We start from the raw sequence: 56,278 nt of genomic DNA on the forward strand, positions 1-56,278 counted from the left end.
GTGCCCGCCGTCTCGTGCCGCACCAGGGCCTCCTGCACGTCCGGCGGCAGGGAGGCCCGCAGCCGCGCCATCTCCTCCAGCCAGATGGGGTACGAGGCGGGCGCGTTGGCGACGACCAGGCCGCGTAGGCCGGGCGGGCGGTCCATGGCGTGCCGGGCGCTCAGCGGGCCTCCCCAGGACTGGCCGAACAGGACGTAGTCCTCCGCGATGCCCAGTTCCCGTACGAGGTTGTCGAGTTCGTCAAGGAAGAGGTCCACCGTCCAGAAGTCCGGTGCGCTGTCCGGCAGATGGGTGGAGCCGCCGTTGCCCAGCTGGTCGTAGTGGACGACCGGCCAGCCGGCCTCGGCCAGGCGGGCCAGCGACAGCAGGTAGTCGTGCGTGCTGCCGGGGCCGCCGTGCACGACGACGACCGCAGGGCGTCCCGCCCCGAGTTCGCCGGTCACCCGGTACCAGGTCCGGTACTCCCCGAAGGGGACGGTGCCCTTGACGCTGGGTACGAGACCCTGCGCACTGGGTTTCGGGGACACGCTGATCACCTCTACTCGGCTGCGGAGTGCGGCGGCCGTCCGGTCAGGGAGATCCGGCCGGGACCGCGGAGCGTGTGGCGCTGGGCGAACCGTGCTTCCGCCGTGGTCCGCAGCCGACGCTAACCGTCGCCCAGACGTTCGACGGACCCCTAACCGCCCCTAGTGGTACGGGGAGTGACGGGTACCACGGCCGTACCCCGCCGGGGCCCGCGCCGCTAGGGGCGCGTAGGGGTGGGCCGCCCCGGGCCCCGCTCCCTAGCGTGCGGGAAACGGCCGGCGGACCGCGCCGGCGCCGAGCCCAGAGCCCTCCCCCGGGTGAACGGCGCGTCTCGCTCCCTCCCGTGCGAAGAGGACACCATGACTGCACCTGCCGAAGCGGCCAACGAGGACGCCCTCCCGGAGTTTCCGATGCGCCGGGCCTGCCCCTTCAGTCCGCCAGCCGCCTACACCGAGCTGCGCGAGAACGAACCGGTCTCCCGGGCGCGGCTGAAGGTCAACGGCAAGCCGACCTGGCTGGTCACCCAGCACGACCTGTACAAGAAGCTGCTCGGCGACTCGCGGGTGAGCGCCAATCTGAAGCTGCCCGGCTACCCGCTCCAGGTGCCGGTGCCGGAGGAGACGCTCCAGTCGGTGCCGCTCACCTTCCTGTCCATGGATCCGCCGGACCACACGGTGCAACGCCGCATGCTGGCACCTGAGTTCGGTGTGCGCCGCATGCGCGAGCTGCGCGCCCGGGTGCAGGAGCTCGTGGACGAGCAGATCGACGACATGCTCGCCAAGGGCTGCGACAGTCCGGTGGATCTCGTCACGGCTCTCGCGCTGCCGGTACCGTCCCTGGTGATCTGCGAACTGCTCGGCGTCCCCTACGAGGACCACGCCCGGTTCGAGCAGTGGGCGTGGGCCATCATGAACCACGAGGTCAGCGACGAGGAACGGGGCATCGCCCACTACGAGCTGGACCGTTACGTCGACGGACTGGTCACCGCGAAGGAGAGCGAGCCCGGCGACGACATGATCAGCCGCCTGATCGCGTTCAACCGGGAGACCCCGGCGGTGGAGCACTCCGACATCGTCAGCATGTCCAAGCTGATGCTGGTCACCGGTCACGAGACCACCGCGAACATGATCGCGCTGGGTGTGCTGGCCCTGCTGGAGCACCCGGATCAGCTCGCCGCCGTGCGCGAGGAGCCCGAGCTGATGCCGCGCGCGGTGGAGGAACTGCTGCGGCTGTTCTCCATCTCGGACGCCGGCACGGCGCGCGTGGCCATGGAGGACATCGACCTGGGGGGTGTCACCATCCGCGCCGGTGACGGCATCCTGCCGCTGAACAACGCCGCCAACCACGACGAGCGTGTCTTCCCCGACGCGGACCGGCTGGACGTGCGCCGCGAGGCCCGCAGCCACGTGGCCTTCGGATACGGCGTCCATCAGTGCGTCGGCCAGAACCTGGCCCGGATGGAACTCGACGTCGTCTACTCCACGCTGCTGCGCCGGGTACCGACGCTGCGCCTGGCCACGCCGGCCGAGGAGCTGCGGTTCAAGGACGACGCCATCGTCTGGGGCCTGTACGAGCTGCCCGTCACCTGGTGACGCCGGACGACTCGCCGCGCATCCCTTCCCCCACCGTTCCGTTCGAGAGGCAGCCATGACCCAGTCCGCCGACCCGGCGCGAGAGACGGCGTCGCCGTATCCGCAGTTCCCGATGCGACGCACCTGCCCGTTCAGCGAGCCGGACGAGTACGCCGAGCTGCGCGCGAAGGAGCCGGTGTCCCGTGCCTCGCTCAAGGTGAACGGCAAGCCGACCTGGCTGGTCACCCGGCACGAGCACGTCAAGCAGGTACTCGGGGATCCGCGGGTGAGTTCCAACCTCAAGCGTCCCGGCTACCCGCACCAGTTCCACATCTCCGAGGAGATGCTGGCCCACGTGCGGCTGATGCTGCTGTCCATGGACCCGCCGGACCACACCGCGCAGCGCCGCATGCTGATACCGGAGTTCACGGCGCGGCGGACGAAGGAGATGCGTCCGCGGATCCAGGAGATCGTCGACGAGCGCATCGACGCCATGCTGGCCGCCGGCGGCCCGGTGGACCTGGTCCAGGCCCTCGCCCTGCCGGTGCCGTCCCTGACCATCTGTGAATTGCTCGGGGTCCCCTACGAGGACCACGGCCGGTTCGAGGGGTGGTCGGCGGCCATGATGAACCACGACCTCAGCCCCGAGGAGTACGGGGCGGCGGTGCAGGCCCTGGACATGTACCTCGACGAGCTGGTCACCCTCAAGGAGACCGAGCCGGGCGACGACCTGATCAGCCGGTTCCTGGAGAAGAACCGGACCGAGCAGGCCGCCGACCACGTCGACGTGGTGACCATGGCCCGGATGATGCTGGTGGGCGGCCACGAGACGACGGCCAACATGATCGCGCTCGGCGTGCTGGCGCTGCTGGAACACCCGGACCACATGGCCGAGCTGCGGTCGGACCCCGCGCTGCTGCCCAACGCGATCGAGGAGTTGCTGCGGGTCTTCTCCATCTCGGACTCGGGCACCGCCCGCGTCGCGGTCGAGGACATCGAGGTGGGCGGTGTCACCATCCGCGCCGGTGAGGGCATCCTCGCGCTGAACAACGCCGCCGACCACGACGAGGCGGTCTTCGCGGACCCCGGCGCCCTCGACTTCCACCGCAAGGAGGCACGCAGTCACCTCGCCTTCGGGTACGGGATCCACCAGTGCATGGGCGCGAACCTGGCCCGCGCGGAGCTGGAGATCGTGTACGGCACCCTGCTGCGCCGCGTTCCGGGCCTCCGGCTGGCCGTGCCCTCGGAAGAACTGCGTTTCAAGGACGACGCCATGGTCTACGGCGTCTACGAACTGCCCGTCACCTGGTGACGGCCGAGCCGATCGGAATACCTGTCATGCGTGTCACCACGGACCACGACCGGTGCGTGGGCTCCGGCCAGTGCGCGATGCTCAGCCCTGACGTCTTCGACCAGGGCGACGACGGTCTCGTCGTCGTCCTTCAGGAGAAGCCGGCGGCGGAGCTGCTGGACGATGTCCACCGCGCGGCGGACCTGTGCCCGTCACAGTCCATCCACCTCACCGGCTGAATCGTTCCGCCTTGGTGCCGCGGTGCCGCGGTGCCGTGCGGCCGTGCGGCCGTGCGGCCGGGCACCCGGCACCGTGGGTGCCCGGCCGCGTACCGCAGGGCGCGCCGCCCGCCGCGCACGATGACGAACGCCCGCCGCGCACGATGACCGAGGACGTGAACCGTGATGACGAACCGACCTCGCTCCTCCACATCCGGACCGCCCGTCGAGCCGGTCCACGGACCCGACGCCCAGGCGGGCTGGGACTCGGCCGAGAAGCTGGGGAAGCCGGGGAGGTACCCGTTCGCGCAGGGCGTGTACCCGTCGGTGCACACGGGCCGGCGTCGGATGATGCACCAGTACGCCGGTCTCGGTACCGCGAGGGAGTCCAACGCCCGGTACAAACAGCTGATCGCCAACGGCACGACGAGCCTGTCGCTCGCGTTCGACCTGCCCACCCGGATGGGACACGACTCGGACATGCCCATCGCCTCCGGCGAGGTCGGCAAGCTCGGGGTGGCGATCGACTCCATCGACGACATGCGCGTCCTCTTCGGCGGGATCCCGCTGGACGAGGTCTCCACCTCGATGACGGTCAACACCCCCGCGGCGCTCCTCCTTCTCTACCAACTGGTCGCCGAGGAACAGGGCGTGCCGGCCGACCGGCTCACGGGCACGATCCGGAACGACGTGCTCGAGGAGTACGTCGCCCGGGGCACGTACATCTTCCCGCCCAAGCCCTCGCTGCGGCTGATCGCCGACGTCTTCACGTACTGCAAGGCCGAGATCCCGAAGTGGAACACGATCTCCTTCTCCGGCTACCACATGGCCGAGGCGGGTGCCGCGCCCGCACGGGACATCACCTGGACCCTCGCGGACGGCGTCGAGAGCGGCTTCCAGAAGGGCGAGATCGAGGCCCGGCAGACCGAACGCCTGGCCAAGCTCCGCGCCTGGCGGGACCAGGACCGGGTGGACCGCCACCTCACCGGTCTGCGGGAGACGGCGGCCGGGGACGACAACGTGCTGTACCCGATGAAGGACGCCCTGTCCGCCGGCGCCACCGTGGGCGAGGTCTGCGATGCGTTGCGCGAGATCTGGGGCACGTACGCACCTGGCGAGCCCTTCTGACCAGCCCTTGGGCCAGGTCGGGGCCCGGGTCAGGGGCCGGAGGGCGCCGTCACCGACCTGGGAGGTGCCCTCAATCCCGGTCCGCTCCCGGCCGGGGGCCGACGAGGGACTCGGCCTGATCGAGGAAGAGCGGCAGCCATTGCTCGTAGGACGCGGTGCCCAGATACTCCAGTGCCGTTTCCGCATCCTTGCCGACGGGCGAGTGCAGCGGCGTGCCGGGATCGTCGACGGCGGCCAGGACCGCCTCGGCCACCTCGCCGCAGTCCCCGGCGCCCTGCTGAACCCGGGCGAGGAACCGCGTGATCCACGCCCGGTCGGCGGCGTACGGGTCGGCCGCGGCCGGCGGTTCCGACGGGGAGACGCCCGCGGTGCCGTCGCGGTGGATGCGGGAGGCGAAGCTGCCGGGCTCGAGGCATACCACGCGGATCCCGAAGGGCCGTACCTCCGCGGACAGGGCCTCGCTGAGCGTGCCCAGGGCGGCCTTGCTGGCGGCGTAGAAACCGCCGTGCGGCACGGCGAACGTACGGCCGGCGAGCGAGGAGACGTTGACGATGACGCCGCTGCGGCGGGCGCGCATGGCGGGCAGCACCGCGCGCACGGTGCGCAGCGGCCCCCAGAGGTTGGTCTCCAACACCGCGCGCGCCTCGTCCTGCGGCATGGTCTCGACGGTCCCGGTGCGGTCGATGCCGGCGTTGTTGACCAGCACGTCGATGGCGCCGTGCCGTTCCTGCACCTCGTTGACGGCGGCGGCGACCGAGGCGTCGTCGGTGACGTCGAGCCGGGGCACGTCCAGGGTGAGGTTCTCCGCCCGGGCACGGCCGAGCAGTTCACCAGCTGTGGCGGGATCGCGTACGCAGGCGTGGACGCGGTCTCCCCTGCGGGCGAACGCCAGCGCGGTCTCCAGGCCGATACCGCTGCTGCAACCGGTGATGAGTACCGACGTCATGGGATACCGCCTGCTTTCCGGGCGTCGGATGAAGGGATTCGGTCAGCAGCCTACGAACGCGCCCCCAGGGGCCGCAGCCCCTACGACCCCCTACGGGGCCGGGACCGGCCTCCCCGAAGCATGACCCGGACGAGACCGCCCGCCGCGCCGCCTGCGGCCTCCCTGACGACGGCGGTCACGTCGAGAAGTGGCAGCTGGCCTCGGACAGGCTCGACAAGACCGCGCTCGTGGGGAATCGGCAGAGCTGTCGGCGCGTCGCCGCAGCAGGAGGGCGCTGTCGCCGCTGTGATTCCGTTGTCGGCCGTGCCCGCGCCGCCCGGCGAGGCTAGGTACGAGCGGCAGTCCTGGCCTTGAGGATCTCGACCATCGACTCCTCCCTCCATCGCTGCAGGAGGTCGTGGAAGGCGAATGCACCGTGGGGGTAGGCGATCGGGCCGTTCGGCCGGCCGCGTCCTTCGCGGTTGTAATAGCCCGGGGTGCACTCGGCGTGGAACCACTCGTGGTCGGGGGCGTCCTCGGCCAGAACGGCGATCCAGGCGTCCTCGGCCTCGCGGGACGGTTCGACGAGGGCCCCCTTGGCTTCGGCAGCCGTGACGAGGGCGGCGGCGTGGACGGCCTGCTCGTCGAGGATGTGCGTGAAGTTGACGCTGCTGGCGTTCTGCAGCGATCCCATGTGGATCAGGTTGGGAAAGCCGTTACTGGTGAAGCCGTGCAGGGTGCGCGGACCCTCTTTCGCCCACGCGTGCAGCAGTTGGACGCCCCCTCGCCCGTGGACGGGGAGCTTGCCGGAGAGGATGCCGGAGGTACCGACGGAGAATCCGGTGGCGAAGATCAGGCAGTCGAGTTCATAGGCGGTGTCACCGACCACGACACCGCTTTCGGTGACGCGCTCGATGCCGTGAGTGTCCGCGGTGTCGACCAGCGTGACGTCGGCGCGGTTGAACGCCGGGTAGAACTTGTCGGAGAAGGTGGGGCGCTTGCAGGCGTACCGGTACCAGGGTTTGAGGGCCTCCGCGGTGTCCGGGTCGGCGACGGTCTGCTCGACGCGGGCGCGGAGCTCGTTCATCTTGGCGGCGTCGGCGACCTCGTAGGCGGCTTCGAAGGCCTTGCGGTCGCCCTGCCGGCGGAAGCTGGGAAGGAGCTTCTCCAGGAGGCCTGCCGACGCGGTCCAGCGGTCCGCCACCAGATCCTGCTCGGCCGGCTCACCGGAGACGATACGGAGGTAGTTCTCACGGCGCTCGCGTGCCCAGCCTTCGCGGTCGGCGCCGACGTCCGCGGCGGTGGTGCGGCAGTTGGCGCGCACGTCGACAGTGGAGGGGGTGCGCTGGAAGACGTAGACGTGTCCGGCGTCCTCGGCCAGCATCGGGATGACCTGGATGCCGGTGGCGCCGGTTCCGACGATGCCGACCCGCTTCTGCGAGAGGCCGGTCATGCCGCCGTCCGGGGTACCGCCGGTGTAGGCGTAGTCCCACCGCGACGTGTGGAAGGTGTGGCCCTTGAAGTCCTCGATGCCGGGTATCCCGGGGAGCTTCGGATCGGAGAGCGTGCCCGTGGCGGTGACGACGTAAGCGGCCCGGAACGCGTCGCCCCGGTCGGTGGCCACGATCCACGTCTCGGATGCCTCGTCCCAGGTCAGCGAGGTGACCGCAGTGGAGAACAGGGCATCCGAGTAGAGGTTGAACTTCTGCGCGATCCGCATCGCGTGGCGGCGGATCTCCTCACCGGGGGCGTACTTCCACTCCGGTACGTATCCGGTCTCGTCGAGCATCGGCAGATACACGTGCGACTCGATGTCGCAGTGGATGCCCGGGTACCGGTTCCAGTACCAGGTGCCCCCGAAGTCGCCGCCCTTCTCGACGATCCGCACACGCTGCACGCCCTGCTGCCGCATCCGTGCCCCGGCGAGGATGCCCCCGAATCCACCACCGATCACGGCGACGTCGACGGTGTCCTGCAGCGGATCACGTGCGGCCGGCTCCCCGGCGTACGGGTCGGCGGCGTAGTAGCCGAACTCGGCTTCGGTGGGCTGGTACTGGCCGGCACCGTCGGGCCGTACACGCCGCTCACGCTCGAAGTGGTAGCGCTGCCTCAGTGCGGCGAGCTCGCCGGGAAGCGACGCGTGAGGGGTTGTCATGTGGGGGACCTCAATCCTGCTGTCGGGCCGCCCCGGAATGAACGGCCATCCGCTACGGTAACAACTACCGGACAGTGATGTCCGGTTGCACTGCGGGAGGTAGATCGACTTTCGGCCAGAGCACGTCCGGCCCGGGACGGACACAGTTCCCCCGGCGACGGCTCCCGCACCCTTGATGCACCCGACGGAACAGGAAGAGTGATCCCCCCATGCAACGACGCCACCCGGTCCGGCCCCTGGCCGCGCTCGCCACGATCGGCACGCTGGCCCTCACCGGATGCGGCACGGAAACACGCGAACCCGGTAGCCACCCTGCCTCCGCCGGCACCGACAGGACCATCCGCGCGCACAAGGTCATGCAGTTGACGCAGGTGCACGAGGAGACCGGGATGACCCTGCTGGAGGGCCCGACCTTCGACGGGAACGGCGGCCTGGTCGTCGTCGACGTCACCGCCCCGGCGGGCAAACCCAAAGTGATGCGCGTCAACGTCGAAAAGAAGACATCCCGCACGCTCCACACCGACAGCCGAGGTGCCTACACCTCGGCGCAGTTCAGCCCGTACGACGGCCGGATCTACCTGACCGACTACGCCCACGGCGAGGTCGTGAGCCTGGCCCCGGACGGCAGCGATCCGCGGACCTTCTTCTCCGGCAAGGTCGACGGAACCCAGATGAACCCCGATGACCTCGCGTTCGACCAGGCCGGCAACCTGTACGTATCCGACTCACGCGGACTGTCCGAGGGCGAGCCCCACGGGCGGGTGGTGCGGATCGACCGCGATGGTGAGAAGGTCACCGTCCTGGCCGAGGACCTGGCCGCGACGAACGGGATCTCGTTCGACGCGGACTACCGCGGGCTGTGGATCAGCGAGCTCACCCAGAACCGGGTCTCCTACCTCCATCTCGACGACGAGGGAGGGGTGACCTCCAAGCACACAGCCATCCGCGTCGACGGCGGGATCGCCCAGACCGACTCGATCGCCGTGGACGCGGACGGCAACCTCTACCAGGCACTGCACGGCCGGGCGGCCATGGCCGTGTACGACAAGCACGGAGAGCGCCTGGCGACGGTCGAGGTTCCCGCCCGCGCCGCAGGGCTCGAATCAGCGACGAACGTGGCGATCACGCCCGGCGGGACCAAGGCGTACATGACCGTCAGCGGACCCGCCGGAGGATACCTCTACACCTTCGACGCGCTGGCAGAAGGCACCCGGCAGTCCAACGGAGGCTGACACCGCTCCCCGGAGTCACCCGTCGTAGGGCTGTACCGGCCCCACCTCGACGCCGAGCAGCCGCCAGGCAGCCAGCGCCCGGCGTTCCCGCTCCTCACGCGTGGGGCCGGTGACGGCACCGGAGACCATGGCAATCGCGAGCATGAGGTCGTCCGCCGCACCCAGTCGGTGACCGTCGGGCAGCCATCCCCGCAGACTGCGCTCGACCCGCTCGGACAGGACCGAGGCGTGCGCACGGAGATCGGATCGGCTGCCCGCCCCGTCAGCGTGCATCAGGCCGATGAAAGCCGCCGATTCGGTGGCGTGCCACGTCACCACACCGAGAACCTCGGCCAGGGTCGCGTCCTCAGCTGCGGCGGCCTGTTCGATCTGTCGCACGTTTTCCTCCAGGACCGCGGCCGCCAGGGCGCCCCGGTCGGGGAAATGGCGGTACAGAACGCCCTGGCCCACCCCGGCCCGACGCGCGATCGCGGACAGCGGAGCGTTCAGGCCATCCGCTGAGAGAATCTCCCGGGCGGCAGCGACCAAAGCGGCTCGGTTGCGCGCGGCGGCCTTCGGCCCGTCGTTCGCGGGCCGCCGCTCGTCCGGCACAGGGTGTTGCATCACCCCGGAAGAATACCGGCCGGGCAAGGTCAGCTCACGTCTGCTGGATGGAGGCGGTCCCTCATACATGGGGAAGTGCGGGGGCCGGCGCGAAGCCGCCACGGCGAGCACTTCGCCCGAGCTTGGCGTGGACAGCGACCACACTTTCGCCCGGACAGAGTTGCGTGTCGAAGGTCAGCCCGTTGTCGCCGACGCCAGCCGGCTTCGGATCCCAGCAGTCATACAGCTTCTGGTTCAGCCCGAGGTCCTCCCCAACCATTTCGGTTGCCTCGGCGACGCTCGATGAGGTCCGAAGCCTCCCTCACCGGTCGGCACGCGGAGTTAGAAGAAAGCTCGGTGAGACGAGGAGACGCCTTGCGATTCACGGGTGAGGCCGACGAGATCCAGCGCGTACACAGGGGCTGGTGCAGTGAAGTGACGCCGGCACCCGGGTGGCCCTGCGAACGTTTCCGGTCAGCCATGAAGCAATTAAGTCAGTCAATTGATTTACCGGGAGGGGTGGTGTCTAGTGATCGGTGACGCGGGCTCAAGGAGGCAGTCATGTGCGTACCCCTCAGAATGCGGTCGCTGACGCGGCGGCGTCGCGAAGCAGGCTCACCGTGGGCGCTGATGCCGCGAAACGCCGTGAAGGCGTGCCGCACCGACCCGCTGTGCGAAGTGCCGGTGACATGGTGAACAGGATCGAGCCTCGCACCGGTCGCGGCGCCGACACACGCGAAGCCATCATGGCAGCCGCCGAGCGCCTCTACGCCGAGCATGGGCTGTCAAACGTCTCCAACCGGCAGATCAGCGAGGCGGCCGGCCAAGGCAACAACACCGCTGTCAGCTACCACTTCGGCAGCAAGACGACGCTCGTACGGGCCATCATGACCAAGCACGGCGAACAGGTCGAGGTGATCCGCAGGCGCTACGTGGAGGCCGTCGGCGACAGCCCCGACCTGCGGGACTGGGTGCGCTGCCTGCTACGCCCGGTGACCGAACACCTGGCCGACCTCGGCGCCCCGTCCTGGCAAGCCCGGTTCGCCATGCAGGTGATGGCCGACCCGCTGATGCGAGCACTGGTGTCAGAGGAGTCCCTCACCCGTGACAGCCTGCGCCGCACCCTCCAGGGACTGGGCGAGTGTCTCTACGACATCGTGCCCCCTGAGATTCGCCCGGCGCGCGCCGAGATGGCCCGACACCTGATCACCCATACCTGCGCGGAGCGGGAACTCGCTCTGACCGAAGAGCCTGTCGAGCCCGGCACGTCGTGGGAACGCACCGGCGACGCGTTGGAGGACGCGCTGGTGGGACTGCTCGCCGCACCCACCACCCGCCGCTGAAGAGACCACCAGGAATCACCCCGATCCGACAAGGGAGAGAGTATGAAGATCACTGTGGACGAGGAGAAGTGCTGCGGTGCCGGCCAGTGCGTATTGATCGCACCGGAGGTGTTCGACCAGCGCGATGAGGACGGCATCGTCATACTGCTCGATCCCGCGCCCGCCGCTGACCATCACGAGGCGGTCCGCGAGTCCGCCGGCGTCTGCCCCGCCGCCGCCATCGACGTCCATGAGGATGCGTGAAAACACCGTCGAACGTACTCGTTGCCGGCGCCGGCGCCGCGGGTCTCACTGTCGTGGAGGGCCTGCGCCGCAAGGGCTATCGCGAGCGCATCACCCTGCTCGGTGAGGAGGCCGGCGCACCGTACGACCGTCCGCCGCTGTCCAAACACGTACTCGCCGGGACGTGGGACGCCGAGCGCACACATCTACGCACCCGTGAGGTACTGGACGCCTTGGACGCCGAGTTCGTCCTCGGCGAGCGAGCGTCGGCCTTCGACGCCGCCACGCGCACCGTGCGCACGATGAGCGGAGCGGAGTTCGGCGCGGAAGCCGTCGTGCTGGCCACCGGACTGCAACCGCGCAGACTGCCAGAGCTTGCGGGTCCAGCGGGCGTGCATGTGCTGCGAACTCTTGAGGACGCCGCACAGTTACGCGGGGAACTGCTTCAGGCCGATCGGGTCGTGGTCGTCGGCGACGGTGTGCTCGGCGCCGAAATCGCCGCCACGGCCCGCCTCATGGGCACCGACGTGACACTTGCCGGGCCACAGGCGGCACCGATGCAGGTGCAGTTGGGGCACGACGTCGCCCAACTGCTCGCCGCACTCCACACCGCGCACGGGGTTCGACTGCGACCGGACACCCTGGTGGAGGAGCTGGAAACGGCAGACGGACGCGTCACCGGCGTCCGTCCGGTCGAGGGTGAAACCCTCCCCGCCGATCTCGTCGTCGCGGCGGTCGGCAGCACCCCTGCCACCGACTGGCTGGCCGGCAGCGGACTTACGCTGGAGGACGGCGTGGTGTGCGACTCCCGTTGCCGCGCTGCCGACGGCATCTACGCCGCCGGAGATGTGGCCCGCTTCCACCACGAGGCACTCGGTCGGTCGCTGCGGCTGGAGAACCGCACGAATGCCACGGAACAGGCAATCCTGGTCGCGGCGAACATCCTGGGCGAGGACCGCCCCTACAACCCCGTCCCCTACTTCTGGACCGACCAGCTCGGCGTCAAGATCCAGGTGTACGGGCTGCCCACACCCACCGCCACCGTGCACATCATCGAAGGCGGCACGGAGGAGGGCCGGTTCGTCGCGCAGTACCTCGACAGCGAGGGCAGCCCCGTCGCCGTCCTCGGCTGGAACATGCCCAAACAGGCGCGCCAGCACCGCCGACAACTCCTCGACCGGTACGCCCCCGCATCCGCTGCCGCCCCAAGGTGACCGAGACCGGCGCCGGAAGTCCGGCACGCCTCACCCACTCACGCCGCCGAGCCCCACAGCAGCAGACCCACCGTGACAGCCCCTGAAGCCTGTCGTCCGAGAACAGCGGTGGGCACAGCGCTCGTGCGGCCCGACGCCCGCACGTTGCGTCGGCCACCTCTCACCGATCCGCGCACGCTCCCGCCCCCATGGCGGCCCCACCCCACCGGAGAAGACCGTGACCAGCACGCCCGCCACCCCCGAAGCCGACGCCCCCGACATCCAGGACTTCCCCCCGCCGCGCTCCTCGAAGTGCCCCTTCGCCCCCTCCCCCGGCATGCGGGCGCTTTCCGAGCACGGCCCGCTCACCCGGGTCCGCTCGTGGGGCGACAGCACTCCTTGGGCCGTGACCGGGCACGCCGAACAGAAGGCGTTGCTGTCCGACGCGCGTCTCAGCGTGGAATTCTCCCGGCCGGGCTTCCCCAGCCCCGTGGACCCGGCGCACGCCCATGCCGGCAGCAGCGACCTGAGCTTCGTCGGCATGGACGACCCCGAGCACGCCCGGCTGCGCCGCATGATCAGCGGCGCCTTCACCATCAAGCGGGTCGAAACCATGCGCCCCCGCGTGCAGCAGATGGCCGATGACTTCATCGACGCCATGCTCGTGGGCCCCAACCCGGCCGACCTCGTACAGTCCCTCGCTCTGCCGATCCCCTCCCTGGTCATCTCCGAGATGCTCGGAGTTCCCTACGAGGATCACGAGTTCTTCCAGATCAACAGCAAGTCCATCGTCTCCGCGGTCGCCTCCCCCCAGGAACGCCAAACCGCTCACACCAACCTCGCCACCTACCTCGACGAGCTCGTCGGCCGAAAGCTCGTCGAGCCCGGCGACGATCTTCTCTCCAGCCTCTGCGCACGGATCGAGAGCGACGAACTCACCCGCCGCCAGGCAGCCACGATGGGCGTGCTCCTTCTTTTGGGCGGACACGAGACCACCGCGAACATGATCAGCCTGGGCACACTCCTGCTCCTGCAGCATCCCGAGCAACTTGCCGTGATCCGCGACACGGACGACGCCGCCGTCATCCGCGACGCCGTCGAGGAACTCCTGCGCTACCTCTCCATCGTCCACCTCGGCCGACGCCGTACCGCCCTGGAGGACATCGAGATCGCAGGCCGCACCATCCGTGCCGGAGACGGTGTCATCCTCCTCGGCGAACTCGCCAACCGCGACCCCGCGGTCTTCCCCGAGCCCGACCGCCTCGACATCACCCGCAACGCCCGTCAGCACCAGGCATTCGGTGCCGGCAGTCATCACTGCGTCGGCCAGCCCTTGGCCCGCATGGAACTCCAAGTCATCTATCCCACCCTCTTCCGCCGCATCCCCACCCTCCGCGCCGTCGATGACCTCGACGCGATTCCCTTCAAATACGACGCCCTCATCTACGGCCTCCACGCTTTGCCTGTCACCTGGTGACGAGAACCGGCCGACCTGTTCACCCGCAGGGCCCTCGGTCACCCCGCGGCCGATGAAACGATGACGCGACCGCCCGGTCTCCGGTTCATCGGCAAGTCGTGGCACTCGTCATGCGTTGACCCATGAGTCATGAACTGTTGAGAAGCCGTTGCTGCCACGGTCGCGGACGGGAAGGCCTTTCCGCGACCGGAGGCAGGTGACGGACTCGATCCCGGCAGTTCTCCCGTGTGCGGTATGGCGGACCTCCCGGACGTCACGAGGCACCTCAGGCCGCGCGCCGGCCACCGCCCTACGCCGCTCCCCCTCGGTACGCCTACCGCACTCTCCCGCCCACAGTGCGGGCCCACAGGTGCGGCTCCGGGAAGCCGATACGGGCGGCCCGCACCGCGGCGCCGGTACGGGCCGCCCGGAATGCGCCATTGATCTCACCACGCACACCTCCCGGCAGGGCAACGCACGGCCACTCTCCGTACCCACACGGCATCATGGCGTTTTCGTGCGGGAACAGCCCCCCGGCCGCGGTGCGAAGACGACTGCACACAACCTTCACGGTCCGACCACTTTCAGCCGCACCGTGTGTGCGGTGCGCCTCAGGGTGCAGACGGTGTGAGGCAACCGTGCTTAATCTCCCGGGCCATGAGATTCACTCGCACGAGACGCTTCGGTCTCGCCACGATCATCACCCTCGCCCTAGCCCTCTTCGGCCTGGCGCCCTCCGCGAGTGCCGCCGACCCGGCCCCGGCCGAGCTGTCGTTCAGCACCGACGACGCCACCACCACGCCCGGCGGTGCGGTGAACCTGTCGATGACGATCAAGAACAACCAGACGTACGACATCTGGTTCGTCTACCAGACCATCGACCCGACCTGGCTGACCACCCAGCGCCCCGACCTCTTGTACAGCTTCACCGGCTGCAGTCTGGCGACGGACGCCGGGCCCGCCCCGTGTTCCGGTACCGGTCCGGCAAACCTCGGCGGCAACTACGGCACCACCATCCCGCCCGGTCAGAGCCGTACCGTCACCCTGACCTTGCAGGTCGCCGCCGACTCCGGCTGCAACGGCAACATCGGCTTCTACTCCTACTTCTACGCCGAGTTCAGCGACAGCACCAGCCTCAGCGGCGGCCCGGTCCACACGCCCGAGACCCGCGTGCTGTGCGCATGAGAGCACCCCTGGGCGCCCCGAGCGGCGCACGCCCCCGCTGAGCGGGGACCTCACGCACGAAGACGGCGGCCGACCCCTGCTCCACGTCGGCCGCCGTCGGCATGCCACCCCCGGGAGTGACTTGATCCAGCTCCACGACGACCGGCATTTTGGTCTGAACCATTGACGTTCCACTCCGCGAAGTCCGGCGGTTCCGCGTTCCACCGTCGACCTTCCACAGCAGCCCACGGGCCTGCGGGCGGGTCTCACTCCTCTGACCGGGGGCACCACGCCGCCCACGAAGACCGTCTTGTCGCATTGATAAACACATACGCTTTTCCGTCAAGTTCCCCAGGGGGCACACAAAAACTCCACACAGACCTCACCATGTGAGACGACGGATGCGTCGACGACCGGCGTCCCAGGGGACGACGGCGTTGGTCATGGGGGTGGGGCAGGCTCCAACAGGAGTCCGGCCTCCCCTGCCCTGGGGAGGGAATTCCACCGCATGAAGCGGACCATTCGCACCACCGCGCTCGTAGTGGGCACACTGATGGCGACGATCGGACTGCCGGCTGCCACGGCCCAGGCGGACGATCCGACACCGCGCGTCGATCTGCGCGTGCTGGTCGTGAGCGACGGGGGGCCGTCCACCGACGCCATCGCCGCCGAACTGGAGAACGCCGGAACGCCGTACACCGAGGTCGACCTGGAGGACGCCGGCCGGGCCGTGATCGACGCGGGCTTCCTCGCCGACACGGTCGACGGCCGACCGCGCGCGAAGTACCAGGCCGTCGTCCTGCCCAACGACAACCCGTTCCCGGCGGGGTCCTCCGAGATGGCGGCCCTCGTGGCCTACGAGCAGACCTACTCGATCCCGCAGGTCGACGCCTACACCTACGCACGCCCACAGGTGGGGCTCAACGCGGCGGTCGGCACGGGCTACGCCGGCAGCATCGACGGGGTGCAGGCCGAGGTGACGCAGGCCGGCAAGGCCGGGGCCTTCGGCTACCTGGAGGGCGCTGTCCCGTTCGAGGACAACTCCCCCGCCGTGGGCGAGTCCTACGCCTACCTCTCGACGCCGGCGGCGGGCGCCGACTTCGTCCCCTACGTCCAGGCCGCCATCCCGGGCAGGCCGACGAAGGGCTCCCTGGTGGGCGAGTACCGGCACGACGGGCGGCGCGAACTCGTCGTCACCTTCGTCTACAACCGGTACCAGCAGCAGTACCGGCTGCTGGCCCGGGGCATCGTGGAGTGGATGACCGGCGGGGTGCACCTCGGCGCCGACCGCAACTACTTCGCGGTCCACGTCGACGACGTCTTCGCCGCCGACGACCGCTGGGACACCGCACTCGACTGCACGCCCGGCGACGTGGACTGCCAGCCGGGCGAGGGCACGCCGAACCCGATCCGCATGGTTCCGGCCGACGTCGACCACGCGACCGCCTGGCAGAACAGCCGGGAATTCACCCTCGACTTCGCCTACAACGCCTCCGGCACCGTGGACCACCGCGAGGACAACGGCGGCCAGGACGCCCTCGCCGACAAGCTGATAGCCGACCGCGACCAGTTCCGTTGGATCAACCACACGTATACCCACGCCTTCCTGGGCTGTGTGCAGGACACCGGCGTGGTTCCGTGGAAATGCGCGACGAACGCGGACGGCTCCACCCGGTGGGTCGGCCGGAACGAGATCGCCGACGAGATCGCGACCAACGAAGCGTGGGGCGTGGCGGCCGGACTCCCGCTCCGGAGCGAGGAGTTGGTCACCGGTGAGCACTCCGGTCTGAAGGTGACCCCGCAGCAGCCGGTGGACAACCCCAACCTGGGGCTCGCCCTCACCGACACGGGCATCGAGTGGCTGGGCTCGGACAACTCCCGTGACCCCGTGCAGCGCCGTGTCGGCACCGCCACGACCGTCTCCCGCTATCCGATGAACGTCTTCTACAACGTCGGGCGGGCGGCCGAACAGGTCGACGAGTACAACTGGATCTACACCAGCCGTGCACAGGGCGGCAGCGGGATCTGCGAGGACAACCCCGCCACCTCCACCTGCCTGGCCGCGCCACTGGACATCGCCACCGGCTATACCGAGCACATCGTGCCGCTGGAGACCCGGATCGCGCTGGGGCACGTCCTCGCCAACGACCCCAAGCCGCACTTCATCCACCAGTCGAACCTCACCGAGGACCGCATCGCCTATCCGGTGCTCGAGGGTGTGCTCGGCGACTACGACGACCTGTTCACCGACGACACCCCCGTGGTGAATCTCCGTATGAAGGACATCGGCGTCGAAATGCAGCGCCGGGCCGCTTGGCGGGCCGCCCTCGACGCGGGCCAGGTCACCGCCTACCGGATCGGCGACAGCGTGAACGTGCGGGCGCCCGGCGGCGTGGCGCTCGCGGCAACCATGCCCGCCGGTACCCAGCACGGCGGCACGGGCTTCGGGACCGCCTACGCCGGCGCGGTCTCCGGCTGGGCCTCGGCGGACGGCCTGCCGTACACCCTGGACCTGCCCACGTCCGCCGGTGCGCCGGCCACGGCGGTCGAGCCGAACGGGACGCCCGGCGCTCCGGCGGACGCCGCACCCCGGACCGAGGTGCCGGCCGGCGTCGAGGAGCGGGTCCCCTACGGCGCGGAGCGCTGACAGGCGTACGCCCTTCCTGTCCCGGCCGCCGGTGCGGCGGCCGGGTCGGGCCCGCGACTCCCGTGGCCCGACACCCCCACTTCCCGGCCGTGGAGCACATTGATGCACATCACCCACGGCGCGCGACACCCCGGCGCGTCGCGCGTCACCCTGCTCACCGAAGGCACCTACCCGCACAGTCACGGCGGTGTGAGCGTCTGGTGCGACCAGCTCGTCACCGGCATGCCCGACATCGCCTTCGACGTGATCGCCGTCACCGGCACCGGCCGCGAGCCGGTCGTCTGGGACGTCCCCGCCCACGTCGGCCGTATCATCTCCGTCCCTATGTGGGGTCCCGCCCCGGACGGGCGCGCGCCGCGCGGGCACCACCTCGGGCGGCTCGCTGAGTCCTACGAGCGGTTCGTGACCGCGCTGCTCGACCCGCGCGCCGAGGACGGCTTCGGCCCGGCCCTCCACGCGCTCGCGCGAGCAGCCGAGGACGGCCGGCTCAGTCCGTTCCTGCGCGGGGACCGGGCCATCGGCATCCTGACGGCTCTTTGGAACCGGTCCGGGCTCGCGGTACGCGAGGCCCGGCCGACCCTGCAGGACGCGGTGACCGCGACCGCGCTGCTGGAGCACGCGCTGCGGCCGCTGGCCGCGCCCTTCCCGGAGACGGGCGTGGCGCACGCGGTCAGCGGCGGCGTGGCGGTCCTGCCGGGCCTCGCCGCGCTGGAACGGCACGGTGTGCCCCTGCTGCTCACCGAGCACGGTGTCTATCTGCGCGAGCGCTACCTCGGATACCGCACCGCTCCCTACCGCTGGCCGGTGAAGGCGCTCGTGCTGGGCTTCTTCCGGCTGCTTGCGGAGGAGACGTACCGGCGGGCCGCCCTGATCACCCCGGGCAATCGCTACAACCGGCTCTGGGAGGAGCGCGGCGGTGCGGCGCCGGAGTCGATCCGGACGGTCTACAACGGCGTGGACCCCGCCGCGTTCCCGCCCGCCGGCCCCGAGCCGGACGATCCCGTGCTCAGCTGGGCCGGCCGTGTCGACCCGATCAAGGACCTGGAGACCCTGATCCGGGCCTTCGCCCTCGTACGGGCGCGGGTGCCCGCCGCGCGGCTGCGCCTGTTCGGCGGCACGCCGCGAGGCGGGGAGGCTTACCGGGACCGGTGCGAGGCTCTGGCCGCGGAGCTGGGCCATGCCGACGCGGTCACCTTCGAGGGCCGGGTCGAGGACATCAGGGACGCCTACGCGGCGGGGAACGTCGTGATGCTCTCCAGCATCAGCGAGGGCTTCCCCTTCACCCTGATCGAGGCCATGTCCTGCGGGCGGGCGACCGTCTCCACGGACGTGGGCGGCGTCCGGGAGGCCGTCGGCGACACCGGTCTCGTGGTGCCGCCCCGCGATCCGGCCGCGATGGCCGCCGCGGTACTGGAGCTGCTGGCGGACGCCGAGCGGCGCCGGAGGATGGGTGAGGCGGCCCGGCTCAGGGTGATCGAGCAGTTCACCCTCCGGCAGACCATCGACACCTTCCGGTCCATCTACCTGCAGCTGTCGGTGTCCGGCGGCCGGAGCGCGCCCGCAGCGGTCGAGGAACGCGCGCCGGCCACGGCGGGCAGGTCACCGGTGAGGAGCGCGGCCGGATGAGCGGACCCATGTCGCTGGAGCCGGGCGGCGCCGAGCAGGACACTCTGGCCCTTCGCCTCGCCGATGACCGCACCCTCACCCTGCGCTTCACCGACCAGCAGACGCCGGCCCTGGTCCTGCCCGGCCACGGGCCGCGGCGCGACGCGGTGGACAGGCTCGCCGCCGAACTGTCCGACCGCGTCGCGCCCGCGGTCCACCCTTACGAGGTCGCCGCGCTGCTGGAGTCCGAGGGACTCACCGGCGAGGTGATCCGGGAGAGATACGGGCACGCCGACCTGTTCTCGCTGGCGACGGCGTTGTACCACCTCGTACCGAGGACGTTCCCCGAGCCGCCGCGGCCCGCCGATCCCTGGCGCCCGGACCATCTGCGCTGCGCCCTGCGAGGACTGCTGTTCGCGCTGCCCGGCCTCGCCTACGCGCTCGCCGGACGGCTGCTGCCCCCTGACGGCACGGTGCGGGCGCTGGTGGTGGCCGGGCTGATCTCCTGGGCCTGGAACCAGGCGCTGGGCCACCGGGCGTACGTGCGTCTGGCGACCGGGCGCCTCGAGGCGGGCCGCACCCTGGCGAAGGGGGCGCCGCTGGGCGCTGCCCTGGCGACCGCCGCCGGAGCCGCGCTCTCCGGGTCGGGCGTGACGGCCCTGGCCGTCGCGACCCAGTCGGCGTACCTCGCGGCGGCCGGTGCACTGCTCGTACTGGGCCGCGAGCGGTTGCTGCTGGCGGTCCTCCTGCCGGTCGCCGCCGGCGGGACGGCACTGCTGTGGTGGGAGCCCGGGACCGTGCTCCGGGCCGGGCTGCCGCTGGTGTCGCTGCTCGGCGCGGTCGCCGCGGCCGGCTGGGCGCTGCGCGCCACCCGCACGGCCCCGGCCGCGCCCGGTGCCACGCGTCCGGCACTGTGGCCGTCCCTGCCGTACGGGCTGTTCGGACTGGCCGCCGGGTCGCTGGTGTTCCTGGCGGGCCGGGACCACCCCTGGGCGGTGATCGTGCTGACCCTGAGCATGGGGCCGGCCGAGTGGCTGCTGTACCGCTACCGCGGTGTGTCGGTGGAGGCTCTGCGGTCCACGAGGACACTTGCCGGGTTCCGGGCCCGTTCCGCCGCCGTTCTCGCCGGCTGCCTGCTGGTGTACCTCGGTCCCCTCGCGCCGGCGGCCCTGCTCGTGGACGCCGAGCCCGTCACCCTGCTGCTGCTCGCCGCCACGCTGTGGATCTCCCTGCTGCTTCAGGCGTTCGGCACCGCCTGGCCGCCGGCGGCCCTGTGTCTCGCCGCGGCGGTGTTCGCCGGCGCGGTGACACTGACCGGCGCACCACCGGGCTCCGCGGCGCTGCCGCTGTGCTGCGGTGCCGCCGTGCTCTGTCTCGCCGTGGTGGCCGTACGACAGCTGGGCCGCCCGGCGGCCCACGGTTGACGCCTTACCGACCGCGCACGTACCACCGCGCCGCCATCCGTCTCCTTGGCCGCCCGCGGCCCAACCACCAACCACCCGCCACCAACCACCAACCACCGGAAGGACACCACCTTGACCGCTCCACCGCTCGCCGCCGTCACCGGAGCCGAGGGCTTCATCGGTTCCCACCTCACGGAGGCGCTGGTCGCCTCCGGGCACCGGGTGAGGGCCATGGCGCAGTACAACTCCTTCTCCTCGTACGGCTGGCTGGAGACCCTCTCCCCCGATGTCCTGGGCCATGTCGAGATCGTCCTCGGCGACGTCCGGGACCCGGGCTCGGTCCGCCATCTCGTCGAAGGTGCCGACAGCGTCTACCACCTGGCCGCCCTCATCGCCATCCCGTACTCCTACCGGGCGCCCCACAGCTACGTGGACACCAACGTCACCGGCACACTGAACGTGCTGGAGGCCGTACGGGCCGCGGGCACACCGCGGCTGGTACACACCTCCACCAGCGAGACCTACGGCACTGCGCAGACCGTGCCGATCACCGAGGACCACCCCGTCAACACCCAGTCCCCGTACGCGGCTTCGAAGGCGGGCGGGGACCGGCTGGCCGACAGCTACCACGCCAGTTTCGACACCCCGGTGGTAACGCTGCGGCCGTTCAACACGTTCGGACCACGGCAGTCCATGCGGGCCGTGATCCCGACCGTCATCGGCCAGGTCGCGGCCGGGGAGCGGACCATCACCCTCGGCGACCTGCGTCCCACCCGCGACTTCACCTTCGTCAAGGACACCGCGCAGGCGTTCCTGGCGGTCGGCTCCGCACCCGCCGAGCAGGTCGTGGGCCGCACCTTCAACGCCGGGACCGGCGGCGAGATCTCCGTCGGCGACCTGGTCGCCCTCATCGGCAAGGTGATGGACACCGCGCTCGACGTCCGCGAGGACACGCAGCGGCTGCGGCCCGCGAACTCCGAGGTGATGCGACTGGTCGCGGACGCCGGCCGACTGCGCGCGGCGACCGGCTGGAGCCCGGCGCACGACCTGGAGGAGGGCCTCGCGCACACGGTGGAGTTCTTCCGCGAGCCGGCCAACCTCGCCCGCTACAAGACCGGCATCTACAACATCTGAGCACGTCCGGCACGTCGAGCAAGGGGGAAGACCATGCACGCAGTGATTCTGGCCGGAGGCAAGGGCGTCCGGCTGCGGCCCTACACCACGGCCCTGCCCAAGCCGCTGGTACCCATCGGCGACCAGCACGCCATCCTCGAGATCGTCCTGCGCCAGCTCGCCTCGGCCGGCTTCACCGGCTGCACCATCGCCATAGGTCATCTCGGCGAGATCATCCGGGCGTACGTCGGCGACGGCTCCCAATGGGGACTGAGAGTCGACTACTCCACCGAGGAGTCCCCGCTGGGGACCATGGGCCCGCTGCTGACGATACGTGAGCGACTGCCCGAGCACTTCCTGGTGATGAACGGGGACATCCTCACCGACCTCGACTACGCCGACGTCCTCCACCGCCATCAGACCTCCGAAGCTCCTCTGACGATCGCCACGTACGCGCGCCAGGTGCGCATCGACTTCGGGGTGCTGACCACCGACGCGAGCAAGGTCGTCGGTTTCACCGAGAAGCCGAGCATGGACTACCGCGTTTCCATGGGGGTGTACGGGCTGACCCGGGCCACACTCGACGGGTACACCGCCGGGCTGCCGCTGGGCTTCGACGAGCTGGTGCTGGACCTGCTGAGTTCCGGCAACCCGCCGCACGCCTACGATTTCGACGGCTACTGGCTTGACATCGGCCGTCCCGACGACTACGACCGTGCCAACGCGGAGTTCACCAGCCGCAAGTCCCTGCTGCTCAAGGGAGCCTGAGCACCGTATGCGCATTCTCGTCCTGGGTTCCACCGGCTATCTGGGGACCCACGTCGCCGAGCGGCTCGGCGCCCTGCGGGGCGCGCGGGTCCTCGCCGGCGGCCGGTCCCCCGCCGCCGGCGTTCCCGTCGACCTCGCCACCGACTCCGTCGACCGGCTCACGAAGACCCTGGCGTCGGTGGCGCCGCACGCCGTGGTCAACTGCGCCGGTGCGACCGGCGGCGACCCGGTGACGCTGGCGGAGGCCAACGCCCGGGGACCCGCCGTCCTGTGCACGGCAATGGCCCTGGCCTGTCCCTCGGCCCGGCTGGTCCATCTCGGTTCGGCCGCCGAGTACGGCCCGGGGACCGCCCGGGCCCCAGCGGTGGAGTCGGCGCCCACCCGTCCGCTCAGCGCCTACGGGGCCACGAAACTGGCCGGCACGGTCACCGTCTCCACCTCCGCCCTGGACGCGCTCGTCCTCCGGGTCGGCAATCCCGTGGGGCCCGGGGCACCACCGGCCGGGCTGCCCGGCCGGGTCACCCGGCTGTTGCGCGAGGCGGGTTCGGACCCGGACGCGGTGCTCCGCCTCGGGGACCTGTCGGCGTACCGCGACTTCGTCGACGCACGCGACGTGGCGCGGGCGGTGGAGCGGGCTGTGACCGCGCCCGGGCCGCTGCCGCGCGTGCTCAACATCAGCGGCGGCGACGCCGTACCGGTGCGCCACCTGGTGCGCACGCTCGCGGACATCGCGGACTTCGGGGGACGCATCGAGGAACAGGGCGCCGGCTCCGCCCGCTCGGAGCAGGTGTCCTGGCAGTGTTCCGACATCTCCGCCGCCCGGACGGCCCTCGGCTGGCGTCCCTCGTATCCGCTCCGGGAGTCACTGGCGGCTCTGTGGTCCGCCGGCGCCCACCCTCCGTCTCCGTGCGAGGAAAGCGAACTGCCGTCGTGAGCCTGCTGATCCCGCTGTACGTCCACCCGGCCGTGAACCCGGGCGCCTGGCACAGACTCATCGCGGCGGCCGACCGCACCTACGCGGTCGTGCTCAATCCCGCGGACGGGCCGGGCGGCGCTCCCGACCCCGCCTTCGTCTCCGTGGCCGGCGCACTGCGCGGAGCGGGCGCCCGGCTGCTCGGCTACGTGGACACCGACTACGGCACCCGGCCCGCCGCGGATGTCACGGCCGATGCCGCCCGGCACCGGGTGTGGTACGCGACCGACGGCTGTTTCCTGGACCGGGTGAGCGCGGCCGAGGACGCGCTGCCCGCCTACCGGAGGCTGGTGCGCGCGCTACGACGGCAGGGCGCGTCTACCGTGGTCCTCAACCCGGGCGTGCACCCGGCCCCCGGCTACGCCCGGATCGCCGATCTCGTCGTCACGTTCGAGGGCCCCTGGTCCACCTATGTGTCGGCGTACACCAGACCCGACTGGACGGCGCGCCATTCGCCCGACCGCTTCTGCCATCTGGTGTACGGCGTGCCCGAGGCGCTGGCGCCACTGGCCGTACGCACCGCCCACGAGCGTGGCGCCGCCGTGTCCGGCCCGGTGACCGGGGAACCGCCCAACCCGTGGTCCCGGCTGACACCGGTGCTGACCGGAGCGGAGCGGTGAGGCACAGAGCTCGGGTGTGGGCAACCCTGCTGACCCTGCTGGCGATCTCGGTGACGACCGCGACGGCCGGTTGTTCCGGTACGGGCGGCGGCCGGGGCACGGCGTCGGGCGTGCCGCGAGAGGGGTGGTGGCAGCCTCGTCCGGGGCTCGCCTGGCAGTGGCAGCTCGACGGTAAGGTCGACGCCTCGGCGGCCGACGTGCCGGTCTACGACATCGACGGCTTCGAGAACGACGCCACGGACGTCGCCCGGCTCCACCGCGCCGGCCGCAAGGTGATCTGCTACATCAACGTGGGCGCTTGGGAGGACTACCGGCCCGACAAGGACGCCTTCCCACGCTCGGTGCTGGGCGGGCCGAACGGCTGGCAGGGCGAGCGCTGGCTCGACATCCGGCAGATCTCCCTGCTGCGGCCGATCATGGAACGACGGTTCGACATGTGCAGGGAGAAGGGGTTCGACGCGGTGGAACCCGACCTGGTGGAGGGGTACGCCGACGACACCGGCTTCCCGCTCACCGCGCGGGACCAGCTGAGGTACAACCGTATGATCGCCGATATCGCCCACGATCGCCGCCTGGCGGTGGGCCTGAAGAACGACCTGGCGCAGATCCCGCAGCTGGTGGATGCCTTCGACTTCGCGGTCAACGAGCAGTGCGCGCAGTACGGCGAGTGCGCGCGGCTCACACCGTTCATCGAGGCCGGCAAGGCGGTCTTCCACGTCGAGTACACCGAGCCGGCCCACCGCTTCTGCCCCGAGTCCCGCAGGCTGGGGCTCTCCTCCATGCGTAAGAAGTGGGAGCTGGGAGCCTGGCGCGGGGCCTGCTAAGCAGGACCTGGGCTCGGCGGGGCTCGGTCCCCCGGGGCGAGGGCTGGCACCGCTGGAGCATTCCGGCGGGCTTCGCCATCCCAGCGTCTACGTATTCCGGCGGTGGCGGGGCACCGGTCCGGTCAAGGGGCTCCACGACCGGCTGCGCGGGCAGGGGCGCGACAGCGGCTCCGGTTGCCCGGACGCCGTGGGCGTGGAACCGCACTCCATGCCCACGGCGTCCCGGCCGGCCACATGCCACCCGGTGACCTGGGCAGCCCCTCGTCGCATCGGTTGCGACCCCGCCGGCTCGCAGCTGACCTTCTCCCCCACCGGACACGGCTACGGATCGCGTCCCGGTCACACGGTAGGAGGAGTGATCACCGGCTGCTGCCGGGCTGACCGGCCGATGGCTACCGCGGGCGGCCCGGCAGCAGCGCTCCCGGCTCGGCGGCGGCGACGCCGGTCCCTTCCGTCTTGGGGTTGCGCCGCTCCCGTCTCGCCACCCAGGTGGCGAACCAGGAGAGCAGCATGCACATGCCGATGTAGATGGGCGAGATCACCATGACCACAGGAATGAACGGCAGATCGTAGTCGAGGTTCGACGCGATCAGCTTGCCCGCGTGGAGGAACTCCTCGTAGGTGATCAGATAGCCCAGCGAGGTGTCCTTGAGCGCCACCACCAGCTGGCTGATGATGGTGGGCAGCATCGCCCGGACGGCCTGCGGGGCCAGGACGTGGGTGGTGACCTGCGTCTTGCGCATACCCAGCGCGTATGCCGCTTCCCGTTGCCCCCTCTCCACGGAGTTGATTCCGGTCCGGAAGACCTCCGCGAGCACGGAACCGTTGTAGAGGGTCAGCCCGGCCACCAGCGCCGGCAGCGGCTGGACCTTGAGCGCGACGAAGATGAAGAAGATCATCACCAGCACGGGCATGGCCCGGAAGAACTCGACCAGCAGCGTCGAGATCCAACGCACCGGCTTGTGGTCGGAGAGCCGGCCGACCGCGAGCACGGCCCCGAGGGCCAAGGAGAGGACCGCCGCGTAGGCGAAGGCCTTGAGTGTGTTTCCGAGGCCACGCAGCAGCAGCTCCTGAATGCCCTCGTACACGAAGGGCGTCCACTTCGCGCTGGTGAACTGGTCCGTGTCGAAGAGCAGATAGAGCATCCAGCCGAGCAGCGCGAGGATCACGACCGTCGAGAGGACTCCGTAGAGGAAGTGCCGCTTGCGGGTGGCGGGCCCGGGGATGTCGTAGAGCGCGGTGGCGGAGGCGGTGGCGTGGGTCATCGGGCGACTCCCCGGCGCTTCTCCAACACGTTGAAGAGCGCGCTGATGGCGAGGGTGATGATCAGATATCCGACAGCGATCCAGATGAAGGACCAGATGATGCTGTAGCCGAGTTCGTTGAGGGTCTTGTAGGTGCCGAGCAGCTCCGTGACGCTGAAGGCCCCGGCGATCGCGGAGTTCTTGGCGAGGGCGATGAGCGTCGACCCGACCGGGGGGATCACCGACCGGAAGGCCTGCGGCAGCACCACGTTGCCCAGCGTCTGCCCGAAGGACATCCCGAGACTGCGTGCCGCTTCGCCCTGCCCCCTGGGCACGGTGTTGATGCCCGAGCGCAGGGCCTCGCAGATGAAGGCCGAGGTGTAGCAGCCGAGGGCGAGAACCGCGAAGACCTGGAAGGGCAGGACCAGACCGAAACGCGGGAGACCCAGCAGTACGGCGAAGAACAGCAGCGTCAGCGGGGTGTTACGGAGCACCGCCACCCAGACGGTGCCGATCACCCGGAGCGAGCCGACGGGCGCGACCCGGAAGGACGCCATGACGAAGCCCAGCAGCAGCGCCAGGACCGAGGCGTAGACGGTGAGTTCGACGGTGCCGAGGAAACCCTTGCCGTAGAGCGAGAAATTCTCTGTCAGTACATCCATGGTGGTGGCCGGCCCCTCAGTTCGCCGGATAACGGTCGATGGGCGGGGGTTTCGGCGCGGGTACTCCCGACAGACCGAGGGTCGCCTCGAACGCCTTCTTCCAGTTGCCGTTGTTCTCGTTGGCCTCCAGCGCGTCGTTGAGCGCGGCGCGCAGCGCGTTGTCGGCGCGCGGGACGCCGATGCCGTAGGGCTCCTCGGAGAAGGGTTTGCCGACCACCTTCATCTCCTTTGGCGCCTTGGCTGCGAAACCCAGCAGGATGGCGTCGTCCGTGGTGACGGCGTCGACCTGGAAGGTCAACAGATTGTCGACGCAGATCGAGTAGGTGTCGTATGCGACGAGGTCCGCCTTGGGGTAGTCCGCAGCGATGCGCTGGTACGGCGTGGACCCCGCCGCCGAGCAGACGGTCTTGCCCGCCAGGTCCTGCGGGCCGTGGATGTCGTTCTCGTCCGTGCGCACCAGCAGCCCCTGGCCTGCCATGTAGTACGGTCCGGCGAAGCCGACGAGCTTCTTGCGCATGTCGTTGATCGTGTAGGTGCCGACGTAGTAGTCGATCTGCCCGTTCTGGAGCGCCGTCTCGCGGTTGGCGGAGGCGATGGTCCGGAAGCGGATCGTGTCCGGCTCGAAGCCGAGCGAGGCTGCCACCATGCGGGCGATCTCGATGTCGAAGCCGGAGTAGATCCCGGTGGCCGGGTCCTTCTCGCCGAGGTACGGCTGGTCCTCCTTGGCGCCGACGACCAGATAGCCACGCTTCCTGGCCTTCTTCCAGGTCTTCGAGTCCGGCAGCTCGAAACCGCTGTCGACCTTGTACTGGGGCAGCTCCCCGGCCTTCGGCCCCTTGACCGGAGGGCTGCCCTCCCTGCCGCAGCCGGCGGAGAGCGCGGCGATCAGGAGGCAGACCAGCACTGCGGCGAAGTTCCTCGTACGCAACACGGTGCCCCCCCTGTCAGTGCTTGAGAATCTTGGACAGGAAGTCCTTGGCGCGGTCGCTCTCCGGCGAGGTGAAGAAGTCCTCCGGAGTGCGGTCCTCGATGATGCATCCGTCGGACATGAAGACCACGCGGTTGGCTGCGGACCGAGCGAAGCCCATCTCGTGTGTGACGACCACCATGGTCATGCCCTCCCGGGCGAGCTGCTGCATGACCTCGAGGACCTCGTTGATCATCTCCGGGTCGAGTGCGGAGGTGGGCTCGTCGAAGAGCAGTGCCTTGGGGTCCATGGCAAGGGCGCGGGCGATGGCGACGCGCTGCTGCTGGCCGCCGGAGAGCTGGGCGGGGAGCTTGTCCGCCTGCGAGGCGAGCCCGACCCGCTCCAGCAGCTCCCGGGAGCGCTGGTCGGCCTCGTCCTTCTTGCGCTTACGGACCTTGAGCTGCGCGAGCGAGACGTTCGCCAGCACGGTCTTGTGGGCGAACAGGTTGAACGACTGGAAGACCATGCCCACTTCGGCCCGGAGCTCCGCGAGCCCCTTCCCCTCCTCGGGGAGCGGCCTTCCGTCGATGGCGATATGGCCGGACTCGATCGTCTCCAGCCGGTTGATGGTCCGGCAGAGCGTGGACTTGCCCGATCCGGAGGGGCCGATGACCACCACCACCTCCCCGCGGCCGACGGTGAGATTGATGTCCTGCAGTACGTGCAACTTCCCGAAGTACTTGTTGACGTCCCGCAGTTCGATCAACGGATCGACGGCCATACGCTGCCCTACCCACTTATCGCTTGTGTCGAGGTCAGCGCAAACTATCCGGGGCGGAGGCGCACTTCGGCACCGACACGCACCAGGAGCACATAAGGCTGTTTATCGCGTTTTGGCCTCGGGGCCGCTCTCCGCGGACTCCGCGTACATCTCGGAGAGCTCGGGGCTGCCCGACATCGCCCAGTCCAGACCGGCGGCGACCACCTCGATCTCGCGGCCGGAAGCCAGTCGCACCACCGGCTTTCCGCCCGCCAGGATGTCCCAGGCGGCTCCGGGGACGGTACGCACCAGTACGGTGCCGAGGTAGAGGCCGGCGTCGTTCCCCACCCAGGGCAGCTCCTCGGGGTCGTCGCGCCAGGTGGGCGGCAGCTGGTCGAGCGCCGACAACGAGGCGGGGCTGTCGTCGAGTTCCAGGCCGCACTGCCCCGCACGGGCACGCAGCAATTCGCATTCCGCGAACAGCTCGGCGACGCCGTCCGGATCGGTCTTGACGGCGGCCGCGAGGGCCACCTCCCGCGCACCGCCCTGGCGCTTACGCCAGTTGTCCAGGAAAGGGATGTTCATCCCACCAGGATCCCACCCCGGAAGCCTTCCGCATCACAGGGCGCGCGACTGTGCCCACCCCGGGACCTGCCCCGTACATGACCTGGCCATATACCTAGGATACGGGCATGACGTCGCAGAACTATCTTTCCGAACTCTTCTCGCTGGAAGGCCGGGTCGCTGTCGTGACCGGGGGCAGTTCCGGCATCGGCCGGGCCATCACGGGGGCGCTCGCGCATGCCGGAGCGAGCGTGGTGGTCGTGGCGCGCGGGGAGACGGGACTGGTGCGCACCGCCGGTGAGCTCACCGGCGACGGCTGCCGGGCGGCCTGGGTGAGCGCCGACCTCGGGACCGCTGAGGGTGTGCGCAAGGCCGGCGAGGAGGCGGCGGCCGCGTTCGGTGAGCCCGACATCCTCGTCAACTGCGCGGGCATCAACCTGCGGCCGCCGATGAGCGAGCTGGACGAGGACGTCTGGGACACCACGATGACGGTGAACCTCAAGGCGCCCTATCTGCTGGGCCGCCGGTTCGGGCCGGGTATGGCCGAGCGCGGCTTCGGCCGGATCATCCACATCACGTCCCAGCAGGCGCACCGGGCGTTCGTGCAGAGCGGCGCGTACGGAGTCTCCAAGGGTGCGCTGGAGTCACTGGCCCGCTCGCAGGCCGAGGCCTGGTCACCGCACGGTGTCACCTGCAACACGCTGGTGCCCGGATTCGTGATGACGCCGCTCAACGAGCGCCTGTCGTCAGACCCGGAGCGGGTGGCGGCGCTGGCCGCTCGCACGATGGTGGGCCGCAACGGGCTGGCCGAGGACTTCGCGGGCGCCGCGGTGTTCCTGGCGAGCGCCGCCTCCTCCTATGTCACCGGGCAGTCCCTGTTCGTCGACGGCGGGTTCTCGGTGCACTGAGGTGATCCGGTGACGCGGGTGCCGTCCCGGCATGGGGCTGCATCCGCGGCGCACGAGCGCAACCGTCACCCGCATCGGACGCCGGACGGCCACCTCAGCTTTCGGCGCCCGGAGTTCCGTCCTCCATTTCGGCGGCGACCGCCGCGGTGACGTCGGACGACGCCACGTCCTTGTCGATACCCAGCCCCGACAGGACGCCCGCACCCCCTTCGAATTCCAGCACGGCCAGCACCACGTGCCCCGTTCCGATGAAGTGGTGGCCCAGGCGCAGCGCCTCCCGGAAGGTGAGCTCCAGGACCTTGCGGGCCCCGGCGTCGTACGGGATCAGCTCGGGGACCTGGTCGGCCGCGGCCGGCAGGGCGAGCGTCGCCGCCTCCCGGACCGCCTCCAGCGTGACTCCCTGTCCCGCGATCACCTGCGCTCCGAGGGAGTCCGGCTCCGCCAGGAGACCCAGGACCAGGTGCTCCACCCCCACCTCGTCGTTGCGGGCGGCGTGGGCCTCGTTGTTCGCACCCATGACGACGTTCTTGGCCTGCTGGTCGAACTGGCCGAAGCCCTGGCTCGGATCCAGGTCCGAGGCTTCGCCGGGCTTCTTGGGCACGAACCTCTTCTGGGCGGCCTGCCGCGTGACGCCCATGCTCCGGCCGATGTCCGTCCATGACGCGCCGGAGCGGCGCGCCTGGTCCACGAAGTGACCGATGAGGTGGTCGGCGATCTCACCCAGGTGATCTGCGGCGACCACGGCTCCGGAGAGCTGCTCCAGCGTGTCGGGGTGGGTCTCCTTGATCGCGGCGATCAGGTCGTCGAGACGGATAGGCGGATTGGCGCGCAACGGCTTCGTCATGAGGCAACCCTAGGTTGACACCCTCATAACGTCAACCCGAAGTTGACACTCGGAAGCATTCGCCTGCGAGCAAGGTCCGGTCAGCGCCTCGCGTACCGACGACCGACACCCCGCTCCCTCCGACGGCACCGTCAGAAGTCGAGGTCCACGACCACCGGGGCGTGGTCGGAGGCTCCCTTGCCCTTGCGCTCCTCGCGGTCGACGTAGCTGTCCTTGACCGCCGCAGCGAAGGTGGCGTTCCCGTACACGAGGTCGATGCGCATGCCCTTGTTCTTCGGGAAGCTGAGCTGGCGATAGTCCCAGTAGGTGTACGGGTGGTCGTACTTGAGGGGGCGCGGCACCACGTCGGAGAGCCCCTCCTCGCGCAGCGTGGCGAGCGCCGCCCGCTCGGCGGGGGTGACGTGGGTGGCGCCCACGAAGAGAGCCGGGTCCCAGACGTCCTCGTCGGACGGTGCGATGTTGAAGTCGCCGAGGACCGCGAACGGCAGCGCCCCCGCCGCGTCCCCGGCAACGGCCTTCTGCAAAGCCTCCAGCCAGCGCAGCTTGTAGGCGTAGTGGTCGTGAGCGACCTCGCGGCCGTTGGGTACGTAGACGGACCAGACGCGGACGGGCCCACACGTCGCGGAGACCGCCCTCGGCTCCTGCACGCCCTCGTAGTCCGGGCCCTCGGGCAGGCCCGTCACGACGTCCGCGAGGCCCACGCGGGAGAGCAGCGCCACACCGTTCCACCGGCCCGTGGCGTTGACCGCCGACTCGTAGCCGGCCTCGCGCAATGCGTCGGCGGGGAACTGCTCGAGCGTGCATTTGGTCTCCTGGAGGCACAGCACGTCGGTGCCGCTGCTCTCCAGCCAGGCCAGCAGCCTCGGAAGCCGGGCGGTGATGGAATTGACGTTCCAGGTGGCGATGCGCATGCGGTAAACCTAGCCGCTCCCACTGACAACGGGGTCAGAGACGGGCCACGTCGCCCGGACTCAGCCGGCCGTGGTCCGTCCCGCCCAGTGCGCCGATCTGCGTGTCGTAGATCGGGCGGGCCAGGTCGGTGAGCAGGGCGTCGTGGATGTCGATCGCACGGCGCGGCTGCACCTCGCGTACGTAGTCGATGACCTCCGAGATCTTGTTCCAGGGGGCCATCACCGGCAGCATCAGGGTGTCCACCGGGTGGTCCGGCACCGTGAGGGCGTCGCCCGGGTGGAAGACCGAACCGTCCACGAGGAAGCCGATGTTGGTGACCCTCGGGATGTCCGGGTGGATGACGGCGTGCAGTTCACCGTGCACCTGCACGTCGAGTCCCGCGGCGGTGAACGTGTCGCCGTGGCCGACCGTGTGCACGCGCCCCGGGAACGCGGCGGACACCTGCTCGGCCACACTGCGCAGGGTCCACACCCGCGCGGCGGGGTTGGCCTCCAACGCGGCGCGCAGCCTCGCCTCGTTGAAGTGGTCGGGGTGTTCGTGCGTCACCAGGATCGCGTCCGCACCGACCGCGGCGTCGTCCTCGGTGAATCCGCCGGGGTCGATGACGAGCGACTGCCCGTTCCGCGCCAGGCGGATGCAGGAGTGGGTCTTCTTGGTGAGTGTGAGAGGCGAAGCGTTCATGCCACCATCCTGCTACGCGGGCGGGGTGGTTTCCTCCTGGATCACCGATTGCGCGATCTCGAATGCCGCACCTGCCGCCGGGATGCCGCAGTAGACGGCCGTCTGGAGCAGGACCTCCTTGATTTCGACGGGAGTGAGCCCATTGCGCAGGGCTGCCCTGACGTGCTGCGCGAGGCCCCCCAGGTGCCCGGACGCGACGACCGCGGTGAGGGAGACACAACTGCGGGCTCTGCGGTCGAGGCCCTCCCTGCTCCAGATCTCGCCCCAGGCATAGCGGGTGAGAAGCTCCTGGAAGTCGTCGGTGAAGCCGTCGGACGCCGTCGTCGCGCGGTCCACGTGGGCATCGCCCAGCACCTCGCGCCGGACCTTCATCCCCTGGTCGTACCGATCGTCGCGCCCCGTCGGGGAAGCGTCGGGCAGGTCGGCCGCGGCAGCGATCGCAGCGAGGGGGACGACCGGACCGAACGGGGCGGGGTAGCCCGGGGAGGGCGGGACGGGGATCGACGCCAGGGTGTCCTGCCAGGCGGTGGAGAAATGCGTGAGCAGCAGGTCGGTGACGGCGGCCGGCTGCTCGACCGGGGCCAGGTGGGAGGCGCCTGGTACGAGGGCGAGCCGGGCGTCCGGGATGCCCGCGACCAGGGTCCGCGCCTCGGCGGGGCTGGTGACCTTGTCCTCGGCACCGACCAGGACGAGGGTCGGGACACCGATGCGGGGAAGTTCCGTACGGATGTCGAAGGCGGCCAAGGCCTCGCAGGAGGCGATGTAGCAGCCGGGGTCGGTGGTACGGACCATCTGGACGGCCCACTCCACGATGGCCGGCTGTGCGGCGGCGAAGCCGGGGGTGAACCAGCGTTCCGGGGAGGTGCGGGCGATCGGCTCCAAGCCGTTGCTGCGGACGATCACCCCCCGCTGCCGCCATTCGTCGGCGGTACCGAAGCGCGGCGACGCGGCGACGAGCGCCAGGGCGGCGACCCGGCGGGGGTGGCGCAGCGCGAGATCGGCACCGACGGCACCGCCGATGGAGCAGCCCGCGTACCCGAAGCGCTGCACGCCGACACTGTCCAGCGTGGCGAGGAGGCGGTCCGCGAGGTCGGTGACCGAGGCCGCGGGATGCGCGGGGGCTCCGCCGTGCCCCGGGAGGTCGTAGCGGAAGATCCGCCAGTGCTGGGCCAGCTCCGGTATCTGGCGGTCCCACATGTGCCATGTGGTACCCAGGGACGGCCCGATCACCAGGACCGGAGCGTCTTCTGGTCCGTCAAAGCGGTATTGCATGGTGTTCGGTGGTGTCTCGGTCACCCGTCCGACCCTCTCATATCTCACAATCTCTCACGACCGCTCGGTATGTCCCCTCCGGACCCATGCAGCCCGCCCCACACTGTGGCAGCTCCGCGAAGGTTCTCCACAGCCGGCTTGACCCACCACCTCTTCGTGGTCCTGACGTTTGTACGTCAGGTACGTGAAGCAGGACGCCCGAGCGTCGTACAGACGCACCTGACGTAGCCCCAGCAGCGCCATGATCCGGTAAGCCCGTCGACGGAGTTGCTTGATAGTGCGAACCTCCCCCATCTCGTCCACCAGGACGTAGCCGGAGTGGAGGCAGCCCGGTCCGAGGGCCAGCTTTCTCCCTGGCCTGGAGAGCCTTGAATGACCGAAGCGCGCCCCATACCGGAACGGGCAACGGAAGCTCTCGCTCTCCAGCCATCGCCCCGAAGCGGAGGAGCTCGGCTACGACGTGATCCTCGCGCGCGAGAGGAAGCCGCGAGGATCGCGGCCGCGCTCGAAGAGGCCGAGCGAGTGGTCGAGCGGCTGGTCATCGCCCGGGAAGAGGTGGTAGAGGTGCCGGCTGGCCGGGGCATGGATACGGTGGAGGAGAACGCGGTGGCCGCCGCGGTGACGGGATCACCGGTTCCCTGCCAGAGCGGGCGGCTGGCCAGGACGGTCCTCGCGCCGGACTACCAGCGGATCATCTCGGTGGAGACCGAGGCCGGAGCCGGCCGAGGCAGAGTGCGGGCCAAGGAACGCGCGGTGGCCCTGGGGCTGGAAGCGGTGCCCGCGAAGATCAAGGGGGTGCGTTCGCGGGCGAAACGCCTGGCCGAGCGCGGGTAGATCACCGGGAAAAGTGTTCGGCTCACTGCACCGGCGCCATCGGGCAGCCGACTTTCAAGAAATTCCTGGCCAAGGTCGCCAGGGAAGTGCCAGTCGGCCTCGAAATACACCTGGTCCTCGTCAACTACTCACCCCACCGATGCGTCTGAGGTCGCGAAGTGTCAAGCCCCGGGATCCGGGCTGAGCGGGGACAGGGCATCAGCCGCAGCCGCTGGGAGGACTGGATCGCTGGACTCGTGTGGTCATTTCGTGTCGGGTAGTTGTGATGTGGCGTGTGCCGTGATGTGTCCGGTCGTGTTGGGGGGTTCTCCGCGGCGGACCGAGCCGGGGGCGCGGGCGATCGGCCGTCTGGGGGCGGTGGCGGAGGACAACTGCCAGGGGACGCTGGTCACGGTGACCCCAGGAGTGAAGAGCAGGCGGCTCTTGAGCCACAGGGCTGTCTGATTATGCAGGAAGTTCTCCCACCAGTGGCCGACGACGTACTCGGGGATGAAGACGGCGATGACGTCGTTGGGTCCGTCGCGGCGGATGGAGCGTACGTATTGCACTGCCGGTCTGGTGATTTCGCGGTAGGGGGACCAGAGCACTGTCAGAGGGACCTGGATATCGAAATCGTTCCACTGCCTGCGAAGGGTGGACAAGGACTCCTGGTCGACGGCGACGGTGAGTGCTTCGAGGTGGTCGGGCCGGAAGGCGCGGGCGTAGGCGAGGGCACGCAGGGTCGGCCTGTGGAGGGTGGAGACGAGCACGACGGCCAGGACCCGCGAAGGCGGGATGCTGTCCTGCCGCGGGTCGGTCACGGCGAGTTCGGCAAAGGTCCGGTCGTACTGGCGTCGGATGCCCCGCATCATCAGCCACAGCACGATCGCAGCGACGACGGCCAGCCACGCGCCCTCAGTGAACTTGGTGGCAAGCACGATGACCAGGACCAGCCCGGTGACGAGAGCGCCGGTGGAGTTGACGACACGGGCCAGGTGCTGACGGCGGCGACGAACGGGGTCGGCCTCGGAAAGCAGTGCGCTGTTCCAGTGCCGGACCATGCCAGTCTGGGAGAGGGTGAAGGAGGTGAAGACGCCAAGGATGTAGAGGTGGATCAGACTGGTGACGTTGGCCTCGAAGCCGTACAGCAGGAGCCCGGCGACGACTGCCAGGGCGATGACGCCGTTGGAGAAGACGAGTCTGTCGCCGCGGTTGTGGAGCTGTCTTGGAAGGTAGCTGTCCTGGGCGAGGATCGAGGAGAGCAGCGGAAAGCCGTTGAAGGCGGTGTTCGCCGCCAGGATCAGGATCAGGGCGGTCACTGCCTGGATGTAATAGAAGCCGAAGCTGTCGATCCCGCCGAACACGGCAGCGGCGAGCTGCGCGATGACGGTGCGCTGCGTATAGCCGGCGCAGTCGGGCAGCCCGGTCAGCCGGCACGAGTCGTCGGCGATGTGCACCTTGGCCACGACCGCGAGCGTGGTCACGCCGACGAACAGGACGACGGCGATGATGCCCATCGCGGCCAGTGTGTTCGCGGCGTTGCGTGACTTGGGCTCGCGAAACGCCGGCACACCGTTGGAGATCGCTTCCACACCCGTCAGCGCCGTGCAGCCGCTGGAGAACGCGCGGAGCACCAGCATGACCAGTGCGAGTCCGGCCAGATCCAGGTCGCTCTTCTGGGGAGTGATCCCGTAACCGGAACTCTCCGCGACCGGGGCATCGCCCAGCACATAGCGCAGCAGTCCGGTGCTGATCATGATCAGCATACCGCCGACGAAGAGATAGGTGGGAGCGGCGAACAACCGGCCGGACTCGCGCAAACCCCGGAGGTTCAGCGCGGTGAGCAGGCCCACGAAACCCAGCGCCATCAGCACTCGGTAGCCGGCCAGGGAGGGCAGCGCCGAGATGATGTTGTCCACCCCGGAGGCCACCGAGACCGCCACGGTCATCACGTAGTCCACCAGCAGCGAGGCCCCGACCACCAGGCCGGCGGACGGGCCCAGATTCGTCGAGACAACCGCGTACGACCCGCCGCCGCTCGGATAGGCGCGGACGACCTGCCGGTAGGAGAGCACCACCACCGTCATCAGAGCGACGACCGCACCCCCGATCCACGGGGTGAAGTGCAGATAGGCCAGCCCTCCCAGGGTGAGGACCAACAGGATCTCCTGCGTGGCGTACGCCACGGAGGAAAGCGGATCGGACGCGAAGATCGGCAGCGCGATCCGCTTCGGCAGCAGCGTCTCACCCAGATCCTCACTCCGCCGGGCACGCCCGATGACCAGACGCTTGAGAACCTCGATCGCCGTCGGCACGGCGCGATCGTAAACCGGCTGCCCCCGACAGCCCGGCCGGTGTGCAGCCGACACGGGTACACCCTCGAATCAGAGCCCCGTTTGCCATGCGGACCATACACATGACAGCGGCGCGCAGGGCAGGGCGAACCTCCGATGAGCCTTGAGAGTGGTCTCTCGACGACGGCCTCAGCACCGCCGTGTCCATCCACCCGTTCTGGGCGGAGAAGATGGGCGGAGTGGTCGAGGCCCACATGGCGCTCAAGCACGCTCACGAGGTAACGGGCGCAGACGGGGCTCCACGAGCGGGCCGGGGGCGGTACAGCAGGTGCGTACCCACCGGGGGGGCTACGCACCTTCCCCGAAGGCGGGCACATCGGCCACGGTGTCATCCTGCCGCGGACTGGTACAGGTAAAGATTCGTGGCCGGAGCTATTCCGCGAGCACCGTCGAGGTGGCGAGCCACGGTGCAGCCTTCTCTGAATGAGCCAAGGCGAGTCAGCGGGACCTTGGGATCTCAGTGCTGGTCGAGCTTGACCTGGAGATGAGCAGGATCACGGTCGGCAGGGGGATGACCGAAGGTCCAGGCGTTCATGAGGCAAGTCGGTTGTCGGAACCGAAGTCGTCGGGATCGGCAGGTGGTCGACTGGTCGGATGGCACCAAGCCCCCTCGCCGTGCTGCTGGTTGCCCACACCGAGCAGCACGAGTGGTGACTGCGGCTACGACCACAATGAGTGCCGCCGGCCTGGGCGCTGGGTGTGACACCGGGGATCGCCGCCGCGGTGTTCCGCACGGTTCCGGACCGGGGTCCGCAGGTGGGTCGTCAAGCGGACCGCTGGCTGACTCGACGGCTTCCGTAGCCCTCGGTTCTGCTGGGGACGACGCGACGGCATCCACAAAACCTTCCTCGAGCCTTCGTCCGCCTCGCGCCCTGCCGCAGCACCCACGGACGCGTCCAACGCCTTAGTTGGGACCTTTTACACCGTCTGCGTACCCATCAGTCTGGCGATGAGGTCATCCAGGCTGATCAGGCCGGTCAGTCGGCCCTCCGTGTCCCGCACGACGGCGAGGGAGGCTCTGCGGTGCTGGAGTTGCTCCACTGCGTGGGCCACTGTGTCACCGGGGGCCAGTTCCGGGACAGGCCGGGCGAGGTCGCGGGCCGTCGATGGACGGCCTTGGGCGCGGGCGACCAGGGCGTCACGGGCATGTACCGAGCCGAGGACGGTTGCTCCGTCGCGTACAAGAAGGCGGGTGTGATCAGCAGCTGCCGCCGTGGCAAGGACCGCGTCTGTGCCGGCATCCGCTTCGACGTAACTGATCTGTTCCGCAGGCACTTGGAGTTGGGCTACCGGGGTCTGCGGTTCGCTCAGTGAGCGGGTGATCAGTCCGGAGTCGGTCGCACTGATCAGCCCGAGGCGCTCGGACTCCTCGACCAGGTGGGTGAGCTGCTCCCGGTTGTGCACGGAGGCCAGTTCGTCCCGCGGGGTGACCCGGCACATGCGTACGAGTGCGTTGCTGACCTTGTTGAGCAGCCAGATCAGCGGGCGTACGAGACGGATCAAGGCCCGGAACGGAGGGGTGAGGAGCATGGCGGAGCGTTCGGGGTGTGCGATGGCCCAGGATTTGGGGGCCATTTCGCCGAGAACCATGTGCAGGAAGACGACCACGATCATCGCGACGGCGAAGGCGATGCCGTAACTCAGGCCGCTGGGCAGGCCGAGCCTCTCCAGGACCGGGTCGAGCTCATGGGAGATGGCCGGCTTGGAGATTGATCCCAGGCCCAGGGTGCAGATCGTGATGCCGAGCTGGGCGCCGGCGAGCATCAGGGACAGCTCCTTCATCCCTGCCAGGGCCGACTTGGCGCCGCGTTGCCCTTGGTCGGCGGCACGTTCCATGCGGTGTCGTCTGGCAGCCACCAAGGCGAATTCGGCCGCGACGAAGAAGCCGCTGCCGAGCAGTAGGAGGAGGGTGATGAAGAGGGCCAGGGGGAAGCTCATGCGGTCGGCTCCTCGCCGGTCGGGACAACTGTGTCGACGGCGGAATCCGGCAAGCGTTCCAGGCGGATGCGGTCGGGGACGTGACGATCCAGGGTGCGGACCTCGATGAGAACCGGACCGACGGTGAGGCGGTCTCCGATGGCAGGGAAGCGGCCAAGTCGGTGCACGATGAGACCGGCGGCGGTGTCGTAGTCATCCTCCTCGGGCAGTTCGATGCCGGTGGCTTCGGCGATCTCGTCCAAGCGGCGCCCGGCGTCCACGAGCCACCCGTTTCCGTTGGCCGCGGCGATCTCGATGACCTGGTCGGACTCGTCGGCGATGTCGCCGACCAGCTCTTCGGCGATGTCCTCGAAGGTGACGATCCCCGCGAAGCCGCCATGCTCGTCGAGGACGACCGCGAATTCCTGCTTGTGCTCCTGCATCTGCTCGACGGCGCCCGGCAGCGGCAGCGTGTCGGGAAGCAGCAGCGGTCGCCTGGCCAGCTCACCGGCGGTGAGCTGCCCGAAACGGGCATGTGGCAGCCTCATCAGCTCGCGTACCCCGATGACGCCCTTGATGTCATCGTGGCGCTCTCCCGTGACGGGGTAGTTGGAGTGGCCGTGCTTGGCGATCAGCTGCACGACTTCGGTGGCCGGTGCGTCTGCTCGCACGTAGGCGACATCGACACTCGGCACCATGACCTCGTCCAGGGTGCGGTCGGAGAACTCCAGCGCGTGGTCGAGAAGCTCGGCGTTGGCACGGGGCAGCTGGCCCTGCTCATGGGACTCGCCGATCAGGTGGCTGAGCTCTTCCAGGGTCGCGCCGTGGTGGAGTTCCTCGACCGGCTCGATACCGACCCTGCGCAGCAGTTTGTTGGCCGCGGCGTCGAAGAGATGCACCACCGGGCCGACCACCTTGAGATACGCGAGGGTGGAGGCCGACAGGGACTTCGCGAGTCGCTCGGGGACGGCGAGGGCGAGGTTTTTGGGAGCCAGCTCACCGAGCACCATCTGCACGACCGTGGCCATGACGAAGGCGAGCGTCACCGAAATCGCGGAGACCGCGCCATCCGAGAGGCCGGTGCTGTTCAGCGCGGGGCGCAGCAGGGCCGAGACGGACGGCTCGGCGATGAAGCCGACGACCAGGCCGGTGACGGTGATGCCCAGCTGGGCGCCCGAGAGCATGAAAGAGAGCCGTTCGAGGACCTTCACGGCGCGGGCGGCGCGCTTGTCACCTGCGGCGGCCTCACGGGCGAGGGCGAGGCGGTCGGCGGCGACGTACGCGAATTCCTGGGCGACGAAGTAGCCGGTTCCCGCGGTCAGGACGAGGACGGCCAGCAGGCCGAGTACGGCGTTCATCGAGCAACCCCGGAACGGTGCCTGGGACCCACAAGGTCCGTCGGACTGGCGGACAAGACGTGCTCCTTCAAAGGGGTGGTGCGAATGAGGACGGCGGGCCTGCTGGGGAAGCGGAGTTCCCCGGCCCAGTATCGGTGGGGCCCTACTGGGCCGCGCGGTTCGTCAGGCTGCCGGACCGACGAGTTCTTCCAGAACGTCTTCCATGGTGACGAAGCCAAGAACCGTGCCCTGGTCGCCGGTGACCGCCGCGAGGTGGCTGTCAGCGGCGCGCAGCGCGGTGAGGGTGTCGTCGAGCGGGGTGTCGATGCGGACGCGGGTGACCGCGTGCAGGGCTGTGCGCGCGAAGGGCTTGTCCCGGTCGGTCACGCCGAGGGTGTCCTTGATGTGGAGGTAGCCCAGGACGGCGTCGGTGGGGCCGGTGACAGGGAAGCGGGAGAATCCGGCTGCCGCTGCGGTCCGCTCCAGTTGGGCCGGGGTGATGGTGTGGTCGACGGTGACCATCTTCGGCCCGGGGACAAAGATTTCGCCGACTGGCCTCGTGCCCAACTCCAGGGCGTCGCGCAGGCGCTCGCCGTCGGCCGGTGAGAGCAGACCGGCCTCGCTGGAGTCCCGGACCATACGCGCCAGCTCGTCGTCGGTGAAAACGGATGCGACTTCGTCCCTCGGCTCGACCTTCAGCAATTTCAGTAGCGCGTTGGCGAAGGCGTTGACGGAGAAGATGACGGGACGCAGTGCTCGGGTGAGGGCAACGAGGGGCGGGCCGAGCAGCAGCGCGGTCCTTACCGGGGCGGCGAGCGCGATGTTCTTGGGCACCATCTCGCCGATCAGCATGTGCAGATACGTGGCGGCGGTCAGCGCGATCACGAAGGCGATCGGGTGGACCAGGCCGTGCGGGACGTGTGCCGCTTCGAAGCCCGGCTCAAGCAGATGGGCGATGGCGGGTTCGGCGACGGCGCCCAGGACCAGCGAGGAGATGGTGATGCCGAGTTGCGCGGTGGCCATCATCGCGGAGATGTGCTGGAGCCCCCACAGGGTGAGGCGGGCACGTCTGTGGCCCGCGTGGGCCTGCGGCTCGATCTGGCTGCGGCGTACGGAGATCAGGGAGAACTCGGCGCCCACGAAGAAAGCGTTGGTCAGCAGGGTCAGAGCGCCGATGGCCAGCTGGAGCACGGTCATCGGGCCATCTCCTCAGCGGTTGCCTGGTGCGGGACAACTGCGGGTTCAGTGATGTGCACACGGTCGGCCCGGTGGTGCTCGACATCCAGGACGTCCAGCTGCCAGCCGTCGAGGACGACCGAGTCGCCTTCGACAGGGATGCGTGCGAGGCGGGTGGCCACCAGGCCGGCCACGGTCTCGTACGGCCCGTCGGGGGCGGTCAGCCCGATTCGGGCGAGTTCGTCGATCCGTACGCCGCCGTCCGCCTCCCAGGTCGCGCGGCCGTCCGCGGTGGGCGGGGCCGGCAGCAGATCGGGGGCCTGGGCGGGGTCGTGCTCGTCGCGGACCTCGCCGACGACCTCCTCGACGATGTCCTCCACGGTCGCGACGCCGGCTGTACCGCCGTACTCGTCGACGACCACGGCCATCGTGCGGTGCGCGCGCATCCGCTCCAGAAGACGGTCGGCGGGCAGCGAATCGGGGACCAGCAATGGCTCGGTCGCAAGTTCGGTGACCGGCGTCACGTGTCGCTTGTCGGGGTCGAGGGCGAGGACGTCGCGGATGTGGACGGTTCCGATGACCTCGTCGAGGCTGTCGCGGTAGACGGGGAAACGGGAAAGTCCGGTGGCGTACGTCAGATTGGCCGCATCGGCGGCGGTGGCGTGGGCCTCCAGCGCCCGCACGTCGATACGCGGGGTCATGACGTTCTCGGCGGTCAGCTCGCCCAGGTGCAGGGTGCGTACGAACAGTTCGGCGGAGTCCGCCTCGATCGCGCCCTCCGCGGCCGAGTGCCGGGCGAGCGAGGCCAGCTCGGAGGGGCTGCGGACGGAGGCCAGCTCCTCGGCCGGCTCCAGGCCGAGGCGTCGTACGAAGCGGTTCGCGGTGGTGTTCAGGTGGTGGATGAAGGGCCCGAAGGCGGCGGTGAAGCCTCGCTGTGGGGCGGCCACCACCTTGGCGACGGCAAGCGGGCGGGAGATCGCCCAGTTCTTGGGCACCAGCTCGCCGACGACCATCAGCACGACCGTGGAGAGCGCCACGCCCAGGATCGTCGCTACGGAGGACGCGGCTGCGCCGAGCCCCATGGCTTCGAGGGGGCCGCGCAGCAGCGTGGCGAGCGAGGGCTCGGCGAGCATGCCGATCACGAGCGAGGTGACGGTGATGCCGAGCTGGGCGCCGGACAGCTGGAATGTCAGCTCACGCACGGCCTTGAGCGCGCTGTCGGCGCCACGCTCCTGCGCCGCGACGGCGCGCTCCAGGTCACCGCGTTCCACCGTGGTCAAAGAAAACTCAGCCGCGACGAACAGCGCGCAGGCCAAGGTGAGGGCAAGAGCCAGGGTCAGGAGAAGTACCTCGGTCACCGTGCCACCCCCGCATCCTGGCTCACCTGGTGTGGGCAGGCAGTGGCACGGTTCGTACTGGGAGGCTCACCCATGACGGGTCGCTCACTCCTTCTCTGCTCGGTTCGATGAAGCTGCTGAGAACCAGTGTCCCCAACACCATAGTAAAGAGATAGTAAATTTGGATGCGGGATGGTTCCGCACCGGAGCCTTCCCCACCCGCAATCTCACACTCTCGCCGGCGCCGCCTGCCCGGCGTCCTGGCATGCACAGGACCGTCGGGGCGCCGCCAGGCCACTCTCGGCGTTCGCCGCGACGAGACAGAACACGGCGCTGGTGAACGCGCTGGAGTCCACGATGCGGCGGCTGCGGTCTGCAAGTCCGCGCCGTAAGTAGGCAACCGTGCGTAGGCATGGGCGATTTGTTTCCTCGGAGACTTGTTTCGGACTTTCCCCGCGAGACGCGCCGGAATCCGGCCAGGCGGGTTGCCGAGCCGTATGGTTCTACACGAGTGTAGAGAGTGCGAGGCCGACCGGCCAATCACTCACGTCTCTGGAGGATTTACATGACTTCGATCGACCTGGACAAGGTGCTCGACAAGGCGTGGACGGACAAGAGCCTGCCCGAGGTACTCGCCGCTCCTGTCGGGGCCCTGAAGGGCGTCTCGGACCGGGACGGCGAGCTGCTCCAGGAGGCGTTCGGCGTCAAGACGGTGGCGGACCTCGCCGAGTTGAAGTACGTCCGTTGGGCGCAGGCACTGGCGGCCCTGGACGCGGCGGCCAAGTAAGCAGACCAGCGGGTACCTTGGACCTGCCGCCCCACGAGTTCGACCTGTCATAGGCGGGGTACTCGCCCAGACACACATCAGGTGGCGAACCGAGGGGCAGCCATGGAGATCTCCGGCATCATCAGCGCAATGGTGATCGGCGTCGTCATCGGCGCGCTGGGACGGCTCGTCCTGCCAGGCCGGCAGCGTATCGGCATCCTGTGGACGATCGTGGTGGGTATCGTCGCCGCCCTCGTCGGCTCCGCCATCGCTGCCGCCCTTGGCGTCGCGGACTCCGAGGGCATCGACTGGATCGAATGGCTGATCCAGATCGCTCTCGCCGTCGCGGGTGTCGCCGCGCTCGACCGCCTGAAGTCCCGGCACTGACGACACCCCGGCAGGAGCTGAAGAGGTGGGCCTGCGGCATTGAGCCGCCGGCCCGTCTGCGTGACTGTCAGCGGATGCCGGTGAAATCCGTTCCCACGATGAGGGTGACGATGCCCGGCGTGCTCTCCACATCGGGCTTTGTCTCGGCACCGGATACCCGGGAGGCGAGGACCCCGGCCTGTGCTTCGAGGCCCTGGGGGTAGGTGACCGTGGTCTTCTCCGCGGAGGCCGGCGCGTTACCGGTGCCGGTGATGCCGTAGCCCGCGGTCCTCAGCGTTTCGGCGACCTTGGCGGCCTGGCCGGGCACTCCGCTGCCGTTGAGGACCTGCACGCGCACCGTAGCGGCGTAGACCGGCCCCTTGGCGTCGGCCTCCAGCTTCTCCTCGTCGACCTCCTGGTCTTCGGCCAGGGAGGTGAACAGGTCGGCGGCCTGCGGATACTGCCAGACCACGTTGGCCTTGTCGCTGGGTACGTCCGCCTCACGTCCGTAGTTCGGCACGGTAAGGAAGGTCAGCCGGTCGCCCGGGATGTCCTTGATCTCGTTCGCGAGGCCGGACAGCGGCTTGATCCCCGCCAGTTTCTCGTCCGTTGTCAGGGACTTGGTGGCCGAGTCCAGGAAGCCGTACAGAGCGGTCGGACTGGTGAGCTTGTCCTTGGCTTTGGCAGCGAGGGCTTCCATGAACTCCTGTTGGCGGCCGATACGTCCGATGTCCGAGCCGTCACCGACGCCGTAACGGGTGCGCACGTATCCGAGGGCCTCTTCGTCCTTGACGGTCTGACAGCCGGCCTCCAGGTCCACGTGTGCCTTGTCGTCGTGTATGGCCGCCCTGGGGCAGACCTCGATGCCGTCGAGGGCGTTGACCATGCCCTTGAAGCCCTGGAAGTCGACGGACATGAAGTGGTCGATATGCAATCCGGTGGTCTGCTCCACCGTCTTGATCGTGCAGGCAGCGGCTCCTGAGACCTCGCCGCTCGATCCCCCGATGGCGAAGGCCGCATTGATCTTGGATTGCTGCGGCGTGGACATGGTCCCGTTGCCGTGTTCGCAGGCCGGAATGCTCACCCAGGAGTCCCGCGGCAAAGACACCACCGTGGCCCATTTCCTGTCCGCGGACAGATGCATGACCATCAACGTGTCCGACTGCATGGTGGTCAGACCCTTGCCGTATTTCGCATTCTCGCCGTCCCGGGAGTCGGACCCCACCACCAGGATGTTCTTTGAGCCCGGACTCTGGTTGACCGGCCGGTCGACCCCCAGCTTGTTGTCCACTCCGGCGGAGCTGATGTTCCCGTCAAGCCCTTGGTAAACCCAGGCCACCGTGCCGGCCGTCGCCAGCACGAGCACGGCCACCGCCCCGCCGACCCACATCGCTATTCGCCCGCGCCGGGTCAGCCGCCCCGGCCTTTCTCCGCCCCCGCGACGCCGGGACGGCTGTGTTCGGCGACCATGCCGCCCGCTGTCCTTCGTATCCACCCTGCCGACCTCCGGGCCCTCACGCTCGTGCATCTCGACCGCCGCTCGCGGCCCCTGAACTCTACAGCCGTGTAGAAGGAAGCCTGATTCGTCACCGCATGCGGCCACTCATCCGTAGGTGGCGGCCTCCAGAACAAGGAACAGGGCGATCGCCGCATTGAGCCGTTGGCGCGTACGCGGCGGGAGGTGCTGGTGTCTCGGGGTGTGGTCATCAGGCGGCGGCTTCCTGTGCGAGGCGGGTGCGGATGAAGTCGGTGAGAGCGTGGGCTGGAATGCGGCGGGGGTACGTGACGCCACCGACCGCGATGCAGGTGGGCCGCACCCTTGGAAAGAGTGCGGCCCACCGATCACGTCACCTACGGTGTCGTCGCTTCGTCGACAGCCCTGACGATGCTCAACGCCATCGCGTCGAAGTTCTCCCTGAAGAAGCTTGTCTTGTTGTAGAACCCCTCTTCGGAGAACCCGTCCCTCGAGATGAACGTCGTGGCCACCGAGGTCAGCGCCGAGTGGATGACATGCAGTTCGCGCGCGGTCAGAGTGAAGTCGCGGGTGGTCTTGTGATCACCCTTGAGCCTTTCGGCCAGACGGTCGATCTCCTCCTGACCGGCGCTCAGCTGTACGGCGAGAGCCTCGTCGGAGTATCCCCGCCCCTGAAGCGTCCGCAGCGCCTCGAGCATCAGGTCGGTCTGGGTCGACGTGAGGCGTGTCCTGAACGACCCCTCGACCTCGGTCATCTTGATCTGTGTTCTCATACCCGTCTGCCCCCCAACTGGACGGAAGTGGATCGGACTTCTCGAGGAACTTCGCCTTGGGCATCCGGTATCCGTGGATGTACCGGTCCTTGATGATGACGAGGAACCTCGTCGAAGGCGAGCTCGTACGGGAGGCTTCCCGGGCGTGGAAGTTCCGGCAGATGATTCGCGGGTTCGACAGTGACCCGCCGCTCTTCACGGCAGAGATGGGCCGCCCCACGCAGCCATAAGCGGTTCCCCTGTTCGTTACAGGCCGGACACGGGCCCGTGTCCTGGTGTGCCAGTTGGCACGTTTGCACGGCCTGGCGAAGGCAGAGGCTGCAAGTCTCCCCACATGCCGGACCGGGGCCAAAGGTCCTGAACTACCGTACGGGCAGTCGCCGATCCACCATGTGCGTACCGCGAGCTGCTGAAGTGCAATGAACCGGCCGCGCCCCGGGGGGCGGGTCAGAGGCTTGCGCGGGACAGTTGAGGATGCGGGCACCGATCACCGCAGTTGAAGTGTGCAGCGGTGCTGAGGGTCGGTGGGGTTGTTTCCTGTGAGCTGGTAGCTGCGTGGAGAAGCGGGAGCCGGTCTGGTCCTGGCCAGGCGTCGGGGAGGACTGAGCCGAACGGGCCGATCCCTGGCGGCCGCGCCCGGGCCTGTCCCCACCGACGCGAGCAGCTGCGGGACGTGGCATTACGCGACCGGGTCCAGCGGCGACCGGGTACAGTGCGCGCCGGCAGTCTGGTTACTTGAGGAGGGGAAGCGTGACCGACACCAGCGAAACCCGGTCCGTGGACGGTGCGGCGCATGCGACCCATCAGGGTCGACTGCGCCGCCTGATGCGTTACATCCCTTTGATCGCCCCCGTCCTGCTGTGGACTGTGCCCTGCTGGGTGCTGCTGCACGCCGGCCAGCACTGGCCGCCTCCCGTGGCGCTGGGCGGCACCGCCCTGTTCGTCCTCGGTCTGATCGTTATGCCGCTCGCGATGGCGCGCGGGCACGGCCGGCGACAGCAGGACTGGGCGGCGATCATCGGAGACACCCTCCTCGGAGTCAGCTGGGTACTGTTCACCTGGTCCGTCCTGCTCGGCGTCCTGCTGCGCCTCGCCCTGACCGTGACCGGCGTAGGCGACGGGCAGTACCGGGCCCGGATCGTCACTTGGGTAGTCCTCGGCGTAGCCGCCGTGCTGCTCGCCTGGGGGTACGCCGAGGCCCGCCGGGTGCCACGGGTGCGCCAGCTCGACGTACAACTCCCGCGCCTGGGGGCCGGCTTGGATGGCACCCGCGTCGTCCTCATCACCGACACCCACTACGGTCCGCTCGACCGTGCCCGCTGGTCGGCGAGGGTCTGCGCGAAGGTCAACACACTTGAGGCCGACCTGGTCTGCCACACCGGCGACATCGCGGACGGCACGGCCGAACGCCGCCGCGCCCAAGCCGCTCCCCTCGGCACCGTGCAGGCCACCCGGGCCCGGGTCTACGTCACCGGGAACCACGAGTACTACAGCGAGGCCCAGGGCTGGGTCGACCTGATGGACGAGCTGGGCTGGGAGCCGCTGCGCAACCGTCATCTGCTGCTCGAACGCGGCGGCGACACCCTTGTTGTCGCCGGCGTGGACGACGTCACCGCCGAGTCCTCCGGCCTGCCCGGTCACCGCGCCCACCTCGCCGGAGCCCTGAACGGCGCCGACCCCGACCTGCCCGTCCTGCTCCTGGCCCACCAGCCCAAGTTCGTCGACCGGGCCGCAGCAGGCGGCATCGACCTCCAGCTCTCGGGCCACACCCACGGCGGCCAGATCTGGCCCTTCCACCACCTCGTCCGCATCGACCAGCCCGCCCTCGCCGGCCTCAGCCGCCACGGCACCCGCACCCTCCTGTACACCAGCCGCGGCACCGGTTTCTGGGGCCCGCCGTTCCGCGTCTTCGCCCCCAGCGAGATCACCCTGCTCGTACTCCGCTCCCCGCAGCGGCCTCCCGCACCACCCCTGTGAGCGGGGCCTCCGGTAACCGGCTCTCCGGATGAGCTGTGATCGAGACTCCCCCCTTCGCCGCGGCAGTCGTTCCCGGTATTCACAGCCATGCCACAGGCGCACACCTGACACTCGCAACGGGCCACTGTCCGCCTGCGGTCAGGGCTGCGTATGTGGAGCGGCCTTCCGAAGCTGACGGGGCACAAGGGCTGGGGCGAGCTCGCGCCATTCGCGCTCCGGCAGTACCGCAGGGTCGGCGGTCAGTACTTGCAGGCAGACGTGGTCGGCTCCTGCGTCGAGGTGCTGTTGAACGCGTCGGCGGATCACGTCCGTGTCCCCGTAGGCGACGATCGCGTCCACCAGCCGTCGGCTGGGGCCGCCGACGATGTCCTCGTCGCCGAAACCGAGCCGTCGCACGTTCGCCTCCTGGTGCGGTGCCGTGGAGACGTATGCGGCGACGTGTGCCGTGGCCGCCTCCCGGGCCCGGCCGAGGTCGGTGTCCAGTACGACGGCCTGCTCGACCCCGAGAAACGCGTGCGGCCCCATGATCCGGCGTGCCCGTGCGGTGTGCTCGACAGGTACGAAATACGGGTGCGCGCCCCAGGTGCGTTCGGCGGCCAGCGCAAGCATCTTCGGGCCGAGGGCGGCCAGTACGCGGCGCGGAGCCGGGTCAGGTATCGGGCCATGGGCGGGTACGGCGTCCATGGCTTCCAGATAGGTGCGCATCGTGGTCACCGCTCGGCCGCGGGCCGGCATGGGATAGCCGTCCAGTTGATGCACGGTGTCGTCGACCCGGTGCCCGCCCAGGCCGAGTACATAGCGCCCGGGGAAGGCCTCGCCGAGCGTGCGCGCCGCGGTGGCGGTGGCGATCGGGTCCCGGAAGGCGATATTGGCTATACCGGACGCGACGGAGATGCGACGGGTTGCCGACAGCAGCAGCCACGCCTGGCCCACCGTGTCGCGGCCGAACGATTCCCCGTACCAGATGGCTCCGTAACCCAACTCTTCCATCTCCGCAGCTGATTCGCGCACGATCCCGGCGGGCTGTCCTTCATAGGAAAAGGTCCAGATCCCGACCTGGCCGAGCTCGCTCCGTGTGCCGTCCGGCATCTGCGCTCCTCACGCCAACATTCCGGAGAACCTCTCCGGTTTCAGTCCGCTACGATACGGAGAAGTTCTCCGCTTGGCTACACCGTGAAGAAGCGGTAGATGCGGGAGATGACCGAAGGGCAGGAGGACAGGACGATGAGGCCCAGGCAAAGCCCTACCTCCGCTCAACCACCGCGGCGCACCGACGCGCGACTCAACCGGGAACGCCTTGTTGCCACGGCGTGGGAAGTGTTCGCCGAAGCCGGCCCCGGAGCGTCTCTCAACGAGATCGCCCGCCGGGCCGGAGTGGGGCCCGGGACTCTCTACCGGCACTTTCCGAACCGTTCGGCCCTGCTCACCGCCGTACTCAGGGACCGGGTCGAGACACTGTGCGAGCAGGCGGAAGGGCTGCTCACCTCGGACTCCGCCGACGACGCCCTGGCTCAATGGCTGCGCGCATTCCTGGCTCATGCCCGTGCCAACCACGGCATGGGGAGCGCCCTGATGGTCGACGAACCCGGCGCGCTGGGCCTCAACTGTCATCAACTGATCCTGGACGCGGCGGCCGGTCTGCTCACTCGGGCTCAGCAGCTGGGCACAGCTCGCGTCGACCTGGCCGCCGACGACCTGGTTCAACTCGTCGTCGGAATCGCACTGTCCACGGCCCACCGCTCGGACCGCGGACAGCCCGAGCGGCTGCTGGCTCTGATGCTTGACGCCATACACGGGACACCGCACCGGGGCGGGTAAGTGATCTCCGCGTGCTCTGCACGTGAGCTCGTACCGGCCGGTGCGCGTCAGCTTGTATGCCGACACTCCTTCCTCACCCGTTTGTCGGCCTCGTCCTCAGCTCGGGCGGCGAGGTACTCGGCCCAGTCCCGTCCGGCGTAGGCGACCCAGCCAAGCGCGGTGTGGCGGTGCATCCCACCGGCGGCTGGACCCTCACTCTCGATGACGGTGCCGCCGAAGGTGAGGCGGTCGACGGCGGCGGCGCGTTGCCGGGGGTCGGCGAAGGGACCGCCCGCCACCCTCCCGGCGACGGGCCGCCCCCGTCATCACGCGGTTACGCCGCGCTTACGGAGAAGCTCGGCCCCTCGCCTTCCAGGTCGTCGAGGTATGTCGCGCGTCCGGTCATGGCATCGTCGGGGCCACGGTGCCGCCGGACACGAGCGGCCCGGCGCCGGTCCTGAACGTACGGTCATTCGCGACGAGTCGTAGGCCACCGATGCGTCCCTCGGCGATGACTACGAGATCCGTCCCCCGGTAGTACTCAGCCACCTGCGCGACCACCCCGACCCGGACCATCGCGGCGAATGCCCAGCGGACGCCGGATGTCTTCTGCGTGGCACCGGCCTCGGCCACGGACACCGCCCGGATGCGGGCCGCCGCGACGGGGGACGATCCCTGCGATCTCGGCGGCCAGTTCTGCTGAGCCCAGCAAACGGCACTGCGGGTAGTCCGACAGCACTCGGCGAGTCACTCTCTCACAAGTCGCTTCCCGGGCCCCAGATCCCCTGAGCACGTGAAATTCCTGATGGCTTCGGTCATGTACTGGCGTCCGGCTGCACCCGTCAGCTTGTCCGTCAACTCCTTCCCCTTTCTCGCCGGCAGGTCGGCGCAGGCGGAGCCCAGGCCACGGGGGCTCCAGCCGAGGACGTTCTGAAATTTCTTCAAACATCTTGTCAACAATCTGGTTGATGACCTAGCTTCCCTGCATACCCCCAATTCACCGAGGAGTGACCGATGCCTGCCGAAGCAGTTGCCCGGAGCCGCGGGGTGCACCGTCACGGCTCCCAGACCGCGCTTCCTTGCCTGTTCATGCGAGGCGGCACGTCACGGGGGCCGTTCTTCGACGCGCGACTGCTGCCCGAGGACACCAGGCTCCGAGACGCCGTACTGCTGGCCGCACTGGGATCACCCGATCCGCGCCAGATCGACGGCATCGGCGGCGGGCACCCGTTGACCAGCAAGGCCGGCATCGTGGGGCCGGGAACGGAACCCGGCATCGATGTGGAGTGGACCTTCGTCCAGGTGCAGCCCGGCGGGGACACCGCCGACACCTCCTCCAACTGCGGCAACATGCTGGCCGCCGTGCTGCCGTTCGCCGTCGAGACCGGCATGGTCGTCCCCGACACCGACCGCACCACAGCCCGCGTCCGCACCCGCAACACCGCGATGGTCGCCGACATCACCGTCGCCACCCCGAAAGGACCCGACGGTACGCGGCACGTCGATTACCGCGGCCAGGCCCGCATCGACGGTGTCCCCGGCTCCGCCGCTCCGGTCGAGATCGGGTTCCTGGACACAGCCGGCTCCGTCGCGGGCTCCCTGCTCCCCACCGGGCGCACGCGCGACACCGTCGACGTACCCGGAACCGGCGCCGTCGAGGTCACCCTGATCGACAACGGCCAGCCCCTGGTGATCGTGGCGGCCGGGCGCCTGGGCGCCACCGGCTACGAGACACCGGCACAGATCGACGCCGACGACCGGCTCAAGGCACGGGTCGAGGCCCTGCGCCTGGTCTGCGGCGAAGCCATGGGCCTGGGTGACGTCACGGAGAAGAACTACCCGAAGATGACGTTGGTGGCGCCGCCGCAGCAGGGAGGCACCCTCTCCACGCGCAGCCTCATCCCCCGGGTGTGCCACCAGTCCATCGGCGTGCTGGCGGCCGTCACGGCCGCGACCGCCTGCGTACTCGAAGGCAGCGTCGCCCGCGACGTCGCCGCCGACGTGTCCGGCACGGAGCCCACCGTCTGCGTCGAGCACCCGTCCGGCGAGTTCAGTGTCACCCTCGGCACCGACCCGAGTGACCCCCAGCTCGTCACGCGCTCCGCGCTGCTGCGCACCGCCCGGCTCATCATGGCCGGCGATCTGCTCGTCCCCCGATCCATTTGGGATCCCGCCCCCGCTACTTTTCAGGAGAACGCCGCGTGATCATCGACGTCCATGGCCACTACACGACGGCGCCCGCCCAGCTGGGGGTCTGGCGGGAGGCCCAGACCGCCGCGCTCACCGACCCGGCCCAGTCACCCCGTCCGACCGGGCCCGTCATCAGCGACGACCAGATCCGCGAGTCCGTCGAAACCAACCAGCTGCGTCTGATGGACGATCGCGGCATCGACGTCACCGTCTTCTCACCACGCGCCTCGTTCATGGCCCACCACATCGGCGACTACGCCACCTCCTCCGCCTGGGCCCGCGTCTGCAACGACCTGTGCCATCGCGTCAGCGAGCTGTACCCCGAGCGATTCGCCCCCGGAGCCATGCTGCCGCAGTCACCGGGAACCGATCCGGCCACCGTCATCCCCGAACTCGAACGTGCCGTGCTGGAGCTGGGCGCCGTCTCCGTCAACATCAACCCGGACCCCTCCGGTGGCCACTGGACCGCACCACCGCTGACCGACCGTTCCTGGTACCCGGTGTGGGAGAAGCTCACCGAGCTGGACGTACCGGCCATGGTGCACGTCTCCACCAGCTGTAATCCGGCCTTCCACACCACCGGGGCGCACTACCTCAACGCCGACACCACCGCGTTCATGCAGCTTCTGGGCGGGGACCTGTTCGCCGATTTCCCTGAGCTGCGTCTCATCATCCCGCACGGCGGCGGCGCCGTGCCGTACCACTGGGGACGTTTCCGGGGCCTGGCGCAGGCGCTCGGTAAGCCGGAGGCGGTGGAGTCACTGTTGCGCAACGTCTTCTTCGACACCTGCGTCTACCACCAGCCAGGCATCAACCTGCTGCTGGACGTGGTTCCGCATGCCAACATCCTCTTCGCCTCCGAGATGATCGGGGCCGTGCGTGGCATCGACCCGCACACCGGCCATCACTTCGACGACACCCGCCGCTACCTGGAGAACGCGGGCCTGTCAGGCGAACAACTGACCGCGATCGAGGAGGGGAATGCCCGGCGTGTCCACCCCCGTCTGGACGTCCGCCTGACTGCCCAGGGCCGCTGACCCCCGGCCCACCCACAGCCCAGGCCTTCGATCACGCACGACAGCGCAAGGAGCCACACCATGCACGAACTCGGAATCGTCCACCGGAACACAGACCGCGCCGACCGCGCGGCGGTCGAGGCGCTGTCCCGCTTCGGCGTCGCCACGGTCCATGAGGCCATGGGCCGACTCGGCTTGCTGCGTCCCTACATCCGGCCTGTCTACGAGGGTGCGAAAGTCTGCGGAACCGCTGTCACCGTGCTGCTGCAGCCCGGCGACAACTGGATGCTGCATGTGGCCGCCGAGCAGGTGCGGGAGGGCGACGTGGTCGTCGCCGGCTGCACCACCGAGAGCGAGGACGGCTTCTTCGGTGAACTGCTCGCCACCTCCCTGCGCGCCCGCGGAGCCATGGGGCTGGTCATCGACGGCGGCTGCCGCGACGTCGACGAGTTGCGGCAGATGGACTTCCCCGTCTTCGCCCGTGCCGTCAACGCCAAGGGCACCGTCAAGGCCACGCTCGGTTCGGTCAACGTTCCCGTCGTTGTCGCCAACGCCCTGGTCAACCCGGGTGACGTGATCATCGCTGACGCCGACGGCGTCGTAGTGGTCCCCGCCGCCCGGGCCGCCGCGGTCGCCGAGGCCGCCGCCGGGCGTGAGGCCGTCGAGGAGAGTAAGCGACAACGGTTCAAGGCAGGAGAACTGGGCCTGGACATGTACGCCATGCGCGGGCCCCTGGCCGAGCTCGGCCTGACCTACGTCGACTGACGGCACGAGGAGCATTCGATGACTGACCAGGTCTTCACCGTCACCCCCGGCTGGCTCGACTGGTACCACGACCCCGCCAAGCCCGCCTTCGCCCTGCCGGCGGGGGCTGTGGACGCCCACTGCCACGTATTCGGCCCCGCCGCCGAGTTCCCCTTTGCGGCCGAACGCAAGTACACGCCCGTCGACGCTTCCAAGCACGACCTGTTCGCCCTCCGCGACCACCTCGGCATCGAGCGCAACGTCATCGTGCAGGCCACCTGCCACGGTGCTGACAACAGCGCTCTCGTGGATGCCCTGCGCACGGCAGGCGACCTGGCCCGCGGGGTGGCCACCGTTCGTCCCGACGTGAGCGACGAGGAACTACGGCGCCTGCACGACGCGGGAGTGCGGGGTGTGCGCTTCAACTTCGTCCGACGCCTGGTGGACGCCGCGCCCACCGAGGCGCTGACGACCATCGCCCGCAGGATCGCCCCGCTGGGATGGCACGTCGTCCTCTACTTCGAAGCTCCGGACCTGGCAGACCTGGAGACGTTCTTCGCCTCCCTGCCGGTTCCGCTCGTCATCGACCACATGGGCCGTCCCGACGTCACCCTGAGCCCGGACGGGCCCGAATTCGCGCGCTTCCTGCGCTTCGTCGAGACCAACGACGTCTGGGTCAAGGTCTCATGCCCCGAGCGCCTGACAGTCAGCGGACCGCCCGCCCTGGGCGGCGAGCGCCAGGCCTACCGCGATGTCGTGCCGTTCGCACGCAAGGTCGTCGACGAGTTCACCGACCGGGTTCTGTGGGGCACCGACTGGCCCCACCCCAACCTCAAGAACCACATGCCCGACGACGGCCTGCTCGTGGACCACATCCCGCATGTCGCCACGACACCTGCCCGGCAGCGGGCCCTGCTGGTCGACAACCCCCGTCGTCTGTACTGGCCCGCAGAGGCCGGCTGACCGCAAGACCTTCGGCCCGGCAACGGTGCCGCGTCCCCCTCCCCAGGAGCGTGCAGTGCAGCACACCACCAACGCGGCCAACCGGCTCGACCGGTTGCCCATATCGAGATTCCACAAGACCACCCTCTGTGCGGTGGCGTTCGCCTACTTCTTCGAGTTCGCGGACATCAACACCTTCGCCATCACGGCCCCCGTGGTACGCGAACACTGGGGTGCCGATGTCAATAACATCGCTTATGTGACCTCGTTGTCCTTCGTCGGCATGTTCATCGGGGCTGTCGTCGGCGGCGGACTGGCCGACCGGCTGGGACGCAGGCGCACGCTCACCCTGACCACGCTGTGGTTCACCGTGTGGTCCTTCGCATGCGTCTTCGCCTGGGACATCTGGTCCCTCGGCGTCTTCCGCGTACTGACCTCGGCGGGCCTGTCCGCGATGACCGTCGTCGCCGTCGTCTACATCAGCGAGCTCTACCCACGGGCCAAGCGTGGCAAATTCCAGGCATACGCCATCACCATCGGCATCTGCGGCACACCCGTCACCAACCTCATCGCCTCCATGGTCGTGCCGATGTCCGACTGGTCCTGGCGCCTGGTCTACCTATGGGGCTCGCTCGGCGTGTTGTTCCTGCTCTTCGTGCGGAAACTCGAGGAGTCCCCGCTGTGGCTCGAGTCCCGAGGCCGCCACGAGGAGGCCGACTCCGTCCTCGAGCGGATCGAGGCGGGCGCGGTAGCCGAACACGGCGAGTTGCCTCCCGCTCATGACCCGCAGCCCCAGGTCCCGGCAGGCAGGACCGGTCTGGGCATGCTCAAGGACCGGAAGTTCCTGTTCCCCACGATCCTGCTGTCGGTCCTGTGGATCACCCAGACCATCGGCTTCTTCGGCTACTCCAGCTGGGCGCCGACACTGCTGGCCGCCGAGGGCGTCAGTGTGGAGGACTCGATCTTCTACGTCGCCCTGACGACGGTGGGCGCCCCGCTCGGCTCCTTCCTCGCGGCGATGGTCACCGACCGGTTCGAGCGCAAGTGGTGCCTGGTGGTATTCGGGCTGATCATCGCCGCGTCCGGCCTGATGTACGGACTGACCTTCACCCCGGTACTGATCGTCGTCTTCGGGTTCCTGGTCAACCTCTTCGAGCGCGGCTACACCGCCCTGGCCTACGCGTACTCGCCAGAACTCTATGACACCCGCGGCCGTTCGCTCGGCACCAGCATCGCCTACGGCCTGGGACGGCTGTCGAACGCAGTCGGCCCGCTGATGATCGCCGGCATCTACAACGGCGTCGGCTACGAGGCGGTCTTCATATTCATCGCCGGAACGTGGACCGCCGGAGCCATCGTGCTGGCCCTCTTCGGCCCGGCCACGCGCCGCCGACGCCTGGCGGCGCAGGAGAAGCAGAAGGCCGTCCAGGCGGCATCCTGAAGCGCCGGGATCACGACAGGCACAGCTCGGGGTGGGGGGGGGGGGGGGGGGCGGGGCGCCCCCCCCCCCCCGGCCGGGCGGCGAGGCCCGCAGCCCGAGACCACGCCGAAACACAGGAGGGAGGGGGCGGGGGAGCGGCCCCCCCC

At 69.4% G+C, this 56,278-nt stretch carries 51 protein-coding genes and 2 pseudogenes (1 of these 53 running past the window's edge); 31 read left to right on the top strand and 22 right to left on the bottom strand.

The genetic code is table 11. From position 1 onward, the window contains the following. On the bottom strand, window positions 1-527 hold the 5' portion of the coding sequence (locus ACWD04_RS11165) for a proline iminopeptidase-family hydrolase (protein WP_451130447.1). The gene continues 391 nt to the left of window position 1, outside the view; 527 of the gene's 918 nt are visible here — the first part of the coding sequence; the start codon lies at window positions 525-527; its stop codon lies off the left edge, out of view. A 357-nt stretch (window positions 528-884) separates the two neighbouring features. Between ACWD04_RS11165 and ACWD04_RS11170 the strand changes: the two genes are divergently transcribed. The 5 genes and pseudogenes from ACWD04_RS11170 to ACWD04_RS11190 all read left to right on the top strand — a co-directional run bounded on the left by ACWD04_RS11170 (window position 885) and on the right by ACWD04_RS11190 (window position 4,733). Continuing rightward, window positions 885-2,117 (top strand): cytochrome P450, encoded by a 1,233-nt coding sequence (locus ACWD04_RS11170; RefSeq protein ID WP_451130449.1) that lies wholly within the window; start codon window positions 885-887, stop codon window positions 2,115-2,117. Window positions 2,118-2,172: 55 nt separating this feature from the next. Continuing rightward, window positions 2,173-3,408, top strand: coding sequence for a cytochrome P450 (locus ACWD04_RS11175; protein ID WP_451130451.1), 1,236 nt, complete (start codon window positions 2,173-2,175; stop codon window positions 3,406-3,408). Window positions 3,409-3,434: 26 nt separating this feature from the next. Beyond that, entirely contained in the window at window positions 3,435-3,626 is a 192-nt protein-coding gene (locus ACWD04_RS11180) for a ferredoxin (RefSeq protein WP_451130453.1), read from the top strand. Between the two features lie 165 nt (window positions 3,627-3,791). Further along, window positions 3,792-4,493, top strand: a pseudogene (locus ACWD04_RS11185) (methylmalonyl-CoA mutase family protein); the annotation flags it as partial. A 21-nt stretch (window positions 4,494-4,514) separates the two neighbouring features. Beyond that, window positions 4,515-4,733, top strand: a complete 219-nt coding sequence (locus ACWD04_RS11190) for a methylmalonyl-CoA mutase family protein (protein WP_451130561.1) — start codon at window positions 4,515-4,517, stop codon at window positions 4,731-4,733. 70 nt (window positions 4,734-4,803) lie between these two features. Here ACWD04_RS11190 and ACWD04_RS11195 read toward each other — a convergent pair whose 3' ends face one another. Next, a complete protein-coding gene (locus ACWD04_RS11195) occupies window positions 4,804-5,679 on the bottom strand; it encodes an SDR family oxidoreductase (protein WP_451130455.1) in 876 nt (291 codons plus the stop codon). A gap of 104 nt (window positions 5,680-5,783) precedes the next feature. Here ACWD04_RS11195 and ACWD04_RS11200 point away from each other — a divergent pair. Further along, window positions 5,784-5,916: pseudogene (locus ACWD04_RS11200) on the top strand (IS701 family transposase); the annotation flags it as partial. Between the two features lie 88 nt (window positions 5,917-6,004). Here ACWD04_RS11200 and ACWD04_RS11205 read toward each other — a convergent pair. Continuing rightward, entirely contained in the window at window positions 6,005-7,813 is a 1,809-nt protein-coding gene (locus ACWD04_RS11205) for a flavin-containing monooxygenase (RefSeq protein ID WP_451130457.1), read from the bottom strand. A 209-nt stretch (window positions 7,814-8,022) separates the two neighbouring features. Here ACWD04_RS11205 and ACWD04_RS11210 point away from each other — a divergent pair, with 209 nt between their 5' ends. Then, the gene (locus ACWD04_RS11210; protein ID WP_451130459.1) at window positions 8,023-9,045 is read left to right on the top strand and encodes an SMP-30/gluconolactonase/LRE family protein; all 1,023 of its coding nucleotides are present in this window, start codon (window positions 8,023-8,025) and stop codon (window positions 9,043-9,045) included. A 15-nt stretch (window positions 9,046-9,060) separates the two neighbouring features. Here the strand turns inward: ACWD04_RS11210 and ACWD04_RS11215 are convergent, their stop codons facing one another. Beyond that, window positions 9,061-9,651: a TetR/AcrR family transcriptional regulator gene (locus ACWD04_RS11215; protein ID WP_451130461.1), complete on the bottom strand. Its 591-nt coding sequence runs from the start codon at window positions 9,649-9,651 to the stop codon at window positions 9,061-9,063. A gap of 665 nt (window positions 9,652-10,316) precedes the next feature. Between ACWD04_RS11215 and ACWD04_RS11220 the strand changes: the two genes are divergently transcribed. From ACWD04_RS11220 to ACWD04_RS11280, 13 genes are all read left to right on the top strand, one after another. Further along, window positions 10,317-10,970 (top strand): TetR/AcrR family transcriptional regulator, encoded by a 654-nt coding sequence (locus ACWD04_RS11220; RefSeq protein WP_451130463.1) that lies wholly within the window; start codon window positions 10,317-10,319, stop codon window positions 10,968-10,970. A gap of 42 nt (window positions 10,971-11,012) precedes the next feature. Continuing rightward, window positions 11,013-11,213: a ferredoxin gene (locus ACWD04_RS11225; protein WP_451130465.1), complete on the top strand. Its 201-nt coding sequence runs from the start codon at window positions 11,013-11,015 to the stop codon at window positions 11,211-11,213. Beyond that, window positions 11,210-12,406: an NAD(P)/FAD-dependent oxidoreductase gene (locus tag ACWD04_RS11230; protein ID WP_451130467.1), complete on the top strand. Its 1,197-nt coding sequence runs from the start codon at window positions 11,210-11,212 to the stop codon at window positions 12,404-12,406. The genes ACWD04_RS11225 and ACWD04_RS11230 overlap by 4 nt, the downstream gene beginning before the upstream one ends. Before the next feature lie 217 nt (window positions 12,407-12,623). After that, window positions 12,624-13,862: a cytochrome P450 gene (locus ACWD04_RS11235; protein WP_451130469.1), complete on the top strand. Its 1,239-nt coding sequence runs from the start codon at window positions 12,624-12,626 to the stop codon at window positions 13,860-13,862. Between the two features lie 636 nt (window positions 13,863-14,498). Beyond that, the gene (locus tag ACWD04_RS11240; protein ID WP_451130471.1) at window positions 14,499-15,026 is read left to right on the top strand and encodes a hypothetical protein; all 528 of its coding nucleotides are present in this window, start codon (window positions 14,499-14,501) and stop codon (window positions 15,024-15,026) included. A gap of 487 nt (window positions 15,027-15,513) precedes the next feature. Continuing rightward, window positions 15,514-17,652 (top strand): hypothetical protein, encoded by a 2,139-nt coding sequence (locus ACWD04_RS11245; RefSeq protein WP_451130473.1) that lies wholly within the window; start codon window positions 15,514-15,516, stop codon window positions 17,650-17,652. A 102-nt stretch (window positions 17,653-17,754) separates the two neighbouring features. Continuing rightward, entirely contained in the window at window positions 17,755-19,278 is a 1,524-nt protein-coding gene (gene pelF, locus ACWD04_RS11250; protein WP_451130475.1) for a GT4 family glycosyltransferase PelF, read from the top strand. Continuing rightward, window positions 19,275-20,681 carry a hypothetical protein gene (locus ACWD04_RS11255; RefSeq protein WP_451130477.1) on the top strand — a complete coding sequence of 469 codons (1,407 nt, stop codon included), beginning with the start codon at window positions 19,275-19,277 and terminating at the stop codon, window positions 20,679-20,681. Before pelF ends, ACWD04_RS11255 begins: the two co-directional genes overlap by 4 nt. A 111-nt stretch (window positions 20,682-20,792) precedes the next feature. Continuing rightward, the gene (locus ACWD04_RS11260) at window positions 20,793-21,794 is read left to right on the top strand and encodes an SDR family NAD(P)-dependent oxidoreductase (RefSeq protein WP_451130479.1); all 1,002 of its coding nucleotides are present in this window, start codon (window positions 20,793-20,795) and stop codon (window positions 21,792-21,794) included. Window positions 21,795-21,827: 33 nt separating this feature from the next. Next, window positions 21,828-22,541, top strand: a complete 714-nt coding sequence (locus ACWD04_RS11265) for a nucleotidyltransferase family protein (RefSeq protein WP_451130481.1) — start codon at window positions 21,828-21,830, stop codon at window positions 22,539-22,541. Between the two features lie 7 nt (window positions 22,542-22,548). Further along, the gene (locus ACWD04_RS11270) at window positions 22,549-23,475 is read left to right on the top strand and encodes an NAD-dependent epimerase/dehydratase family protein (RefSeq protein ID WP_451130483.1); all 927 of its coding nucleotides are present in this window, start codon (window positions 22,549-22,551) and stop codon (window positions 23,473-23,475) included. Further along, a complete protein-coding gene (locus ACWD04_RS11275; RefSeq protein ID WP_451130485.1) occupies window positions 23,472-24,134 on the top strand; it encodes a spherulation-specific family 4 protein in 663 nt (220 codons plus the stop codon). The genes ACWD04_RS11270 and ACWD04_RS11275 overlap by 4 nt, the downstream gene beginning before the upstream one ends. Next, entirely contained in the window at window positions 24,131-24,958 is an 828-nt protein-coding gene (locus ACWD04_RS11280) for an endo alpha-1,4 polygalactosaminidase (RefSeq protein ID WP_451130487.1), read from the top strand. The genes ACWD04_RS11275 and ACWD04_RS11280 overlap by 4 nt, the downstream gene beginning before the upstream one ends. 392 nt (window positions 24,959-25,350) lie before the next feature. Here ACWD04_RS11280 and ACWD04_RS11285 read toward each other — a convergent pair whose 3' ends face one another. From ACWD04_RS11285 to ACWD04_RS11305, 5 genes are all read right to left on the bottom strand, one after another. Continuing rightward, window positions 25,351-26,223: an amino acid ABC transporter permease gene (locus ACWD04_RS11285; RefSeq protein ID WP_451130489.1), complete on the bottom strand. Its 873-nt coding sequence runs from the start codon at window positions 26,221-26,223 to the stop codon at window positions 25,351-25,353. Beyond that, window positions 26,220-26,864, bottom strand: a complete 645-nt coding sequence (locus tag ACWD04_RS11290; RefSeq protein WP_451130491.1) for an amino acid ABC transporter permease — start codon at window positions 26,862-26,864, stop codon at window positions 26,220-26,222. The genes ACWD04_RS11285 and ACWD04_RS11290 overlap by 4 nt, the downstream gene beginning before the upstream one ends. A gap of 16 nt (window positions 26,865-26,880) precedes the next feature. Next, entirely contained in the window at window positions 26,881-27,795 is a 915-nt protein-coding gene (locus ACWD04_RS11295; RefSeq protein ID WP_451130493.1) for a glutamate ABC transporter substrate-binding protein, read from the bottom strand. 13 nt (window positions 27,796-27,808) lie between these two features. Then, window positions 27,809-28,552: an amino acid ABC transporter ATP-binding protein gene (locus tag ACWD04_RS11300; protein WP_451130495.1), complete on the bottom strand. Its 744-nt coding sequence runs from the start codon at window positions 28,550-28,552 to the stop codon at window positions 27,809-27,811. A 102-nt stretch (window positions 28,553-28,654) separates the two neighbouring features. After that, entirely contained in the window at window positions 28,655-29,116 is a 462-nt protein-coding gene (locus ACWD04_RS11305) for a DUF6278 family protein (protein ID WP_451130497.1), read from the bottom strand. Between the two features lie 107 nt (window positions 29,117-29,223). Here ACWD04_RS11305 and ACWD04_RS11310 point away from each other — a divergent pair, with 107 nt between their 5' ends. Continuing rightward, window positions 29,224-30,003, top strand: a complete 780-nt coding sequence (locus ACWD04_RS11310) for an SDR family NAD(P)-dependent oxidoreductase (protein WP_451130499.1) — start codon at window positions 29,224-29,226, stop codon at window positions 30,001-30,003. Between the two features lie 94 nt (window positions 30,004-30,097). Here ACWD04_RS11310 and ACWD04_RS11315 read toward each other — a convergent pair whose 3' ends face one another. The 4 genes from ACWD04_RS11315 to pcaDC form a co-directional block, all read right to left on the bottom strand. After that, on the bottom strand, window positions 30,098-30,847 hold the full coding sequence (locus ACWD04_RS11315) for a Clp protease N-terminal domain-containing protein (RefSeq protein WP_451130501.1): 750 nt from the start codon (window positions 30,845-30,847) through the stop codon (window positions 30,098-30,100). Between the two features lie 131 nt (window positions 30,848-30,978). Beyond that, window positions 30,979-31,758, bottom strand: a complete 780-nt coding sequence (locus ACWD04_RS11320; RefSeq protein WP_451130503.1) for an exodeoxyribonuclease III — start codon at window positions 31,756-31,758, stop codon at window positions 30,979-30,981. 34 nt (window positions 31,759-31,792) lie between these two features. Then, the gene (locus ACWD04_RS11325; RefSeq protein ID WP_451130505.1) at window positions 31,793-32,440 is read right to left on the bottom strand and encodes an MBL fold metallo-hydrolase; all 648 of its coding nucleotides are present in this window, start codon (window positions 32,438-32,440) and stop codon (window positions 31,793-31,795) included. A gap of 12 nt (window positions 32,441-32,452) precedes the next feature. Then, complete coding sequence (gene pcaDC / locus ACWD04_RS11330; RefSeq protein WP_451130563.1) at window positions 32,453-33,712, bottom strand: bifunctional 3-oxoadipate enol-lactonase/4-carboxymuconolactone decarboxylase PcaDC; 1,260 nt, start codon at window positions 33,710-33,712, stop codon at window positions 32,453-32,455. A gap of 522 nt (window positions 33,713-34,234) precedes the next feature. On the opposite strand from pcaDC, the gene ACWD04_RS11335 reads away from it, so the two are divergent. Next, complete coding sequence (locus tag ACWD04_RS11335) at window positions 34,235-34,546, top strand: hypothetical protein (RefSeq protein WP_451130507.1); 312 nt, start codon at window positions 34,235-34,237, stop codon at window positions 34,544-34,546. A 242-nt stretch (window positions 34,547-34,788) separates the two neighbouring features. Here ACWD04_RS11335 and ACWD04_RS11340 read toward each other — a convergent pair whose 3' ends face one another. From ACWD04_RS11340 to ACWD04_RS11360, 5 genes are all read right to left on the bottom strand, one after another. Further along, window positions 34,789-36,840, bottom strand: a complete 2,052-nt coding sequence (locus tag ACWD04_RS11340) for an APC family permease (protein ID WP_451130509.1) — start codon at window positions 36,838-36,840, stop codon at window positions 34,789-34,791. Between the two features lie 957 nt (window positions 36,841-37,797). Then, window positions 37,798-38,817 (bottom strand): hemolysin family protein, encoded by a 1,020-nt coding sequence (locus tag ACWD04_RS11345; RefSeq protein ID WP_451130511.1) that lies wholly within the window; start codon window positions 38,815-38,817, stop codon window positions 37,798-37,800. Then, complete coding sequence (locus ACWD04_RS11350; RefSeq protein ID WP_451130513.1) at window positions 38,814-40,154, bottom strand: hemolysin family protein; 1,341 nt, start codon at window positions 40,152-40,154, stop codon at window positions 38,814-38,816. The genes ACWD04_RS11345 and ACWD04_RS11350 overlap by 4 nt, the downstream gene beginning before the upstream one ends. A gap of 162 nt (window positions 40,155-40,316) precedes the next feature. Next, a complete protein-coding gene (locus ACWD04_RS11355; protein ID WP_451130515.1) occupies window positions 40,317-41,330 on the bottom strand; it encodes a hemolysin family protein in 1,014 nt (337 codons plus the stop codon). Beyond that, entirely contained in the window at window positions 41,327-42,667 is a 1,341-nt protein-coding gene (locus ACWD04_RS11360) for a hemolysin family protein (RefSeq protein ID WP_451130517.1), read from the bottom strand. The genes ACWD04_RS11355 and ACWD04_RS11360 overlap by 4 nt, the downstream gene beginning before the upstream one ends. Window positions 42,668-43,211: 544 nt before the next feature. On the opposite strand from ACWD04_RS11360, the gene ACWD04_RS11365 reads away from it, so the two are divergent. Further along, window positions 43,212-43,433, top strand: a complete 222-nt coding sequence (locus tag ACWD04_RS11365) for a hypothetical protein (protein WP_451130519.1) — start codon at window positions 43,212-43,214, stop codon at window positions 43,431-43,433. Between the two features lie 102 nt (window positions 43,434-43,535). Then, window positions 43,536-43,799, top strand: coding sequence for a GlsB/YeaQ/YmgE family stress response membrane protein (locus tag ACWD04_RS11370; RefSeq protein ID WP_451130521.1), 264 nt, complete (start codon window positions 43,536-43,538; stop codon window positions 43,797-43,799). Between the two features lie 67 nt (window positions 43,800-43,866). On the opposite strand, the gene ACWD04_RS11375 is transcribed toward ACWD04_RS11370, so the two are convergent. Together ACWD04_RS11375 and ACWD04_RS11380 are read right to left on the bottom strand one after the other, a co-directional pair. Continuing rightward, on the bottom strand, window positions 43,867-45,168 hold the full coding sequence (locus ACWD04_RS11375) for an LCP family protein (RefSeq protein ID WP_451130523.1): 1,302 nt from the start codon (window positions 45,166-45,168) through the stop codon (window positions 43,867-43,869). 461 nt (window positions 45,169-45,629) lie between these two features. Next, window positions 45,630-46,025, bottom strand: a complete 396-nt coding sequence (locus ACWD04_RS11380; protein WP_451130525.1) for a hypothetical protein — start codon at window positions 46,023-46,025, stop codon at window positions 45,630-45,632. Window positions 46,026-46,775: 750 nt separating this feature from the next. Between ACWD04_RS11380 and ACWD04_RS11385 the strand changes: the two genes are divergently transcribed. Beyond that, a complete protein-coding gene (locus tag ACWD04_RS11385; protein WP_451130527.1) occupies window positions 46,776-48,002 on the top strand; it encodes a metallophosphoesterase in 1,227 nt (408 codons plus the stop codon). A gap of 138 nt (window positions 48,003-48,140) precedes the next feature. Here ACWD04_RS11385 and ACWD04_RS11390 read toward each other — a convergent pair whose 3' ends face one another. Beyond that, entirely contained in the window at window positions 48,141-49,091 is a 951-nt protein-coding gene (locus ACWD04_RS11390; protein WP_451130529.1) for a TIGR03620 family F420-dependent LLM class oxidoreductase, read from the bottom strand. A 135-nt stretch (window positions 49,092-49,226) separates the two neighbouring features. On the opposite strand from ACWD04_RS11390, the gene ACWD04_RS11395 reads away from it, so the two are divergent. Beyond that, window positions 49,227-49,820 (top strand): TetR/AcrR family transcriptional regulator, encoded by a 594-nt coding sequence (locus tag ACWD04_RS11395; RefSeq protein ID WP_451130531.1) that lies wholly within the window; start codon window positions 49,227-49,229, stop codon window positions 49,818-49,820. A 381-nt stretch (window positions 49,821-50,201) separates the two neighbouring features. Here ACWD04_RS11395 and ACWD04_RS11400 read toward each other — a convergent pair whose 3' ends face one another. After that, window positions 50,202-50,438: a hypothetical protein gene (locus tag ACWD04_RS11400; protein ID WP_451130533.1), complete on the bottom strand. Its 237-nt coding sequence runs from the start codon at window positions 50,436-50,438 to the stop codon at window positions 50,202-50,204. A 375-nt stretch (window positions 50,439-50,813) separates the two neighbouring features. Here ACWD04_RS11400 and ACWD04_RS11405 point away from each other — a divergent pair, with 375 nt between their 5' ends. The 5 genes from ACWD04_RS11405 to ACWD04_RS11425 are packed head-to-tail and all read left to right on the top strand — an operon-like array spanning window position 50,814 to window position 56,132. Then, window positions 50,814-52,004 (top strand): 4-oxalomesaconate tautomerase, encoded by a 1,191-nt coding sequence (locus tag ACWD04_RS11405; RefSeq protein WP_451130535.1) that lies wholly within the window; start codon window positions 50,814-50,816, stop codon window positions 52,002-52,004. Beyond that, window positions 52,001-53,026, top strand: a complete 1,026-nt coding sequence (locus ACWD04_RS11410) for an amidohydrolase family protein (RefSeq protein ID WP_451130537.1) — start codon at window positions 52,001-52,003, stop codon at window positions 53,024-53,026. Before ACWD04_RS11405 ends, ACWD04_RS11410 begins: the two co-directional genes overlap by 4 nt. 60 nt (window positions 53,027-53,086) lie before the next feature. Further along, on the top strand, window positions 53,087-53,770 hold the full coding sequence (ligK, locus tag ACWD04_RS11415) for a 4-carboxy-4-hydroxy-2-oxoadipate aldolase/oxaloacetate decarboxylase (protein WP_451130539.1): 684 nt from the start codon (window positions 53,087-53,089) through the stop codon (window positions 53,768-53,770). An 18-nt stretch (window positions 53,771-53,788) separates the two neighbouring features. Further along, a complete protein-coding gene (locus ACWD04_RS11420) occupies window positions 53,789-54,712 on the top strand; it encodes an amidohydrolase family protein (RefSeq protein ID WP_451130541.1) in 924 nt (307 codons plus the stop codon). A gap of 55 nt (window positions 54,713-54,767) precedes the next feature. After that, window positions 54,768-56,132 carry an MFS transporter gene (locus ACWD04_RS11425; RefSeq protein WP_451130543.1) on the top strand — a complete coding sequence of 455 codons (1,365 nt, stop codon included), beginning with the start codon at window positions 54,768-54,770 and terminating at the stop codon, window positions 56,130-56,132. Window positions 56,133-56,278 lie beyond the last annotated feature (146 nt).

Source organism: Streptomyces sp. NPDC002911, from assembly GCF_053591835.1.

Excerpts from the sequence above, each read along its gene's own strand:
- ACWD04_RS11325 (WP_451130505.1), bottom strand. The coding sequence starts at position 32,440 with ATGAACGCTTCGCCTCTCACACTCACCAAGAAGACCCACTCCTGCATC.
- pcaDC (WP_451130563.1), bottom strand. The coding sequence starts at position 33,712 with ATGCAATACCGCTTTGACGGACCAGAAGACGCTCCGGTCCTGGTGATC.
- ligK (WP_451130539.1), top strand. The coding sequence starts at position 53,087 with ATGCACGAACTCGGAATCGTCCACCGGAACACAGACCGCGCCGACCGC.
- ACWD04_RS11370 (WP_451130521.1), top strand. The coding sequence starts at position 43,536 with ATGGAGATCTCCGGCATCATCAGCGCAATGGTGATCGGCGTCGTCATC.
- ACWD04_RS11255 (WP_451130477.1), top strand. The coding sequence starts at position 19,275 with ATGAGCGGACCCATGTCGCTGGAGCCGGGCGGCGCCGAGCAGGACACT.
- ACWD04_RS11300 (WP_451130495.1), bottom strand. The coding sequence starts at position 28,552 with ATGGCCGTCGATCCGTTGATCGAACTGCGGGACGTCAACAAGTACTTC.
- ACWD04_RS11195 (WP_451130455.1), bottom strand. The coding sequence starts at position 5,679 with ATGACGTCGGTACTCATCACCGGTTGCAGCAGCGGTATCGGCCTGGAG.
- ACWD04_RS11420 (WP_451130541.1), top strand. The coding sequence starts at position 53,789 with ATGACTGACCAGGTCTTCACCGTCACCCCCGGCTGGCTCGACTGGTAC.
- ACWD04_RS11390 (WP_451130529.1), bottom strand. The coding sequence starts at position 49,091 with ATGCCGGACGGCACACGGAGCGAGCTCGGCCAGGTCGGGATCTGGACC.
- ACWD04_RS11180 (WP_451130453.1), top strand. The coding sequence starts at position 3,435 with ATGCGTGTCACCACGGACCACGACCGGTGCGTGGGCTCCGGCCAGTGC.
- ACWD04_RS11175 (WP_451130451.1), top strand. The coding sequence starts at position 2,173 with ATGACCCAGTCCGCCGACCCGGCGCGAGAGACGGCGTCGCCGTATCCG.
- ACWD04_RS11290 (WP_451130491.1), bottom strand. The coding sequence starts at position 26,864 with ATGGATGTACTGACAGAGAATTTCTCGCTCTACGGCAAGGGTTTCCTC.
- ACWD04_RS11320 (WP_451130503.1), bottom strand. The coding sequence starts at position 31,758 with ATGCGCATCGCCACCTGGAACGTCAATTCCATCACCGCCCGGCTTCCG.
- ACWD04_RS11240 (WP_451130471.1), top strand. The coding sequence starts at position 14,499 with ATGAGATTCACTCGCACGAGACGCTTCGGTCTCGCCACGATCATCACC.
- ACWD04_RS11380 (WP_451130525.1), bottom strand. The coding sequence starts at position 46,025 with ATGAGAACACAGATCAAGATGACCGAGGTCGAGGGGTCGTTCAGGACA.
- ACWD04_RS11285 (WP_451130489.1), bottom strand. The coding sequence starts at position 26,223 with ATGACCCACGCCACCGCCTCCGCCACCGCGCTCTACGACATCCCCGGG.
- ACWD04_RS11345 (WP_451130511.1), bottom strand. The coding sequence starts at position 38,817 with ATGAGCTTCCCCCTGGCCCTCTTCATCACCCTCCTCCTACTGCTCGGC.
- pelF (WP_451130475.1), top strand. The coding sequence starts at position 17,755 with ATGCACATCACCCACGGCGCGCGACACCCCGGCGCGTCGCGCGTCACC.
- ACWD04_RS11265 (WP_451130481.1), top strand. The coding sequence starts at position 21,828 with ATGCACGCAGTGATTCTGGCCGGAGGCAAGGGCGTCCGGCTGCGGCCC.
- ACWD04_RS11315 (WP_451130501.1), bottom strand. The coding sequence starts at position 30,847 with ATGACGAAGCCGTTGCGCGCCAATCCGCCTATCCGTCTCGACGACCTG.
- ACWD04_RS11395 (WP_451130531.1), top strand. The coding sequence starts at position 49,227 with ATGAGGCCCAGGCAAAGCCCTACCTCCGCTCAACCACCGCGGCGCACC.
- ACWD04_RS11355 (WP_451130515.1), bottom strand. The coding sequence starts at position 41,330 with ATGACCGTGCTCCAGCTGGCCATCGGCGCTCTGACCCTGCTGACCAAC.
- ACWD04_RS11405 (WP_451130535.1), top strand. The coding sequence starts at position 50,814 with ATGCCTGCCGAAGCAGTTGCCCGGAGCCGCGGGGTGCACCGTCACGGC.
- ACWD04_RS11375 (WP_451130523.1), bottom strand. The coding sequence starts at position 45,168 with ATGTGGGTCGGCGGGGCGGTGGCCGTGCTCGTGCTGGCGACGGCCGGC.
- ACWD04_RS11220 (WP_451130463.1), top strand. The coding sequence starts at position 10,317 with ATGGTGAACAGGATCGAGCCTCGCACCGGTCGCGGCGCCGACACACGC.
- ACWD04_RS11350 (WP_451130513.1), bottom strand. The coding sequence starts at position 40,154 with ATGAACGCCGTACTCGGCCTGCTGGCCGTCCTCGTCCTGACCGCGGGA.
- ACWD04_RS11210 (WP_451130459.1), top strand. The coding sequence starts at position 8,023 with ATGCAACGACGCCACCCGGTCCGGCCCCTGGCCGCGCTCGCCACGATC.
- ACWD04_RS11365 (WP_451130519.1), top strand. The coding sequence starts at position 43,212 with ATGACTTCGATCGACCTGGACAAGGTGCTCGACAAGGCGTGGACGGAC.
- ACWD04_RS11310 (WP_451130499.1), top strand. The coding sequence starts at position 29,224 with ATGACGTCGCAGAACTATCTTTCCGAACTCTTCTCGCTGGAAGGCCGG.
- ACWD04_RS11305 (WP_451130497.1), bottom strand. The coding sequence starts at position 29,116 with ATGAACATCCCTTTCCTGGACAACTGGCGTAAGCGCCAGGGCGGTGCG.
- ACWD04_RS11245 (WP_451130473.1), top strand. The coding sequence starts at position 15,514 with ATGAAGCGGACCATTCGCACCACCGCGCTCGTAGTGGGCACACTGATG.
- ACWD04_RS11170 (WP_451130449.1), top strand. The coding sequence starts at position 885 with ATGACTGCACCTGCCGAAGCGGCCAACGAGGACGCCCTCCCGGAGTTT.
- ACWD04_RS11225 (WP_451130465.1), top strand. The coding sequence starts at position 11,013 with ATGAAGATCACTGTGGACGAGGAGAAGTGCTGCGGTGCCGGCCAGTGC.
- ACWD04_RS11270 (WP_451130483.1), top strand. The coding sequence starts at position 22,549 with ATGCGCATTCTCGTCCTGGGTTCCACCGGCTATCTGGGGACCCACGTC.
- ACWD04_RS11205 (WP_451130457.1), bottom strand. The coding sequence starts at position 7,813 with ATGACAACCCCTCACGCGTCGCTTCCCGGCGAGCTCGCCGCACTGAGG.